This window comes from Pseudanabaena sp. PCC 9330 (assembly GCF_055795045.1).
Genome location: NZ_JAYFES010000044.1, coordinates 1 through 51,932 on the forward strand (window position 1 = coordinate 1; position 51,932 = coordinate 51,932).

The following is a 51,932-nucleotide window of genomic DNA, read 5'->3' on the forward strand; positions in this document are numbered from 1 at the left end:
CGTCGATGTCGACGGGAGGTGCAGCGATGAACGCTACGACGAAGCAAGCGGTAGCAGCGAGCAGGGTGGGGATCATCAACACGCCGAACCAGCCCACATACAGGCGATTCTCGGTGCTAGTGACCCACTGGCAAAACTGCTCCCACAGGGAAGCGCTTTCGCGCCGCTGTAGAGTAGTGGTCATAATGTATTAGTCCTTGGTATTTATCGTTTCAAGGTACAGGTGTTAAACCGTTTAGATTTGTAACCCCTGCAACCTAAGATTAGCGTGGTTATGGAGTTTTGTAAACAAACCTTCCGTTACATTTTTAATCTAGAGAATGAGGCTTGGATAGATAGCAAGGCCCCAACCAGCCTTCTGCAGGATAGTTCAGGGATTGATCGCCCCTGACGGGGGCGCTGCTCAATTCTGAGAGAGCATCCCTTGGAGTGGAGACGCTACTCAGCTTTCTGCCCTTTAGGCTGAGGGCGCTGATCTAGCTGGTCGCTACGTTAAGCCCATTGGGCCGTGTCCAACCTAGCTAAGTCAAGGCATTCGGCGATCGCAGCCCTGTAGAAGCCTTCTTTGAGGAGGGGCGATCGCTACAGTTTTTCTAAGTAGACCAGCAGATCGGCCATATCCTCAGGGCCAGGCTGAAACTGAGGCATAGGGGGTGTTTTTCCGCTGATCACCTGCCGGATCAAGCCCACCTTGGTTTTGCGGTCAGACACACCGACCAGCTTTGGCCCCACTTCACCTGTGGCCTCAAGGCCGTGGCATACGGCACAGTTCATCTTAAAGATGGCTTCTCCCCGCTCGCCATTGCCCTCTAGAGAGAGCACTTGGTGAATGTAGGGATCTGACGCCTGGGAATACCGTACGGCCACTACGCTCAGCACCACCGTAGCGACGAGGGCAACAGCGATGAGAGCGGCCTTTTTAAGCAGGCTGCGGATGTCTTCTGTCTGCTCGTGTAAGGTCTCGGGTGCCAAGGTGAGAGAAATGTATATTCAAGTAAATGTTACGTACTCTAAAGAAGTTACTGCTAGTTCGCTACAGAATCTTAAGGATTCTCGGTCTGGGGCGAGGTCAGAGAGCGATGATGCTAGCCCTTGAGGCTGACGGCAGGGAGGGGTACCGTTAGCGCAGGGATTTTCCTGGGACAGAACAGATTTTTATTAGGAAGGTTTAGGATCCTATGGCTGACCTGAAACCCGCCGCACCCATTACAACCACCGAGACTACGGCGGCGAAGGAGATTGTTAGCCCCTCTACGCCTACGACCAGCGCCCAGGGCAATCAGATTTTGGCAGAGCTAAGAACTATTAAGCAAAACCTACTCCGGGTATTGCTGCTGGGAGACTTTTTTGCTGCTCGGGCGTTTTTCTTTCACTACTAAGTCACTATGGCCTCTTCTCCAGAACACGCTCAGCATGACCAGCAAAACCCAGAGCCGTCTCAAGCCGACCATTTTTACTCGACATTCATAGTGGAATTTATTGTGCCTGAGGGTCAGCAGGCAGAGGCGCTGTTTCGGCATTGGTACGACAGTCTGGTAAGTAAGGCCCGCACCTTCGAAGGCTTTACTCGTGCAGATCTGTGCCCGCCCTTAGCCTGCGACGACGGGGTAGTGAAGTGGTACTCCATCGTGCATTTTGGAACGCCGAAAGAGTTGAACCGGTGGCTAAAGTCGAGCGATCGCGCCGAGATCCTTGAGCAGGGGCACGATACCTTTCTGGCCTATCGCTATAAGTCTTTTAGCACCGGGCTAGAGGGCTGGTTTTCGACTCATACCGGTGGAGCTGAGAGCAGCAGTCTAGGGCCACCCCCCTGGAAACAAGTGCTGGCGGTGGTAACGGGCCTCTATCCCACCATCATGGTTCAGAGCATGGTGTTTGAGTCGTTGGGCATTATGCAGACCTGGCCGATGGCGACGGCCCTCGTGATCAACAATTTAATTACCTCATCAATTTTGACCTGGATAATCATGCCCCGGGTCAGTCGAGCTTTGCGGTTTTGGCTGCGGCCAGCTTACCGGCTGACGACGCTGAAAACCAATCTGATTGGTGCTGGCTTGGTGTTTGCCGCCCTGGGGTTTATGACCAGCGTGTTTACCTACCTAACTGAGACCGGGGGCTGGTAGATAATTGAAAAAAGCAACCGCTCCTGTGGTTAAACTACCCTCATCTAATTGAGGGTGGCGTGATGGAATCAAGCATTTTGACAGCGGTATTTTTGCCCGTGGCCCTGTTTGCCGTGATGCTGGGCATGGGGCTGGGGCTCAAGCTAGACGATTTTACGCGGGTACTGGTATATCCCAAGGCCGTGTTGGTGGGGTTGGGGGCTCAGCTCGTGCTGCTGCCGATTTTAGGATTTGTGCTGGCGTCGGCATTTCCCCTCAGCCCAAAGCTGGCGGTAGGGGTGATGATCTTAGCCGCCTGCCCCGGTGGGCCAACCTCTAACTTAGTCACCTACCTGGCGCGGGGCAATGTGGCGCTATCGATCACGCTCACCGCCATTGGCAGCCTGGTTACAGTGTTTACGATCCCTCTGGTGGTCAATCTGGCAACGGGGGCTTTTATGGGAGAGGCAACTTCGCTACAGCTGCCTTTTGGCGCTACGGTGCTGCAAATTGCGGTGATTACCCTGATTCCGGTGGCGATAGGCATGGCGCTGCACCACTATCTGCCCCAGGTAGCCGCTCGGGTTGAGCGGGGCGTGAAGTGGCTATCGCTGGCGCTGCTGGGGTTGATCATTGCAGGGCTGTTGGTGCAGCAGCGGCAGAATGTGACGGGGTTTTTGGCCCAGGTGGGTCTGGTCACCCTAGCCTTGAACTTGGCGGCGATGGCAATGGGTTATCTAAGCGCCCGCTTGGCCAGACTGCTGCCGTCTGATGCCACGGCTATCACCGTTGAGGTAGGCATTCAAAATGGCACGCTGGCGATCGCCATTGCCAGCGCCCCCACCCTGCTCAATCAGCCCAATCTAGCCATTCCAGCAGCGATCTACAGCTTGCTGATGTTTGCCACAGGGGGCCTCTTTGCCTGGTGGGCGGCGGGGCGGGGCGATCGCCCGAGATCTCTAGCAGAGTAGGCGATCGCAGCCTACACAAGGCTAGCTAAAAAGCCCTGGGCCAGCTTGACCCAGGGCTTTTGGCGTGGATGGCAGCTTGGCCTAGCCGACCAGCCCAACGGAGCTGAGAATGAAGTTGAGAATGGAGCTGATGATGGCCAGGGCGATCGCGCCCAGGATGGCACTCCAGATGCCGTAGCGCAGACGGAAGCCCTCAATCAACCAGGCCGCCAGACCAAATACAATAATCGCCCCGATCAGCGGAATTAGACCCAGGCTAATGATGGCGAACCCAGTGCGTAGGGCGCTGGGGAAGAAGCTCCAGAAACCATTAAAGGCTCCAATGATAGCTCCCGCCAGCAGCGCCTTGATGGGGCTGTCGATCTCGACCCCGATGGGGGGAATTTTAGAAATAATCAGCAGGCTAATAGCCAAGATAACGACGCTAATTAAAAATCCGATAAACATGGGCGTTTCTCCTCACACAGGTAAATGATGGGGGTTAGTTGAGCGTAGCGGTCATCAAAAAGAGTAGTCACAGCGGGCCAGCAGCCCCTGTATTCCTGAAATTATCGGCCATAAAAGTAGCATTTGCTACGGTCACATGCCAGATCTAGTTTGGCATCTATAGTTTTTCCGCAAGCAAACATCCGCCTCTGGCCCTAGACGAGGTCTAATAATCAATGGCCAGGGCCTCTGCCATTTTCTTGAGCAATTCGTTTTCTTTGTCGCTGATGCGGCTGCTGCCAAAGCCCAAAATGCCACCCTCCCGCTGGGCCTCTGCCACCTTGACGGCCACAGACAACAGCCATTCTTTAAGCTCAGTCGCCTGTGCGCCGGTCACCTTGGCGTCTAAGATGGCCGCTACCTTTTGCAGGTGGGCAACGGCGGCATCCCGGCCCTCCTTAGAGCTTTTGAAGGTTTGAATGAGCCCTAGCAGCTCAAACTGCTTCTTGAGCAGCAGCTGATCGCCATCGAGGGGGTCGGCGGCATCAAGGTCGGCCATGCTGCCAATCACCACCGGAACTAAGCCACCGACTAAATCTTGGCGGCGAAGATCTTCCCCCACAATAGCAATCCCAGCCTTGAGCTCCTGCAAAAATGAAACTGGGTCAACTCGATCGGCCAAGCACACCCCCATAATGGCCTGCATGGGTGCCTGGAGCAGCGTCAGCCATTCCTCATCGGTAAAGTTCTCACGCATAGATTTTTCCTGGTTAATCGCTCACCTTAGGGCTAACAATATAGGCAAAATATATGAAATAACTAAGGCTGATTGGGGGCTAGCCTTACTCTTGTTTGAGACACCCTGATCTAGGCTGCCGAGCCCTTTACCCGTCGCTATGCCCAGACCCAACCTCGCCCTGATCCAGGTTCATGTGTCGGTGTTTCTCTTTGGTTTGTCGGGGCTATTTGGCAAGTTTCTTGATCTACCCGCCACGGTAATTGTGCTGGGGCGCACGGGCTTGGCGGCGATCACCCTCGGGCTGGTACTGGCGGCGGCTCGACAGACGATCCGTCCACACACTGCCTGGGATCTGCTGGGGCTGGCGCTGCTGGGAGGGCTGCTGGCGTTCCACTGGGTAAGTTTTTTTCAGAGCATTCAGCTCTCCACGGTGGCCATCGGGCTGCTGACGTTTTCGAGCTTTCCTGTGTTTGTGACTCTCTTAGAGCCACTCCTGTTCAAGACGCCCTGGTACTGGCGCGATGGGGCGATCGCCCTGGTGGTAGTTCTCGGCGTGGCCCTAGTGATTCCTGAGTACCGCTGGGGGTCAACCTACACCCTGGGGGCGGTATGGGGGCTGCTGTCAGGGCTGTCGTTTGCGGTGTTACAGCTGCTAAATAAGGGCTACCGGCGGCGATATTCAGCTCTAGCGATCGCCCTTTACCAAAACAGCTTTGCCTGCCTTAGTTTGCTGGCAATTGCTCCCCTAAGCACCCTCACACTCAGCCTCAGAGAAGGAGCCCTGTTGCTAATGCTGGGGGTACTCTGCACCGCCGTAGCCCACACGCTATTTATCGAGAGCCTTGCCCTACTGCGAACCCAAGCCGCCAGCGTAATCAGTAGCCTAGAGCCGGTCTACGGCATCGTTTTTGCCGCTCTCCTGCTAGGGGAAACCCCTGCCCTCAGAACCTTAGCAGGCGGAACATTGATCATTGCCGCCACCCTGATCGCTAGCTGGCCCGCCAAAACCGCTTAACCTCTAGGGACAATAAAGGGTATCGCGGGTGTTGCGCCCGGTTACCGGATTGGTGCCCTGGGCCACATCGCAGAGCATCTTATTCACCTTAGGATCGAGCAGCACGTCGGTAAAATCGGCCCCGTCGATGGTGACCTCGCGAAAGTCAGTGCCAAAAGCGTAGGCCCCTGTGAGAATGGCATTGGTCAGGTTGGCCTGAAAGAATCGTGCCCCATCGAGGGTAGCCCCGGTCATGTCAGCCCCTTCCATGTTGGCGCGGGCCAGGGTGGTGTCAAACAGGCGCACGCCCCGCAGATCGGTATGGCTCATGTCAGCATCGGCCATGTCGGCGCGGGTATAGTCGTTGCCGCGCAGGTCTTGGTTAGACCAGTCAGTTTTTCTCAGGTTTTGGCGATCGTAGCTGGTGGCCTGGGCCGGGCTCACCCAGCTAAAACACAGGGCAATCACCATCAGCAGGGTGACCACCAATCGGTACAGAGTCGATCGACTAACCATGGCTCCCAATTTTGTTCACTACCTACATAATCGAGTCTACACGGCTGCCTAGACCAATCCAAGAGCGAGAAAACCGTAGCTCTTTGCTTTATCTGGAATAGTGCTGCATGTCGCTGTAACTATCTATCAGACTCTCCCCTGTCGCTCTTGGCAATCATCCCCTATGGCCACCGACTACGTTCTCTTTGTTCACGGTGTTAAACATCGCAGCCCCGAGGCATTTAGCCGCACCACCCAGGAGCTGCTTCAGACGGTGCAGCGCTCTTTGGGTACCAACGGCCGCACCCTAAAGCCGGTTACGGTGTTTTGGGGCGACCTCAATGTGCAGCCCCAGGCCACTCTCAAACAGGGTCTAGAGGCATCGCCCCAGTGGCGCAATCTGTGGATGACAGACTTTCGCATCAGAGAGGTGCTGGAGTTTGCTGGCGATGCGGCTCTGTACCTCAGCCGCCACGTGGGTGCCCAGGTGGTAGAGCGGTCCTATCAGCAGCTGTTGCCAGTCCTCCAGGGTTCACAACCGGGCGATCGCTTGCACATGGTCACCCATAGCCTGGGCACCGTCATTCTCTTTGACCTGCTCTTTGCCGCCCGATGGGACGACCCCAGTTTAGATCGCGATGCCAGCACTCGCCAAACCCGTCAGCTCATTACCCAGATTCGCAACGGTTTCTTTGGCTTGGGTCAAGAACCAGGGAAAGGGATGACCGTGGCCAGTGTGCACACCCTGGGGTCACCCATTGCCCTGTTTAGCCTGCTGTCGGCCACTGGTGACAGCACCCACGACCTGACCAAAGATCTGCGATCGCTGCTGCAAAACCTATACCATCAGCGAGGCAAAAAAGCCCTGTCCTGGCTTAACTATATGCACCCCGGCGACCCCATTGCCTACCCCCTCCAGGGCATGATGCCCAGGCTGCTGGGCAACGCTCAGCTCTACCTGCACCTTAGGGACATCGTCACCGAGTCTCGCGGTCTACCGATAACGGTGGGGCGGCTGCCGCTGCTCTGGGGGGGCGATGCCCACAGCAGCTACTGGAAAAGCAGCACTGTGGCCAAAACGATGGCCGAGGCCTTGCGGTAGCCTGAGATGGAAACCCTGGAGGACTGCCCAGGTTGGGAAGACCATTGGCCAGCGATCGCCTGAGGGCTAGAACTTTTCGAGCTGCTCCAGACGTAGCCAGATGTTAGACGTAGGCACCTGGCCAAACTTGACCAGGGCGTAGTCATCTTTAGTTTCAAGAATCTCGCCCTCAGTTTCAAACAGGTAGGGCGGAAACCGAGGGTCGCTGGCGGTAGCCTCAAGACTATTTTCGAGCTTTTCGCGTATGGCCCGCACCATATCGCCTCGCTTTAGAGTTGCTGCCATAGGTCTATCTGCTCTATCGGATAACCACGTCAGCCTTACTTTACACGAATTTTTCTGGCGGTCGGTAGCCCTAGCGCTGGCACTGGGGGCAGTAGTGGGCCGATCGCCCGGCCAGCTTTAACCGCTGAATGGCCGTGCCGCACACCCGGCAGGGCAACCCCTCGCGATCGTAGACCCAGGCCACCCCGCCGTAGTTGCCGTTGATGCCGTAGATATCGCGGTAGTCGCTAAAGGTGGTGCCCCCCGACTCAATGCTGGTGGTGAGCACCTCGCGAATGGCGCTGTGGAGCTGCCCCAGGCGTTTGGGGCCAATGCGATCGCACGGAGTCAGCGGTCTCACCCCACTCTTAAACAGTGCCTCATCGGCGTAGATATTGCCGATGCCCGCCACCAGTCGCTGATCCAGCAGGGCATTTTTAATTGGGCGACGGCTGCGGGCCAGGCGCTGGCGCAGATAGACCACCGAAAATTCATCGTCAAAGGGCTCTGGCCCCAGAGCCAGTAGGCCAGTCATCACCGCCTCAGGCTCAACCCCGGGGGGCACCCACCACAGCCGACCAAAGGTGCGCTGATCGACGTAGCGCAGCTCGCGGTTGTCACTTAGCCAGAGCCGCACACGGCAGTGGGTCTGCACAGGGGTTTGGGGATCGAGCCACAGCAGCTGGCCAGTCATGCGCAGGTGTACCCCCAGGTAGCCACCGGCAATACCGTCGAGCTGGGTCAGCTGGCCCAGCAGGTATTTACCCCGGCGGTGCCAGGTTGATAGCTCAGCACCAGCGATCGCAGACAGAAACGCCTCGGCGGCAGGATGGGCGATCGCCCTGTCTAGCAGTACCTCACCACCCTCAATGCGATGGCCCGGAGTCACCTTCGCCAGCCCTCGCCGCACGGTTTCTACTTCAGGTAGTTCTGGCACAGTGATTCCTCGGCCCTCGGCCCCGCTACGGCACACGCAAAATATGCACTTAAAGAGGCCTGTGCCGTAGCACAGGCCTCTTTATTATCTATCGCAGGATGGGCTCAGTTTTAACCGCCGCTAAGCCTTCTTAGCCGCCTTAGGAGCCTCAACCTCTTGCAGCTCAGAGAGCGCAAAGTTATTGGTGTTAATACCCGAGTAGTTTACCTTCTCAAAGCGCACTACCGCAGGGTATTTGATGCCGCTTTGGTCAATGGTGGCAACGGTGCCGACTTCCCGGTACCAGTACGACTCTTTACGCAAAATGCGAACCTTAGAACCACGTTGAACCATGAACAATGCCCTCTTGAAAATCAATTATTAACGGCAGTTTGCCAGGGCCAGATACCACCCAGAGCGTTGCAAAACAACCCTGGAACAGGTCTGGCTAGGGGTTTATTCCATGTCCACCAGATTACTACGAGTTACCAAGTCTCGCGGCAACGGCGGGTTTAAGTTTTGTTTCATCCCAACCTAGCGGATCCACAATCCTGAACCGTACCAGAACAAGCGCAATGGTTAATTCTACAGCCACTATTTTGTTTATATTTCGCAACAAATGGGAAGATTAGGAACATCAGGGCCTCTTGCCATTACCTCAGGAAAGCTTCACCTATGCTCACCAGCGTCGAATCCCTCGTGCAGGCTACCGATGGTCGCTATGCTTCTGATCAAGAGCTGATGTTTTTTCAGCGGTATCTGACCTCTGCCAATCTTCGGCTGCGAGCTTACCAAAAGATTCAGAAGGCTGAGCCAGCCATCATTGCCCAAGTAATGGCGCACCTCAAAGCCCAAAGGCCCGATATATTTCTCGTCGGTGACCAAGACCTCTCGGCCAAGTGGCAGCGAGACACAGTCAAGATTTTGCGATACAGCGCCATGGCGCTCTTGCTAGATGATCCCGATCGCTTCAAAAACGCCATGCTGACGTGGTTTCAGACCATCATGCGAGCTTTTGGTGCCCAGGAAAGCTGCCGACTCACCTACGCGGCCATGCAAGAGGTCATGCTCCAGTATCTCAACGCCGACGAGCTCCGACTCTTTTTGCCTATCCTTGAGCTCAGTCGAGTCACCCTTGGCCAATAGGTGCCAGGCGTTGATTACTACGTTTTGTATATCTGGCTCACTAGAAAAGTGGTTCAAAAGCTGGCGAATTAAGCGTCTCAGCCAGTTTGGCTAGCGCGGCGGTGGGTGTCTCAGCCAGGGCAAGATGTTAATTTCCCTTGAGCTTGGGCACATTACAGCTATCACTGAAAACAGTCTTACAAGGCTTGTTCAATCATGGCTATGACCACAGAGACTGCCCACCGTCTACACCAAAAGTTTCCCCGCAAGCATAATCACTATGCCCTGCGAGACTTCTTTCAATTTAATGGCGAATACGGCACCATCACCGACTGGAATGACACCCGCAATGTGCTCACCAGTGAAGACTTTATCATTGGTCTGCTAGAGGGCTTACAGGAGGAAGTCGGCGATGCCTCCGCCGCCATCATGTATACCGTTGGTCTGGAATGGGGCAAGTACGACTCGCTGCTTTTTGAGACCTGGTTTGAGCGCGAATTTGCCATGAGCCCTCGCCGCGCCAACCTGATGTTTTTGCTAGAGACCTGGTGGTGGCCCTACATTTCTCAGGGCTGGGGCCGCTGGGAAGTAGACATGAGCGATCGCAAGCAGGGCTTTATGTTCATCAACCTGTTTGACTCGGCGGTAGCCCGCACCCTAGGCGACGTCGGCAAGCCAGTGTGCCACCTCTACGCCGGTCTATTTGCCGGGTTTTTCACCGAGATGGTGCGCAAGCAGCTGAGCTGCATCGAGATTCAGTGCTACTCCATGGGCGAGACCTACTGCAAGTTTTTGCTGGGAGGCCGCGAGCGCATTGACGCCGCCGCCTTCTGGATGAATGAAGGAGCCAACGCCCGAGACATTGAGAAGCGGCTGCGGTCTGGGGAAGGTGGCCAATGAGTAGCTCTTCTCTAGATGCGGCAGCGTCGCCCTGGCGGCGTGAAACGGTGCAAACCTTCTTTGAATCGGTGGCTTGGGATGGTCGTCCGGCAATAGCAGATTTGGGGCTGGGAGTTCCAACTCGGTCAGAGTCGGCCATGACAATGACCGTCAGCGCCTTCTTTAACAGCATCGCCTGGGATGGCCAACCGACCATCGGGGTGCCTATCTCGCCCCTGGAGGTCGGCCCGGTCGCTGCGCCTAAGGCCGACCTCGATCTCACCTTAGACGGATTCTCCGATCTATTTGGCTAAGCGTAGTTCATCCCCCGCCACTCCATCAACCGTCCCCAACTCTGGAGGATTTTGCCATGACCTTTAAGCTCGATGCTCTGTTTAATGAGCCCGATAAGCACTACCTTGACGCCCACGATCTAGGCACTCTGAGTCAGTACGTGAGCTCGATTCCTGAGCGCATGGCGGTCTACCGCACCCTGCGTGACCAAGAAATCGCCATCATGCAGCCCATTGCTGATGCGCTACAGCAGCAGGGAGGGCATCCCGAAGCCCTGGTTGAACGCAGTGTGCGCAACGGGCTGATGGTGTTGCGCTACGTGGCCATGGCCATGCTGCTCGACGACGAGGGTTTTGTCGAAGACCGGCTTCAGGGCTGGCTACCCGAGATGGTCAAAGCCTACGAAACCCAGACCGTTGACGAGCAGCTTTTTCAGCTTTTAAACCAGCAGTTGAGCAAGGTGTTTTCGCCGGCTCAGCTCAATCTGCTCAAGCCCAGCCTAGAGCGGGCCAAAGGCCTGATGCTCAACACTCGCGAGACCGTCAACGCGACCCTCGCCGGGCTGCTGTAGTTGACGCTCGCCCCGCTCCCTGAACGGAGCCTCACTCTGAATTTATTGCTAACCCCCATCATTGCTACCCTGTGAGGGACATTAATCATGGTTTCTGTTGCCGATTTGCTAACCGATGGCCGGCTACCCGGCAACTACTTTGCCCAAGACCTCTACGTGCGCGGCTCGACCGAGCTGGGTCTGCTCGAAAACCGCCGTGGCGATCGCCTGCTGGCCATCCCCGAACCGCTGCTTCAGGCGATCTACTCGGGGCTCGACAAGGAGACGGGGCAGGCCTCCCACCTGGTGCTTTACAACTGTGGCCGCTGGTGGGGCAAGAATTTTTACGCCCGCTTTTGCGAAGAGCTGGCCGACTACTACAAGCAGCCCCTAGTCAACCTGTCGATGGCTGAGTTTTTGCAGTCGCTGCAACAGTGCTGGAAAACCCACGGCTGGGGCCAAATTCATCTCGATATCGCCTACCGCGATCGCGGCTTTTTGGGCGTTGAGATCTGGCATTCACCCTTCACCGCTGCTGCCCCCCAGGGCCAAAAGCCAGCGGGCGATTTAGAGCGCGGCATTATCGAAATTTTCTTTACCCAGCTAACCGGGCGTGAGCTGCGCTGTGTGCAGACCAGCTGCACTGCTAAGGGAGATGACTGCAACCGCTTTATTTTGGGCTTGGCCAGTCGTCTCCAGCCGGTAGAGGATATGGTCGCCAACGGCCAGGCCCACCAGGCGATTATGCAAACCCTCGTGCAGCAGGGGTAAATCAGTGGTGGCCCTCACCCGGCAGATTCGGCGATCGCAATACTACACCCTAGGCCTGGTGGGGTATGGGCAGTTTGGTCGGGTCTATTGCGCCATCCACCGCAAAACCGGCGATCTGGTGGCGATCAAAGACCTGCACAAAGATCGCTTCCCCACCCACAAGTTTTTGCGGGAGCTGCGGTTTTTAATCAGCCTTGAGCACCCCAGCATTGTCACCTGCCATGCCCTAGAGCATTCCACTAGTGGGCGACAGCTGGTGCTCGACTATTGCGAGGGGGGCACCCTGCGATCGCTGATGGAGAGCGACACCGCCCTCACGGTGCAGGAGGTCCTGGGCTTTGGGCTAGACATTCTCGCGGCGCTAGATTGCGCCCACCGCCAGGGCATTGTGCACTGCGACATCAAGCCCGAAAACATTCTCATGGAGCTGGTGCCCGGCGGCTGGGTCGCTCGCGTTTCCGATTTAGGCATTGCCCGACTCAGCCAAGAGGCTGCCGAATCTGACATGGGCCACACCGGATCCCCGGCCTACATGGCCCCTGAGCGGTTTTATAACCAGCACCCTCCCGCCTCTGATCTCTACGCGGTGGGCATTATTTTGTACGAGCTGCTACTGGGGCAGCGACCATTCTCGGGCACCCCTATGGAGCTGATGGTGGCCCACCTCAACCGTTCACCGGTCATTCCAACCCAGGTGTCAGAGCCCTTTAGCTACGTCATTCGCCGAGCGCTGCAAAAGCTGTTGCCCAAGCGCTACACCACCGCCAGCGAGATGCGCACCGACCTGCTGGCTATCCGCCAAACTTACGAAACCCTGGGCACCCTCACCCTGCCCGTCGCGCCTGAGGCGCTGCCGGAGATCGACCCAGCCCCAACGTTGCCCTCGGTGCCGCTACCCCACCCCACTACCGTAATGGGGCTAGTGCCGCTGCCCCAGGGACACCTGCTTCTCACTTGCAGTCAGGAACGAGTCTGGTTTTACCACTGGCCTAAGGGAGGCATGGCCGCTCCCCAAGACACCCAAGGGTTTGCTTTACCTTCACCAATTCAGCGGTTTGTGCCCACCCCCCAAGGCGGCATACTGGTGACCTCAGAGTCGGTGCACCTGCTGTCGATGACCCATGGCCTGGGCTGTATCGCCCAGGGCACTGAGGTGGAGGGGGTAGCGATCGCCCCCAATGGCCGCTGGTTTGCCACCACCGTTGCCCGAGCAGACAGCGTCGATATTTTGGTGCGTCAGCTCACCATGCCGCCGGGGCAGGGGGTCAAAATTTCGGCTCCGGCGACGGCAACCGTCCCCATGCAGCCGGGCGATCGCCCCCTGACTCTGCTAGCGGTAGACAATGGCCACAGTGTGCTGGTGGTGCGCCGGGGCAGCCGCACCCTGTTCCACGGCGTTACCCGCCGGGGCAACTACCTAGGTTTTTTTGCAACGGCCATTCCCCTCTGCCATCTGGTCACCACCAGCCACCCCTACCGCTATCTAGCCCTAGAAGAAAACTGCCCTAACGCTCTAATTGTCTTTGACCTGCGACCCTTTAGAATGCTGCGGCACCGGGTGGATATTGCCCCTCGCTGGCTGTTTGAAACAGCTGTGGGCTATGGGCTACTGAGTCAGCAAGGAGAATTTTCGCTCGTTAACGACGAGGGTCGTGTGCTCAACCGCATGGCCGGTCTGCCTCGGCCCCAGGCAATAGTGTCGCGATCGCAGAGCCAGTACCTGTGGGCAGTGGGAGATCACACCACCAGCCAGATTTTTGCTGTCGACCTGGCCCACCTGGCTCCAGATCTACTGTTTTGATGGCAGAGCGATGAAACTCTCTAGGGGTTTGTTAAGGGGTTTAACTGTGGGTCGTCACCCCTTTGAGGATGGGCTGACGGCCCTCTAGGGGCGGTCTAAAAACTGAGCCAGCATTTCTTTAGCGGGTTCGACCATAGCCCAGGTGCCGTCGGCCTGACGTCTGAGAGTGGCAAAGGCGACGGTGTTGCCGCTGCCAATGGAGTCGCCCTGGGCCAGGTCTCCCATCTTCACCTGGCGCAGCCCGCAGAGGCGAAACAGGTAAGCCGGCACGTCAGGGCTCGACAAAATAACGCAGAGGTCAACGTTGCCCTCCGCTGGCTGTACCTGGCCGTCAAAGGGCATGAAGATGCGGTTGCCCTGGATATCTACGGTAATGTCGCCAAGGCCGCTCAGCACCTGGTAGCCAGCTAGGCGATCGCCCGGCTGCAGCGCCCACTTCTGGTGCAGGGTCACGTTGCGGGAGCCAGGGGCCGAGACCGATTGCGAGCAGCCCCCGAGGGCAATCGCCCCCAAAGCAGCCACCAACCCCAGACATCCAAGACTGCCAGGCAATTTTGCCGATCGAGAGCCGCTCCTGTTCACCGCTGTAGCATCCTAGGGTAGAGTAGCAACAATACACTTGAACTTAAGTGCGTTTATACTAGTATAGCCTCTTGAGTTATGCCACAGATCTTTGTCTAGGCGGTAGCTCCTATGGCCCAGAGGTGGGCAAGCGATCGCTGGTAAGGCGCTAGGATATTGAAGCCCCTAGGAGTTCTACCGTGTTTATTAGCGTTGTCACCCCCACCTACAACCGTCGGCCCATTCTCGAAAAGTGTCTGCGGGCGCTAGAGCAGCAGGTTGTTGACCCAGCCCTGGTGACCGGTTATGAGCTGGTGGTAGTTGACGATGGCTCTACCGACGGCACTCAGGACTGGCTGCGGCAGAGCAGGGTTGAGTTTCCCCACGTGCGGCTGGTAGAGCGCGATCACGGCGGTGCCGGTGCCGCCCGTACCTACGGGGTGCAGGTAGCCCAGGGCGACACCATCGCCTTTGTCGACAGCGATGTGATCATGCCGCCGGGTTCCATCCAGGCCCATGCCCAGGCTCTGATCGACGCCTACCAGCGCCTCGGTGACGATCGCGTGTTTACCGCAGGTCGATTGGTCAACACCGACAATTTTGATCAGCCGACCACTGAGCCAGCCAAGGTGACCGACTTTTCTAATGCGTTTTTTGACACGGCCAACGTGGCGATCGCCCGCCACTGGCTGCTCACCGCTGGGCTGTTTGACCCTGACTTTAGCCAGTACGGCTGGGAAGATTTGGAGCTGGGCGTGCGGCTCAAAAACTTGGGCATCTCTATGGTCAAAGTGCCCGAGGCCTTGGGCTACCACTACCACCCGCCCTTTTCCCTCGATCAAATTCCGAAGATGATCGAGCAAGAACTTCAGCGGGGGCGCATGGGGGCCGTCTTTTATCAGAAACATCCTACCCGCGAAGTGCGCATGATGGTGCAGATGACCTGGCTGCACCAGGTGCTCTGGGGCCTGCTCACCGTCGGAGGACGCCTCAACGAAAAAACCATGGCTCCCCTGTTGCGCTGGCTCATTGACCGGGGCAACCCGGCCCTAGCCCAGGAGCTAGCGAGGGTGTTTCTCAACTGGTACACCGTGCAGGGGGTCTATGCCGCCTACAGCGAACTTCAGCAGCATAGCTAGTAACTCAAAAACATTTCGGCGGCGCTGGCGATCGCCATAGCCAGTAACCCTACAGACAGATACTGAAGCACGGGCGGGCGCTGCTGACGACGGCGCTCAGCGGCACGCAACGCGCCGTAGATATGAGGAGCACCGAGCAGGAAAAAGAACAGTTGGAGGATGTCGACCTGCCGCCGCTCCGTCATTAGGGGGGATTGGGGGTTCATCGGAGATACTCCTCAGACGTTTTACAAAAGCGTAACCAGGCACAATGTAACACAACATTAAAATAACTTGTGTTATGAAGCATTATGATCACAGCAATTCTTCAGCAGCCCTGTTGGAGCTGAGCCACGAGCAACAGCAGGGCGTCAATTTTTTCCCTTAGTACGCTGGCGTGCTGGTTGGAGTGATTGATCACGATGCTAAAGACCAGAGGGGCATGGTTGGGTGGCTGTAGGTAGCCAGAGAGGGATACGTTGCCGGTCAGTGCGCCGGTCTTGCCCTGTACCCGTCCGGCTAGAGCGGTGCCGCTAAATCGATTCCTCAGGGTGCCGCTTTGGCCCGCGATCGCCAGCGAAGACTGAAAGATGGCACTTTGAGGATGTTCGGCCATCGCCTGTAAAGTCTCTACCAGTGCGATCGGTGATACCAGGTTATGGCGCGATAGCCCAGATCCATCAGTCAGACGTAGGGGCTCGCTGTTGACCCCTAACGCTGCCAGTGCCGCTTTGACCGCTGCGCCTCCCGCTTGACTGGCTTCGCTGACGGTGCCCCCAGCGGTGACTCCTAGGGTCTTAAACAGCACCTCGGCATAGAGATTATCGCTATCGCGATTGGCCGCAACTAGTAACTCCCCCAGGGGCGGTGAGAGAACTGAAGCGAGCTCTAACCCCGGTGCTGAGGTGGGGGTTTGGGTAATCACCGTCTGCCCTACCGAGATCGATCGCTGCCTAAGCGCCTGCTGCAACGCCGCAGCAAACTGTTGGGCTGGGTTTAGAACAGCCAGATCGAGAGTGCGCGGATTTGACCCAAGGGCCATTTGCCCAGTTACCCGCAGGGCAGGAGAGTCGCCGCTGCGCCAAATCGATAATGGGATGGTGGGCGATCCGCTGGCGACAGTCAGCGAGTCATTGACGATCGCCAGGGGGCCAGCGGGCATGGCTCTGGCGGGCACCACACTCAGTGGGCTACCCAACTGGGTGGGGGCGATCTGCACCGCGATCGCATTGCGGTTCAAAATCAGGCTGTTGATGGGAGAGGTAAAGGCAAACTGGGCATCGCCCCACTCCCAGGTGGGGTTGGTGGCAAACCCCGGAAAGTAGGAGTCATCTACCACCAGTAGGCCCACCCGCTGTACCCCAGCCTGGGCAATCTGCTCAGCGAGGGCGTCTAACTCGGCATCGGTCACCGTGGGGTCGCCCCGACCCACCACTCGCAGAGTTGTGACGTCCTCAGAAGCGCCATAGACGGAGGTGCGTAAGCGGTAGTCGCTGCCGAGACGGTGCAGAGCGGCGGCAGTGGTCAACAGCTTGACGTTAGAGGCCGGGGTAAACAGGCGATCGCCGTTACGGTTGTACAGGGTGCGTGGGGCTGGCCCCTGGGTTTGCAGCACTATGCCAGTGTAGGCCTCGTCTAGGGGAGGCTGACTGAGGGCAGCATCGATTTTGGGGGCGAGTTGGGCGGGGCAGAGGGCGATCGCCTGGCCGACGGGCAGCAGAGCCAGCCCCAGGCCACCCACCACCATGCTGCCTAGGAATTTCAGAGGTCTAGCAGTTGCCATCGGTCTCGCCTTTAGAACATGCCAAATCAGAAGCTTATACCGAATTCGAATTCCATACCCCCGATTCCCAAAAGGTCGAACCGTAGGGGCAAATAGTTGTTTGCCCTGCTGAATCGGGGGTAGCCAAGGAGGATCTAGTATGAGTTCGGGACAAGAAAATTTCTTGAGAAAGCAAGCTCCCTACCCCTCTGATGAGGGGTAGGGGTGGTTCACTTGCACCTATTTCTACCAAAACTTGAGTTTGCGAGAGGCGTAGAGGCACATTCTCAGCAGCACTAGCCCCTCTTTGAAGTGGGCAATATTTGAGCTGCCGTAGGTACGGGGTTGGTAGCGAATGGGCACCTCGACGATGTGCAAATTGAGCTTGGCGGCCCCAAACAGTAGATCGAAGTCGCCAAAGGGGTCAAAGTCGCCGAAGTAGGTGCGCCCAGCGGCAATGCGATCGTAGTCACTGCGCCACAGCACCTTGGTGCCGCAGAGGGTGTCTTTTAGCGGCTGCTCTAGCAAGAACGAAAACATCAGGGCAAAGATTTTGTTGGCCAGGGTATTGAGCCAGGGCATCGCCGTTTTAGAGCGAGGGTAGACTAGCCGAGAGCCATTGGCAAACTCGCCATGGCCAGCGGCTAGCACCTCAACAAAGTGAGGCAAGTCTTCGGGCGGTACCGTCAGGTCGGCATCGAGAATGATCAAAATGTCGCCCGTAGCCTGGGCAAACCCCAGCCGCACCGCGTCGGCCTTACCGCGCCCCGTCTGTTGGCAGGCCTTAAGGGTGAATGGCCCCTGGTATTGCTGCACTACGCTCTGGATGGTTTCCCAGGTGCTGTCTTGAGAATGGCCTTCGACAAAAATGACTTCGGTATGCGCCCCCAGGGGCGGCAGGCGATCGATCGCAGCGGCAATATTCCCCGCCTCGTTGCGGGCAGGGATGATCACCGAGCAGGTGGGCGGCCTAGACTCTACAACCGGGACAGGCTCTGGTCGCGCCACCACAAAGTTTGTCAGACACAGGTGCTTGACCAAGGGCAGGGGCGCCACCCAGCGGTTTACGACCCTCGACAGCAGTGGCACCTGCTTAGGCAAGAGAAACCGGCGACCGCGTTTGAGAGGTCGGTAGCCGGTCACGGTGAGCAGGTTGGCGACATCGTCAATGCCCAGCCAGTTTTGGGTGGGCTGGGGGCGACGCTGGCCCATGGCTTCGGCCAAGCTCAGCAGCGGCTCCCACAAAAAGTTGTGGAAGCTCAAAATCAGCCGAGTATGGGGCTGGCAAAAGGGCTGCAACCGCTGGAGCACAGCCTGAATGTCACCTAAACAACCCATCACCCCCGACAGCACGATGTAGTCAAACTGACGGTGGCTGGGTTCCAGTTGCTGAGGTTCTAGGGTTTCGGCGTCGAGATTGTAAAAGACGAGGTCAGGGTGCTTTTGGCGGGCGATCGCCACCACTGCCGGGGCAAAATCAATCCCGACGCCCACCGCTGGGGCCGTAGCGTGGAGTAGATCGCCCGTGCCACAGCCCACCTCTAGCACCCGACTGCCGGGAGGAATGATAAACCGATGGAGCCGAGCCAGATCGCCGTAGAAGTAGCGGTTACGCCGACTCCAGCGGTCTAGCTCGGGGGCTATGCGGTCAAAATAGGCCCGAATGTCTTGCTTGAAGTCTTGCTTGGGGGCCTCAAGCAGCGACGATGAAGGGGCTTTAATCACAACCGTCTAACTCAATCTAGGCAGCGTCTTCCCGCTCAATGTAAAGAAACAGGAAGGCCATGGCGACGGCGGGGAACACAATACCCACCAGAGGAACCAGAATAGAGGGCAAAAAGGCGGCTGGCATAGGGTTTTCTACCTTATCGAGAAACATCACAGCATGAGCATAAGACTACTGCCAATGGGTGCCCAGTATGTCCGGTTCGTTACAAACTTTCTCACTCACCCAGGGCAGTTTCTCCGTCATGCAGGCGCGAGTGCCACCAGGCCTTGGTTTGGGGGTCTAGTTTAGCGGTGTAAAGGGTGGTTACAAAGGCTTGGGCACCGTAGCTGTGGCCCACAATTTCGACACAGTAGGAGGGCGACTTGCGGGTGGCCATGTCAGGCACCAAGCGCTTGCCGATGCGCCGCCAGCTCGGCTCTTTGCCTCGCCACTGAATGCGACAGCAGGGCCAGGGCAACTGCTCGCGGTCAAACAGACGACAGCAAGGCCCCACCACTCGATAGGTGAGATGCGCCCCCGGACTCTGAAAAACATGGCCTGAGGGCCAGGGATGCTCTGAGGTGGGGGGCAGGGACGGTATCATAACTCTGTGTAACGACTGGCCAATGTTGTGAAGTAGTCTGTTGTGAAGTAGTCTACGGGATTTTTTATGCCTGAGCCAATTACCCCGGCAGTCAGCGATCGCATCTGTAAACATATGAACGATGACCACGCCGAAGCCGTTTTACTCTACGCCACTGCCTACGGCAACCAGCCCGCTGCCACCGCCGCCACGATGCAATCGGTCGACCCCGAAGGCATGACCCTGGCGGTTACCGTAGACGGCGACCCAACCACCGTGCGGGTGCCCTTTGATCACACCCTAGAGGGGGCTGAAGACGCCCACCACACCCTGGTGGCCATGCTCAAACAGGCTCGAACCTAGGGCTTTGCCATGAGCGTTTCGGTGCAATTTTTACCCGGTGGTGTCACCGTCGAAGCCGAGGTCGGCGAGCCCCTGCTGGCGGTGGCCGATCGCGCCGGGGTAAACATTCCCACAGGCTGTCTGATGGGGTCGTGTCACGCCTGCGAGGTCGAGTTAGAGGGTGCCACAGACCCGATCTGTGCCTGCATCTCGGCGGTGCCGCCGGGACAAAACCCTGTCGTGATCAATCTCTACGTTGACCCCACCTGGTAAAAACCCAATCTATGGAAAACCAGACCGCCCCCGGCTACGCACCCATCCTGGCCGCTCTAGAGCGCCTGATCGATATCATCGCCCAGCTGCGCCACCCCGAAACCGGCTGCCCGTGGGATCTGGCCCAGACCCCCACTAGCCTGATTCCCTTTGTGATCGAAGAGGCCTACGAGGTGGTGGATGCCTTGCAGGTGGGTGACCAGGGGGCGATCGCCGAGGAGCTAGGCGATCTGCTGCTGCAAGTGGTACTGCAAGCGCAGATCGCCAGCGACGAGGGCAGCTTTGATCTGGCTACCGTCGCCACTGGCATTGCCGACAAGCTGGTGCGTCGCCATCCCCACGTCTTTGGCGATGCCGTCAGCGATACCCCCGAGGCGGTCAGCCAAACCTGGGATCAGATCAAAGCCGAGGAAAAGGGCATCGCCCACGAGCCCGACAAGCTGTCGCCCAAACTGACCAAATACAGCCGCACCCTGCCGCCGCTGATGGCCGCCAGCAAAATCTCTGTCAAAGCTGCCAAAGCCGGGTTTGAGTGGGAGACCATTGACGACGTCTGGGAAAAATTTCACGAAGAACTGGGAGAATTTCGCCAGGCGATCGCCCACGAACCGAAGGAAAATCAGCAGGCGGAGCTGGGCGACCTGATCTTTACCCTGGTCAACCTAGCCCGCTGGTATGGCCTTGACCCTGCCGAGGCCCTGCAAAGCACCAACCGTCGCTTCATTCGCCGCTTTGAGCTGGTAGAGTCTGCCGCTGACAAACCCCTGGGCGACTACTCTATCGATGAGTTAGAAACCCTATGGCAACGAGCTAAAGCCAACTTAGCCCATCGACCAGACTGTTGAAACAGTTACCCTGCCTGATCTCGTTCTAGCCAGCCGCGCATCTTGCCAGGGTTGAGCAGGCCGTGGGGGTCAACCTCAGCTTTAAAGTTCACCTGCACAGCATCCACTTTTTTCATGCCGCCGTCTTCGAGCAGGTACGTGTGGGGGTTGGCGATCAGCGCACCGTGGCTTTCGTGGTAATGGATGATCTCCGCCAGCCGTTCGGGCGTTGAGTAGCGCACAATTTGCAGCGCTGCTGGAATCGTGTTGCCCCCCATCCGCAGATACTCCAGATGCATGATCACCTCGTCGCCGAAGTGTTCGTAGAAGTGCTGCACCCGCTCCAGCTTAGGGTCGTAGGGAAACAGGGTTTGCAGGTAGGTAAGCGACGGGTCGTGGCTGCGGGCGTGGAGGGTGGTGTGGTTCCAGGTGAACTCGGCCAGGGGCGCGCCTTTGCTGGCATCATGGGCCGATTTGCTATAGGTGATGGTGCCGCCAAACTCGTTCACCAGTTCGCCAAATAGCGCCAGGGAGGGCTCGGCCACCATCACCAGGGCTACGGCTTTGCCCTCGGGCAGGTGGGGATGAAGGGCGGTAAAGTAGCTGGGGATGGGCCAGGCATGGATGCTGATCAGTTTTTTGATCAGTCCGTCGGCATCGCCCAGGGCCTGGCCGAAGTGGGCCGCAGTCATAAAGTCGTCAAAGGCCACGATCGCTTCAGCCCAGGGATAGGCCGGCCCCAGGGGAATTTCTAGCTCGGTGATAATGCCATTGGTGCCGTAGGCATGGTTGACCTTTTGCACCGCGTCGCCCCGCAGCTCGATAACGCGAGGGCTGTCTTCCATGGTGACCACACGCACGGCGTTGAGGTTGCCGCGATCGCGCAGCTGCCCATAGGTAATCGACCCAATGCCGCCGCTACCGCCGCCGATAAACCCACCAATGGTGGCGGTGCGGTAGGTGGAGGGGTACATGCGCAGTTCCCAGCCGGTTTCGCGGGTCACTTTGTCGATGGCTGAGAGCTTGGCCCCCGGCTCTACCCAAGCGGTGCCTGGCTCGACCCGCTTCACCCGATTCATTTTGCTCAGATCTAGCACAACGCCACCCTCTAGGGGTATGCACTGGCCGTAGTTGCCGGTGCCTGCCCCCCTTACGGTGACGGGCACCCGCGCCTCTACGCAGACCTTGGCCGCCGCCAGCACCTCGGCTTCATCCCTAGGACGCACAATTAAGTCGGCGACTAGGTGAGCCAGCTGCTCGTGCAAAATGGGGCTGAAGTAGTAATAGTCCTTCGAGAGCTTTTCGCGCTGGGTGGCATCACGAATGGTTTCTATGGCACCAAAGGCTTGGGCCAGAGCATCCCAGTCGGCGGTGGAGGTAGCCAGGGTCATAGGTCGAGGCGGCAAAGGGTTACTTTTGCTAGTGTAAAGCCCTTTGTATCGAGGAATATATGCGGCGACGGCTGCGGTGGAGTTTAGTAGTGACTGTTACAGAGAATTGCCTCTGTTTCATCTGTCTACTGACCCAGAATGAAAATCGCCACCTGGAATCTTGAACGGGCGCTGCCCCAGTCTGCCAAGGCGGAGCGGCAGCACCAGTGGATGGGCCGCATTGACGCCGATATTTGGATTTTGACAGAAACTCATGGGGAGATTGCCCCAGGGGCAGGCTATCGCTCCGTGGCTAGCGATCTGCCCGATCGCCCTAGCGAAACCGGTGAGCGCTGGGTACAGATCTGGGTGCGCGAAGACTGGGCGATCGCCCCCCTCTCCACCAGCGATGAGGCTCGCACAGCCTGTGCTCTGGTCAGTTTATCAAACGGACAACAATGCCTGGTATACGGTACCGTGCTGCCCTGGTTGGGCAGCAGTTGGCGATCGCACTCAGCCACCGAGGCCTTTGCCGCAGCCGTTGCCACCCAGCAGGCCGACTGGCAACGGCTGCGAGCCGCTTACCCCCATGCAGCCCTGATCGTAGCCGGAGACTTCAACCAAGATTTGAATGCGCTGCACTACTACGGATCGCGCCGCAACAAAGAGGTGTTGCGCCAGGCCCTGGCCGAAGCCGGTCTAGACTGCCTCACTGCCGGAGAACATGACCCCATACACCGGCTGATCAATGGCCAGCACTCCAATATTGACCATATCTGCGTCGCGTGGAATTCGTCAGAACGACTGCACGAATCCTTTGTGTGGCCCCCTCGGCTAGAGGATTTGCGCGGGCTATCTGACCACTTCGGCATCGGAGTTGCGATCGCGTTTCCTGAGCCCACCGAGACGACCTAATCTGCGTTCAGCACCAGAAAATTCTCTGGCAAATCAGGATCACTGTCTCTTTCTTGGCAGGGGGAGGGGTGAGTCAAAACTCACCACAGACAAATTTTGCTGACCGCAATGTTGCCGCCAAAGCACACCGCCACGTCAGAGTCGGGGTCATAGCGGCGCTGGCCGTAGTCGCCCGCATAGTAAAACTGTCCCTGGTCAATTTTGAACTCGGTCGGCAGGGGCTGGGTGCAGGTGGTGCAGTGAATGATGTCGGGGTCAGGGGCGCCCGGCTGGAGGTGGGGCAGATTCACATTCCAAAAGCAGCCTGGAGGAGGCGTTTCAGCCATTAGGGTCTGAATCACTCGTGCCGTTAGGCGAGTTGCCAAGGCCCAGTCTATGGGCCGCCGATTTTGAATATAGTGGGAAATGGCAATGCCCGGCACCCGCAGCAGCGCCGCCTCGAGCACGGCTGCTACCGTCCCCGAGAGATAAATATCGGCCCCCATGTTGCCCCCGGCGTTGATGCCTGAGAGCACCCAGGTGGCCTCTGGGCAGAGGTGACCCAGGGCAACGCGGGCGCAGTCAGCTGGGGTACCGCCGATGGCAAAGGCCCTAGACTCGCGCTGGGTGATGGCGATCGCGCCGCCTCGATTCATCTGATGGCTACAGCCCGACAGGTGCTGGTCGGGGGCGACGACCCAGTTGGGGCGATCCCCAAGGGCAGAGCGCAGGGCCGCAATGCCGGGAGCATCGATGCCGTCGTCGTTGGTAATCACTAAGGTCATAGGTGGGGGGCCTGTAGTTGGGCCTCTAGGGAAGCTTCAGGGTCAATCCGAAGCATGTCCAAATCGGCGGCAGCGGCTCCGCTCCCCCACACCACCGAGCGGCTGCCCGCTGATAGCGCGACGGGCAGCGATCCGGCTGAGGTCAGCCAGATGGTAGCGCCCTGGGGCAGAGAACTGAGCGATCGCACAGCCGGATCTGGCTCTACTCCAGCCAGCACGTGCATTACCCGGCTAGTCTCCCGCAGCAGGGTGCCATCGATCGCGTCCTCCCTTGGGGGCAGCCACAGGGCGGCGGTAAACCCCTGCTTGAGGGCGTAGATAAAGAGAGACGCCGCCGCCACCACCGCCTGTTCAAAATCTGCCTCGGGCCAACGGGCGGCGGTATTGAGGGCAATCACTACTTCGCGACTGGCAGTCATAGTTTCTAGCTCGCGCACCCGCAGCTCGCCGTAGCGGGCGCTGGTGCGCCAGTGAATGAGCCGGGTGGGGTCGCCCCAGCGGTAGGGCCGCAGGGCTCGGGTCACCCCCTGGGTGTCGGCCTGGGCCACCGGGCTGTAGCGCCAGTGCTGACCGTGGCGAGGTCCCACGGTATCGAGCAGGGGGCAGCGCTTCAGGGGCAGCACCTGAGGATAGACTACGGCGGTGGCGGGGGCGGGCTGCGATCGCCGCGACCAGAACAGTCCCAGGGGTGCTGCCGTGCGCAAATCAACCCTGGGCCATTGGTAAACGCCCCGCCGTGTGGTGGGCACCTGGTAGCGCCAGGTGTGGGTTTGGCCGCCAGTCAGAGTCTCAACCGCCGTCACCTGCACATTGCCCAGGCGGCTGGGCAGCGGGTCAATCACCTGAAACATCCCCTTCGTCTGGCGCTGGGGGTTGCGAATCTCTAGCTGCACTTCTAGGGGCACCTCGGCGGTGACGGGCAGAATGGGCGATCGCGTCACCACTAGCCCCTGCAAATTTCTAGGCGGCAGCACCGCCGCTACCATCAGCAGCGCCAGTATGACGCCGCTAATGACATATAGCCAGCCCGCCAGGGTATTAGTCGCCGCCGCAAAAAAGAACAGCGCCAGCCCCAGCAGCAGCCAGCCCACGTAGGCAGGGTTGACCCAGTGATTTTCGAGCCAGTTGGTGAAGCGCGCCGCAAATTTCATCAGATTGCCTTACCCTAACTAGCAGAGCATACCCAAATGCAACCGGCATGGGAAATTAGCCCTTGTTTTCAGCTACGCCTATGGAAACGTTCAGTACCCTACTACCGCTGATTGGGTCTTTGACTGGAGTATTACTAACCGGGGCGATCGGAGTCGCCACTTACTCTTGGCAAGAGAGAGCCAAGCGACAAACCGAACTCACCGAGCGCAGGCAAAAGCTCTATGAAGATCTCAACGGGGCGCTGTTTGGCCTCATTCTGGCAAAAACCAACCAAGACCGCCGCAGAATCTTAGCCGACATCGAAAAAGGCTGGTTATTTGCCTCAGACGACGTCTTAGCAGCTCTATTTAAGTATATAGAAATCTACGATCGCCACTGGGTCAGCGCCAGCGGCGATATTCAAACCCTAATTCGCACCGATGAAACAGCCAGAAGCACCCTTGAAAATGCCATGGCCGACATTTTCTTGGCCATGCGTCGCGATTTGCGATCTACTCAAATCTCAGCTTCCTTGGCCCACGACTACATGCGCTTCTATCAGTGTGGACTGCTGGACAGCGACCCAGCCCAGAAAGCTTGACTACCGCGCAGGGTAGAACAACCGTCGCCTAGTGCCGTTCTACCCTACGTAAACCTGGGACTATCTACCGCTTCACCAGCTTCTTCGACAGCTTGCGCAGGCGGATCGACTCAGGGGTAATTTCGACCAGCTCATCGGGGCCAATGTACTCCAACGCCCGCTCTAGGCTCATGTCGATGGGAGTTTGCAGCTGTACCAGTTCGTCGCCACCGGCCGCCCGGTGGTTAGTCAGCTGCTTGGTCTTCGAGACATTGAGCTCCAGATCTTGGTTGCGGTTGTGCTCACCCACAATCATGCCCTTATAGACCTTCACCCCAGGGCTGATGAAGAACACGCCCCGGTCTTCAGCGTTTTTGAGGGAGTAGAAAGTGGCCACCCCTTCTTCAAAGGCGATTAGCACCCCATTGCGGCGGGCCTCAATATCACCGCAGAGCACCCGGTAGTCTAAGAAGCTGTGGTTCATGATGCCAGCACCCCGGGTTAGGCGCATAAACTCGCCGCGAAAGCCAATCAGACCCCGGGCCGGAATCACAAACTCCAGGGTAGCGCGACCGTCACCCATGATTCGCATGTCTTGCAGCTCACCCCGACGCTGGCCAATGCGCTCCATGCAGCCGCCGACGCCCTCTTCGGGCACGTCGAGCACCAGCAGTTCGTAGGGTTCGCAGGGCTGGCCGTTGACTTCGCGGTAGATCACCTGGGGCTGGGAGACCTGAAACTCATAGCCTTCACGGCGCATGGTTTCGATCAAAATGCCCAGGTGCAGCTCGCCCCGGCCCGACACCGAGAAGCGATCGGGGGAGTCGGTGGGCTCGACCCGCAGAGCCACGTTGGTCTCAAGCTCGCGCATGAGGCGATCGCGCAGCTGCCGCGAAGTGACAAAGGTGCCCTCTTGACCCGCAAAAGGCGAGTCATTGACCACAAAGGTCATCTGTAGGGTGGGCTCATCGACTTTGATCAGGGGCAGAGCCTGGGGATTGGTGGGGCAGGTGATGGTTTCGCCAATGTTGGCATCGGCAAAGCCCGCCACCGCCACGATATTGCCCGCCGAGGCCGACTCAATCTCAATGCGGCGCAGGCCGTCAAAGCCCAGCAGCTTAGAAATCTTCGACTTCACCAGGCTGCCGTCTTCTTTGACCAGGGCCGCCTGCTGGCCAGCATTGATCACCCCGTTGTGAATTTTGCCAATGATGATGCGGCCCAGGTACTCGGAATAGTCGAGGGTGGTGACCTGAATTTGCAACGGCTTTTCAGAGTCGCCGACCGGGGGCGGCACATGGTCGAGAATCGACTCAAACATGGGCTTCATATCGACGCCCTCGTCTTCGAGCTTGGTCTTGGCGTAGCCTGCCAGCCCCGAGGCAAACAGATAGGGAAAGTCGCACTGATCGTCGTCAGCACCTAGCTCGATGAAGAGATCGAGCACCTTATCGACGGCACCATGGGGCTCAGCTTGAGGGCGGTCAATTTTGTTGACCACCACAATCGGGCGCAGACCTTTCTCCAGAGCCTTTTTCAGCACAAACCGGGTCTGGGGCATCGGGCCTTCGTTGGCATCGACGATCAGAATGCAGCCATCGACCATGCCCAGCACCCGCTCTACCTCGCCGCCAAAGTCGGCGTGGCCAGGGGTGTCGATAATGTTGATCAACGTCTCACCGTAGTGAACGGCCGTGTTCTTCGAGAGAATGGTAATGCCCCGCTCCCGCTCCAGGTCATTGGAGTCCATCACGCAGTCTGGTACCTCTTCCCCCTCGCGAAAAATGCCGGACTGCCTGAGCAGGGCATCGACAAGCGTGGTCTTGCCGTGGTCAACGTGGGCAATAATTGCAACGTTGCGAATGGGAATCGTCATAACTGTGTAAAACCTGGGCGACAGTGAGCGGGCAACGAAACTACCCCCGAGCGCCAAACCTAAGGATGCTCAAGACAAGTTTCGAATATGCAAAAATACTTAACAATTGTAGCTCATTAAACAGACCGTTGGTGAAAGCCGCTGGCCCAGATTCAGAGCAATGGAATCGCACTCAACTCGTTATCGTCACCATCTTGCTTGAGCATAGATGGACTAACTCACCGGATTTGCCCAGGATGTCGACTGACAAGACATTGCAAAACAAAATCAGAGGGCCGAAAATTCGGAACCCTCTGATTTTAAGAAGCGCATTGAAGAAATTGTTAGCTACATCTACTCAGCTGTAGCTAACGGGCCAGACTACATAGTCAAGCCAGCGGCCTGAACCTTCTCCACCTGCTTTTTCTTCAGCACCAGCATGATCTGGGTTAGCATCACCGCCGCCAGGAAGGCGACGAGACCCTTGATGCGATTGGGGCTTTGCAGCACGATTTCGGTATCCATCTGGCCAAATCCGCCCACGTTAGGGTTGGTGGTCAGGGGCTTACCGGCTTCTACGGCGTCGCCCTCGGCCACCAGCAGCTCAGGACCGGCGGGGATAGTTTCAGTGACTTCGCTACCGTCGTCAGATTGGATAGTGACCAGATAGCCACCGGCAGCTTGGGACTCTACATCGGTGACAATGCCGCTGGCGGTGGCGTTGTAGACCGTGTTGTTGCTGGCCTGACCCGTGGGGTAGACCTGGCCACGACCTCGGTTACCGCCGACGTGAATCTGATATTTGCCAAAGGAAACTGACTTGTTGGTTGCCGGGTCGGGAGACAGCACGGGGAAGATAATCTCTTGATACTGCTCACCGGGCAGGGGGCCAACCAGGAGGATATTTTCCTGAGTGTCGCTGTAAGGCAAGAAGTAGGTGCTGCCGACTTCTTCCTTCAGCTCTTCGGACATGCGATCGGGGGGAGCTAGCTTAAAGCCCTCGGGCAGCACCACGACCGCGCCGACGTTGAGGCCGCCCTTACTGCCGTCGCCCAGTACCTGCTGGGAGGCGAGATCGTAGGGAATCTCAACTTTGAGCTTGAAGACGGAGTCGGGCAGCACTGCCTGGGGCACCTCTACCTTGGTGGGTTTTGCAGCCAGGTGGCAGTTGGCGCAGACGATGCGGCCGGTGGCCTCGCGGGGTACTTCGTAGTTTTCTTGGGCCCAGAAGGGATAGGCCTGGGCGGTCTGGGGCATCGCCAGCCACCCGGTTGCCACAGTCAGAATGGCGGCGCAGGTAATGGCGAGGGGGCGCAGGCCGTTGATTAATGCAGCGAATTTATTCATGCGTTCAAAGGAGATGTCAGCTATGTCAACGGAGAACGGGATAGCAGATGGCCAAATGGCTGACGAGACCAAGTCCAGCTCAAGCTCTGTAGGGTTTCCACGGGTAAAACTCGACAGCTTAGGCTGGGTTGGGTTTAGCCTAGGCCCACCAGGGATTTTCGCCAGTGCGGAAGTCGGTCTCAGTCCAGGGGGTGAGGGAGACTTTGTCATCTTCGGTGACATCGGCATGAGCCAGGGCCAGAGACAAGGGGGCCGGGCCGCGCACTACTTTGCCGGTGGCGTCGTACTGGGAGCCGTGGCAGGGACACATAAACTTGTTTTCGCTGGCGTTCCAGGGAACGACGCAGCCCAGGTGGGTGCAGATGGAGCTAATGCCGTAGCTCTCTAGGGAACCGCTCTCTTGGATTACTAGGTAGGTGGGGTCGCCCTTGAGACCCTGAACCAGGACGCGATCGCCCGCATTGTGGGTCGCCACAAACTGGCTGGCGATCACGTCGTTGCCCAGCTCGTTTTTGGCTGTCACCCCGCCGCCTGCGCTACCGCTGGAGGGAGGAATAAAGTATTTGATCACGGGATAGAGCATGCCCCCAACGGCCCCAGAGGCGGCCCCCAGCAGCAGCAGGTTCATAAATTGGCGGCGTCCCAAATCGGGGACATCGGAGGTTCCAGAAACTTGAGTCATAATCCAGACTGGTATACCTGTTTCAAACGTACTAGCAGCTATCAATGGCGGTGGCTGAGCAGGGGGTTAGCCAACAGAACTGTAGCCCGTTACGCTAGCCCGGCAAACCCTTAGCGAGGCACCAATTTGGAGCATTCCCGATGTCGCTGACCATGCCTTAAGCTTTACCAATCGTATTATTGCACCTCGCTGTTTCCAGAAAATCGTTGCTAAACGTTAAGGAGGCTGGGCGATCGCGCTTTTCCTAGGGCAAAGGCCAGAAAAATGGGCAAGCCAAGGCCTATAAGCCTCTGAGAAAGCTTTAGGATATGAAAATCCACATAAAAACAACTTTTTTTCGTTTTTTTAGCCATTCAAGGTGCTTTTTAGGGCCAGAAAGGGGCAGCCACCTTGGCCAAACGGATGGATCGTATGGTAAAGAAATGTATAGGTGGCAGCGATCGCCCCAGCGGAGAAACGCAATGACCGGAGCCGAGCTACAGACACTATTGATAGACAAGTGGGGCTTCTCCTTTGACGTGCAGTTTCGGCGCACCCAGGGCAAGATTTTCTTCCAGGTGATGTGGCGCTACCTAGAGCAGGCGTCATTTCCCCTCAGCGAGGAAGAATACCTGGCCCACCTCAACCAGGTGGTGCTCTATTTGCACGAGTGGGGGCAGGCTGACTACGTGCAGCAGTGGATCGCCCAGACCCGCGAGCGTCCCCGACTGGGCAAGGCCGTCAGCATTCCCCTCACCCTGGGAGAGCGCGCATTGGAATGGCTGACGGACGAGTTTTGAGCAGTTAGTTTTGAGCAGTTAGGAAATTGGAACAGAAAATACCCCCATGGAGGGGCGCAGGGCCTGTGCCCTCGTAAGCAAGCAAGCTCCTTGGGTATTTTTTGTCAGAATTGTCTTTAATTTGGGACAAAGCTCAGTCAGTATGGGTTCTTGCTGGGCGGATGCGCCATACAGGTGCCGGGGGCTGTAACCCCCGCGTCAGCGTTCGTATAGTTCAATCGGGAGCTGGTCGGGGTCTTGAAAAAAGACGAAGCGCTTGCCGGTCAGCTCATCCAGGCGGATTGCTTCTGTGGCGACCTGGGCGGCCTGGAGCTGCTGAACAGCCCCGTCTAAATCATCCACCACCAGGGCCAGATGTCGCAGCCCCTGGGCCTCGGGGCGAGAGGGCCGAGGCGGTGGGTCGGGGAACGAGAACAGCTCGATCTGGGTGCCGTCGGGTAGTGCCAGATCGAGCTTGTAGGACTGGCGCTCAGCTCGATAGGTTTCGCGACGGGTTTCTAGACTCAATACCTGGGTGTAGAACTGCTTGGAGCGGTCATAGTCGCTACAAATGATCGCGACATGGTGGATACCCTGGCAAAATGACATGGCAACTCAAGAGATAGCTATGGCCAGTCTAGTTGAGCCATTTCCCAGATGAACGCTCGCCAGTTAGCGACGTTATCCATAGTTAAGGATCCGTAGATAAAGGATGCCAATGAGCGATCGCAACCCGCCCCTGCCTGAACCCAGCCTGACCTCACCGGAATTTCCGCCCAGTCACCCATCGGTAGAGGATCGGGATGAAGGCAGCGGGCACCGGCAAGACGGGCTGATTTTGCTGGGGCTGTGGCTCTTGGTGGCGATCGCCGATGGCCTCTGGCTGCTCAATGACCAAGCCCCCCCCGCCTGGGACCAGGGCGAACACCTGACCCGCGCCCTGCACTTTTGGGGAGTGCTGCAACAGCTAGAGTGGTTTAACCCCGACTGGTGGACGACCCTGTGGCGGCAGTCGCCGGGCTATCGGGCACCGCTGGTTTACCTGGCGACGGTGCCCATATTTAACCTGCTGGGGCGTGGATTTGACCAGGCGGTGGTGGTCAACACCCTCTTTGCCGGGGTGCTGATGGCGATTTTGTACGGGCTGGGGCGCTACCTGTTTGGCCGCGCCACCGGGCTGTGGGCGGCAGGGCTGAGTTTGCTAGTGCCCATGCTCTACGCCCTGCGGCTCGACTATTTGCTCGATCTAGGGCTGGTGACGGCGGTGACCGCCACCTTTGCCAGCCTGACCGCCTGGCGGGGGGCCAAGCCAAAGGCGCGGTGGGGCTGGGCGATCGCCGCCGGGCTGGGGGTAGGGCTGTCGATTTTGGCCAAGCCCACGGCGGTTTTGTTTTTGGTAGTGCCTTTGGGGTGGGTTGCGATCGAATCGGTTCTCACCCGGCCTCGCTGGCAGCATATAGCCCAGTGGGGGCTGGCGGCCTTAGCAGCCTGGGCCATCTGCGGCCCATGGATTCAAACCAACTGGCTGACGATTTTGACCAACAGCCAGAGCAACAATGCCAACTGGGTGCCCCCAGAACTGGTGCCGGGCAGTGCCTGGTCAGTGCTCAGCTACTACGCCCGCATGGTGCCCCGCCTGGTGACCTATAGCTTCCTCGCGGCGGGCCTGGTGGGCGGTATTCTCGGCGCGCTCTTGTTTCGCTCTAGGGGAGAATCTGACCGTGGGATAGGTTTGTCATCGGCCCTGAGGTGGCGATGGCCCTGGCTGGGCAGCTTCTTGCTGGGCAGCTATGCCCTGCTAACCCTGCTGCAAAACAAAGACCCGCGCCACATGGCCCCGGCGGTGCCGGTGCTGGTGCTGGTGCTGGCTCGGGGGCTCACGCTCTTGCCGGGGCGCGGCGGGCGCTGGCTGCGCTGGGCATTGGTTGGCCTCATGGCGGTGCTGATGGTGGCAGCGGTGCTGCCCGGTGGTCCCCTGCCCGCCAGTCGGCTCATGCGTACCCTCTATGCCGGCCCCGCCTGGCCCCATGCAGAGGTGATCGAGGCCATTACGACCGAGGCTCCCTACCTGCGATCGACGGTGGGAGTAATTCCCAACACACCCCAGATCAACCCGCTCACCTTTGACTTCTATGGGGCGGCCCAAGGCTTTCGGGTCTACAGTCGCGAGCTGGGCTTTAACCCCGAGTTTATGCCCCTCGATGCCCGGTCTGTGCCCTGGATGGTGACCAAAACCGGCGACCAGAGCCCCACCACCGAGACCAAGGTGGCCCTGGGCACACTGATCGAGCAAAGCCCAGCGTTTCGGGTAGCCCAAACCTGGCCCCTGCCCGATGGCTCAACCCTGTCGCTGCACCACCAGACCCAGCCTCCGGTGGAGGTTGCTCCCAGCTCTCAGGCGACCACTGAAGTGACCCTGGCAGCGGTGGAGCTGCCCACCGCCGCCGCCCCCGGCCAGACCATCCCTGTCACCTACGAGCTGCTGGGGCCGTGGGATGCACTGGGCCGGGGGTTATTGGTGCTGAGTTGGGAACCGGTGAATCAACCCGGTGCGATCGCTTGGATCCATGACCACGGCATTGGTCTGGGGCAACTGCTGGCCGCGCCTGGCACGGTGAATTCGACAGACTCTTTTGCCGTCACAGAGCACCTGGGCATGGCGCTGCCGGAGACTCTCTCCCCTGGCACCTACCGGCTGCGGGCAGAGTATCTAGATCGGCGGACGGGAGAGGCTCAACCGTTGACCGTTCCATCCACGACCTTGGCCATCGACCCCACTATTCCTTCTGTGTCGGCACCGGAGCCTGACCTGGTTGGAGTGCTCCACGGCCTCAGCCAGGGGTTGGCTCGAGGCGAGCTAGACCCCATCTTTGCCACCGTGGGGCGCATCAACCAGTACGACCCAGTTCAAGACTATCTGCCCCAGGCAGAGCAGGCCATGGCCCACCGGCTCAGCCAAGACCCTGAGGGGCTACCCTGGTTCTACACCAAGGTGATGGCCCAGGTGCTACAGCAGAATGACCAGGGGGCAATCGCCACCCTCAATCAGCTCACCACCGTGGCCCCCGAGAATATCTATCACTGGCTGTACCTGGGCTTTGTGCACATCTACGCCTGGCAGCCCCGCCAGGCCGATCGCGCCCTGACTCGGGCGGCGGCCATTGACCCCACCCTGCCCGAGCTACAGGTATTGCAGGCGGCCGCAGCCCTACAGAGGCTGAATCTATGGCAAACTTGGCAACACCTCCGCCAGAGCGGCCTGCTGGGCTAATCGTCGGCCAACGAAAGTCAAGACCCCGGGCTGGCACTGGCGCTGGCTCAAACCAAATGGCGCGATCGGTGGAGCGCCTCCAGTGGCTAGGCAACCATCATGGCCTAAGGGCTGTCATCCATTAGTCACGTATGGCCCAAAGATCAGAGGTTACAGCCCTTAGCCTGGTGTTTAGGACAGGCGTGGCAGGGCTTGTCCCACAAGGGTTTTGGTTGCAATTGATGACACGCCCTAGAGTACGCCTCCTAAAATAGCGGTACCGTGGCCTCTAGGACAGCGCCAAAAAATGTATCGTTAAACTGCACTAGAGGTGCTGAGGATCGGCCAAAGCTCACGCCGCCATAGACGCTCACTCGCACTGCCGGAGAGATACGGTAGGCCACTTGTCCTAGCACCTGTTGAAAGGTATCGTGCCGCTCTTGGGATGTGTAGTCAATAAGATTGATTTGATAGCTAAGGCCGGCCTGAAGCTGGGGAGTAATGTCGTAGCCCAGATAGGCACCCGCCGCCTGAAACAACCGGCTGAAATCAGTCAAGGTTGTGCCTGAAAGAGACTGAGCGCCATTGAACTGAACCAGGTAGTAAGAGTCAAGGGTCACACTCGTCGCTAGCGGGTCGCGCCGACCTAGGGTTAAGCCGAGAGAAGTATTTTTAAAGAACTGCGATCGGTTGGGGCCAGGACGAAATAGCTCTTGGTAGCCAAAAATAAGCTGTCCGTAGCTGCGGGGCGATATCCCCTGGCGAATCCCTACTCGAAACCGCAGATCATCGTAGTTGAGGGCTGACTGACTGACGTAGCGCTGTAGGCCCACATCGGCAGTAGCGATGAAGGCCGTCTGGGGACCAAGGGGTGGATACAAGGCAAGGCCAATGGATGGCCGCAAAAAGGTATCGCCAGTCAGCCCTCTCACAACGTCGGTCGTCAGTAAGATATTGTCGCTGTTGGCGATCGCCATCCGGGCCAGTAAAAACCCAAATTTTGGCCTAGGCGACTCGGCCAGAGCAGGAAAGATGGGCTGGTCACGAATACGCAGGATGCCTAGGTCAGGGTCTTCTACCAGCCCCCGCACCTGTACTGTCCCCAGTTCTGGGTCTGGGGTTGAGGTATCTAGGGGGGGCGCGTCTGGGTCAGTCTCGACCTGGGCCAAGGGAAGGTCTAAGGTTAGGGTTGGCTCAGCCTGAGCCAGCGGCGGTGAAGTGGCTAGGGCAGAGGCCTCAGTCAGATAGGGAGCTGACAGGGTATCTGTGGGTCGCTCTGTGGGCGGCTCTGACAGAAGGGCAGGCTCGTTCTCTGGTGCTACGGTGGGTGTCGCTCTGTTGACAGCGAGGGGCGTGAGTCGATCTGGCTCGACTCTGAGCAGCGGCGGGGGCGGCGGGGCCACTGAGGTGGGGTCTGTTTCTACGCCGCTGGCGTAGCTGGGGGCGGTAATGCCGATGGTAGCGGGAGTGCCCAGCAATCCTAGAATGGCCCAAAGGGATGGAAAGAGGTGGTGCCGCTGTATCAATGAAGTTTGCCTGCTTGACAGGTTTGCCATATTGTCACCAGCAGAATCACTGATTTAGATCAGTATTCCTGAATCTACTCCTTAGATTCACAAAATATTAAAGAACGAAAAAACAAGATTTATGAACTAGGGCTGGGCTCCTGGGGCAAGGCGCGATCGCATTTGGCCGCAGCGATCGCTGTAATTCATAAGGCAAAGGTCTTTGACGATCAGTTGGAGGGTTGCGGTTGTCTGAGCTACCCGGCAGGGTGAAGCATTGCCCTGGCCTCTAGAACCAGGTTTGGAGTGGGCATTCTAAGGCCGGGCAGAGGCGTGCGATCAGAGTGACGCGATCCTGAGTCCTAAGGATGGCATCTCTCCCTTGTCTGCGTTCAATGCGGCCAGGCTTTTGCCAATAGTTATTGACTGACGGTGCCATGGATATTCCTCAGAGTGGTTTTTGGGCAACGGTGCTGGCGGTAGCGAACGGTCTGGCGATCGCCGCCCCGGCAGTGGCTGAGGTGCCCTTGCTGTGGGCTAGCATCAGAAATAGCCACAACCAGGTAGCCCTGGTCTCTGCCGGAGGACAAACGCGATCGGCAGCCAGCCCTGAGAGCTTTAACCATGAAGACACCCTCACGACCGGGATGCAGGCAAGAGCCGAGGTGCTCTTTAACGAGGGGTCTCTACTGCGCATCGGCGAACAGACCAGCCTCAGTTTTTGGCCCGATCACCGTCTGCTACGGCTAAGCCAGGGCACAGCGGTAGTCTTTGTGCCCCCTGGGCAGGGCCGCACTGTGGTAGAAACCCCCACCACTAGAGTTGGCCTCAATAGCAATGGGGTGGTGGTACGCTATGTGCCGTCGCGGGGGCTGACCCTGGTGATGGCCCTGGCTAACCCTTTGACTGGGCCAGTATCGATTACCACCGCTATTCCAGGACAAGACCTTACCCTCCGCGCTGGACAGATGGCGTTGATCGGCACGTCCGACATTCAAGTTGTTGAGTTTGACCTGCGAGAGTTTTATCAAACTAGCCCGCTGATGGCCGATCTTCAGATTGGCAATGGGGCCTATCGGCCTGCCCTCGATGAACCCTTGGCTTTACTCCGCCCTGAGTTGCGGGCTGCCCTTGACCAACAGCCCCCATTCACCGGCGAGGAAAAAATCTTAAATCCGGCGCTGATTGGCAATTCAGGAGATTTTTAGGCGCTATAGAGACCCGCTTCATGCAACGACGGTAGACGACTCGGCAGGCCATAGCTGACATAGCCATAACTTGAATGACGCTCCACGGGCAAAGTTATAAACCTTATGCACCTGTGGCTTGGCGGTCTATACAGTTCGCTACGCTCTCTTAGGCTCTAAAGCCCTGATCCATAGGTTCACGGGCAAAATACCGTCCCATCATGCCGTAGCCAATTAGCCCGGCCCATTCACGTATCACCAGCAGCTGGCGACGCTTGACATTGAGGCTGGCGGGTAAAGGGCTAGGGTGAGGAATGACATCAAACCCTACACTGCGAAAGGTGAGCAGCGATCGCGCCATGTGGGGCGGGTCAGTCACCAAAATCAACCGCTGGATACCCTGGGGCTGCAGCAATGCGGCGGTGAACAAAGCATTTTCGTTGGTGGTGCGGGAGCAGGGTTCGCCATCGATGGCCGCCGCTGGCACTCCTGCTGTCTCTAGCATTTGCCCTAGCTCAATGGCGTCGCCACTGCCGCTGGCAAAGATCAACGGTGCCCGCCGCTGCTGCCAAAGATCTGCCGCCACCGCCACTCGGTCAGGGCGAAACTCGCTGCCTCGCCCCAGCACCACAATCGCATCGGCGGTCTGGCCTCCATCCTGCGGAATCAGCAGGGCTAGCCCTTTACCGCCTACTTTGAGCCCCAGGGGAGACAGCCCCAAACTATAGAGCAACAGCAGTAATACCCCGAGCAGGCTGATTCGGCGCTTCCACCGCTGAGGGCGCACAACCCAGGGGGCAACGATGATCACAGCCAGCCCCGGCAGCACCATGCCGGGCTGTATGAGCAGATTGACCAGTCGCCAGAGCGATCGCGTAAAATCACCCGCCGATGTAATCTGGCAGGCAGATAGATCAACCATGGTGTAGCTCCACTCGCCTAGAACTTCAGGATTAAGGTCGCCCACCCTATAATGCAGGGCATTGGTAGTAGAGGATATCGGCCTAACTACGGGGCAAGCTCTATTCTTGAACGGCCCTGATCGATCTACCCAGCCTGGGGATCTATGCTCTACAGAGCGTAAACTGTCCATCACGGTAAACGATCTTTTGTTAGGCCTGTGCCGCCCTTGTCGTTTTTCATGGGTTCTTTATGCAGCTTGCAACACCGGAGCCTGTCGAAGCTTCTACCACCGACAGTCTGCGGATCACCTTTGCCCCCCTATCGTTAGCCGAAGCCTATGGTCTGGCCGATGACCCCGCCAACGGAGCGGTGGTAGTTATGAGCGGCATGGTGCGCAACAACAGCGAAGGTAAAGCCGTTGTCGCGCTGGAATATCAGGCCTACGAGCCCATGGCCCTGGAGGTGTTTAAGCAGATCGCCGCCCAGATTCGCACTACCTGGGCCGATGCGACCCGAGTGGTGATTCACCACCGCACGGGCAAGCTGACGGTGGGCGAGATTAGCGTACTGGTGGCCGTGGGCTGCCCCCACCGGGCCGAGGCGTTTGCGGCCTGTCAGTATGCGATCGACACCCTCAAGCACAATGCCCCGATCTGGAAGAAAGAGCACTGGGAAGATGGTTCTACTAGCTGGGTGAGCATTGGGGCCTGCGAAGTTGACGAAGGGTAGGTGAGCGAGATTCTCAAACCATCAAAGTTGGAGAATGTTCTGACACTCCAATACCCACCTATTTCAAACCCGTCTATCTTAAATACTCGTCCATCTATCCCTTACCCTGGCACTGTCAGCGATCGCCCATTATCCCCCGGCTGAAGGCTGAGAATATAGGGCACCGCCGCCTTCACCCAGGTGGCAATGGGGGTATACGCAGCGGCATCATCGCCATAGCAGGTTTCGAGCATTTCGGTGTGAATGATGCCGGGGTTAAGGGCGATCGCCGCCATGCCAGCGGGTAGCTCCTGAGAGAATGCCTGGGTGAGCCCCTCGATGCCCCACTTGGTGGCGCAGTAGGGGGCAAACTCGGGCGAGGTCGATCGCCCCCAGCCCGAGCTAAAGTTGACGAAAATTCCTGACTTTTGGGCCACCATAGGCGGCGCAAAGTGGCGAATCACATTGACGGTGCCGTTGAGGTTGACCGCAATCACCGCGTCAAACTCAGCGGCGGGCACAGTCCACAGAGGGGCTGGATGGTTGACCAAGCCCGCATTGTTGATCACCAGGTCGGGCAGGCCGTTGGCAGCGATCGCCCCCTCAGCCCAGGCCGCCACCGCTGCATCATTCCGGATATCTACGGCGGTGAACTGGTGAGGCGCAGGGTACTGGGCGGCCAAGTCGGCGATCGCCTCAGCGCTGCGGGCGCAGCCCGACACCCGATGGCCCAGGCCAACAAAAGCCTCGACCATAGCTCGGCCCAGGCCACGGCTAACGCGGGTCAAAACAATGTGTTTACCCATCTTGGCGGTGTAGAAAAACAGTCGGAGCAGATAAGCGGGTAGCGGCCCTAGGCTGAGCATGCCCTAATCTGGCCAGGGGGGCAAGGGCCAGCCAGAGCGATCGCCTCTCAGGCCTGGAGCCAAGAGTCTATGACAAAATGCCCCTAGGGCAGGGAGACTCACTCACCCAGCAGTTCATCATGACCGAGGGGCACAGCTATGAGCCAATGGAGTGCAAGATTGCGGCAGGTGCCCTTAGCCCTGGTAGTCGTCGGATTGCTGCTGGGGCTGTGGGCCATGAGGCTGCCAGGCCCTAGGGGGGTGGTCTGCGATCGCATCACCCCTGGGCAGGTGGCCTGCCAGCCCACCCTGCCGCGCCCCTGGGCTTGGCTACCCCAGGGTGGGCAAGCTCTCCAGCTTCAAGATGTAACGATTACCTCAGAGCTGTGCGACAACAATCCTCACGGTGGGGTGCGGTTTTGCCACCGGCTGACCCTGTTGGGCCAGGGGCAAGCGCTGACTTTGCCTGAGATTCGCACCCCTCTCTCGGGGGCGGCGCTCACCGACCAGGTCAAACAGTTTATCGGCGGGGAGGGGCCGCCCCAGCTCAGTTGGTCTGGCCCCTCCCAGGGGCGGCCATTCATGACCCTGGCCATAGCCCTGCTGCTGCTGCTAGCCACCTGGGGTCTGTGGGATCTGCGGTGGCCACCAGCCCAGGCTCCCCGGCCAGCCCTTGACGGCGACCCTCCCCAGCCTGAGCAGCAAGACTGACCGGAGAGGCGATCGCCCCCAGGTCTCCAAGCGCTAGTTTTAGGCTGGTCACGGGGGAGCAGAGGGCTGTCAAGCGAGCAGCGCCCAAAAAAGTTACAAAATAAAATATCTCAAAAACTTTCCCCAGGGTTTTCCCCAGCGATGCCGAGTTTTTCCCCAGGTTTTCCCCAGGTAAAAACCGCAGCACAGGCCTCTGCCACCGCCTGTGGAAAACCAGTATTTGCCTGCCCCAAAGCAAGAAATTGCTGTCATGGCACAACGGCGATCGCAAAAATCATCCAAACCCTCATTCTCTCGTAGGGTGTCAGAGTCGAGTAGCCTAAAGACGCGTTAAAGGCAAGATTGACACCCCTTGGGGAGTCCGGCAGAATGATTCGACCGGTAGAACAAGTGCGGCTAATCCAACAAGCGCGATTAGCAGAGCAGGCTTCTTAAAACACCCTAGACCAGAACCCCTATCCAGGTATCGGCGAAGAAAACATCGTCTGAGAAGCTGCTGTGCTGCGGGCTTTCGTTGGCTAATACATCTCGTCTTTGGCTTCGTGCTGTAATCGATTTTGCCCTGAGTGAGCGCCTTTGGTGCTCGCTAGCTTGCAGTGGCCTAGGTTTGCCGAGCAGCTTTGCCCTCAGCGACTGGCCACACCCTGTCTACCCGTGTCCGCATCCCCCCGCCCAAGAGGTTGCACATCTATGTCACTCAACCGCACCACACCCAAAGTCAGCCTGATGGCTGAAGTTCCCGAAGATCTCTACGAAGCTCTCCAAACCTATCTGGAGGGCAACCCTACCTGGAACCAGCACAGAGTGTTTTGCGCTGCCCTCTCTCTATTTTTGATGCAAGATAACCGCAGCGGTCGGCCTAGGTCAGCCACCAATGGCCACCGCGATATCAACCGCATCTATCTAGACTCACTGTTTGACTACACCATCTAAGCCGACTACTGGAAAACAGCCTGTCCAATGGTGGGCGATGCGATCGCCCCCTTAGTCAACCCAACCAATGTCGGCATCGGTCAGCATGGGGTTGGGTTGTCCTTTTTGGATGGCAGAGTCAGGCACTCCCCGGTGATAGGCCGGGCGATTGGGCTGAGCCTCAACCGGTCGCCGGGGGGTAATGTCGGCCCCGGAGGTGCGGCGAGGGGTCGGGGTCGGGGCCTCGGCCAGCTTCAAAATAGTTTGCTTGGCGGTGTCGAGTTCGGCCTGGGTTTTGGCGAGGGTATCGGCCTTGACCTGGGTAGCAGCTTCGGCCTGGGCGAGGCTGTCTTTGAGCTCAAACAGTCGCTTCTGCTGGGCAGCCAGATCTTTTTGCAGCCCGGCGACGGTTTTTTCAAGCTGGGCTTTGTCTTTCTGCGCGGCCGCCAGGTCTTTCTCTAGGGCGCTCAGCTGCTGGGCTAGGTCAGCCTCGGGAGCAGCGGCCTCAGGCTTTGATGCCGTCGGAGTCGGTATCCCCACTACGGCGTTGGCCGGTGCTGTCGCTATGTCTTCTGTCTTCTCTTCTGACTGGGTGGCTGGGCGGCTGCTGGCGGTGCGGCGGCCAGCACCTGTCCGAGAGCGACGGCTGGCAGTGGCCTTAGGGGCAGCTTTGGAGGTCGTTTTGGGGGCGGCTTTAGCATCCTCTTTTGCCGCAGCTTCTGTCGCCGGAGTTGCCGCCTGATCTGGGGCTTCAGCTTTATTGGCTTCTTCTTTGAGCAGGTCGGAGAGGCTTTTTTTGGTCATGGCTGAATCCAGTCTCGCTGTAGTTCTTCGGCAACTCGGCAGTAGTCAGAACGGGCCTCCTGATTGTTTTTGCCGCGCCACTTAAGCACGGGCAGCCCTTCTAACGCAGCCCGTTCATGGGCCTTATAGGCTCGAATAAACGCATTGCAGGCAGGAATCTTCAGCTCCAGCAGGGTATTCTGGGCCTCGATCGCCTCGCCGACGCTGCGTGAATCTACCTTCGTCAACAATACTCGATGGGATACCCCGCTGGGCGATACCGCTTCATTCACTGTAGTAATTAGCACGGCCAGATCCATCGGTGCCGGGGGCGTGGGCAACAGCAGATAGTCTGCCGCCGGAATCACCGCCGCCAGGGTAGCCGACCCCAGAGCCGGGGGGGTATCGACCACTATCAGATCGTGGGCGTGCTCCTGTCTGAGTCGCCCCAGTCGCGCCGGGGTAGTCTCTGCCTTTACCTCAAACCCCAGGTTGACCGGGCTGCGGCTCGTCCACCACAGAGCCGACCCCTGGGGGTCGGCATCGACTAGCAGCACCGAGCGAGTCTCAGCAAATACCGCCGCCAAATTGACAGCGGTGGTGGTTTTGCCCACGCCGCCCTTGCCATTAAACACCGCTAACACAATCGGGCCAGCCAAGGTCAGTCCTCCTCAGGACGATCGAGATCTAGTCGAGACTTTGAGGGGCAGCGTTGAGCGCATCTAGGGCGATCGCCGCAGTTTTTACCACTCCACAGCCCTCGGAATGTTACTGCAAGGCGGCCCAAACAGCATATCCAGATTTGCCCAATCCACCAACAGCCGCCCCGGCTCGCGCCCCTGGTAGAATACAGGCGACCCACCGCCCCTCAAAACCTGTGCGCCACAGCGTCATGCTGCAACGGGTTGGCCCCACCCCCTTGGGGCTCACGGGGGCGGCGACAATTTTACCTAGCGGCAAAATCGCCCTGCTGAGATAGAGACATCCCATGCAGCCTGCCGTAAAATCGCTGCCCGCACCGTTGAGCCCCGTTGCCATGGTTAACCCCACCCCGTCAGATGTGCCGTCTTCGTCTAAGGCGTGGTTTAGTCGTCGCCCCCGAAGGCGCATCTTAACGGCACCTCTCCCTGACCCCATTGCCGAAAACATCGAGGCAATTATTGCCATTCACCGGCAGGAGGCTGAAAATGCCACCACCGCTGAGAACATCTTAGAAGGGGTGGCGGCTTGGTTTAGTCAGCCTGGCTTTTTGTACTTGCTACTGGGGGGTTTGGGGATTTGGCTCGGGGGTGATGCCCTCAATCAAACAGAGCTGCTGCCCTTTGCCTTACCCACCTTTACCTGGGCAGACCAGGGGCTTGACGCAGCGGCTTTGCTGATCTCGACCGGGGTGTTGATTCGCCAAAACCGCCAGGAGGGCTTTGCAGAACAGCGCACCCAGCTCATGCTTCAGCTCAATCTGCTGTCTGAGAAAAAAATCGCCAAGATCATCGCTCTCATAGAAGAGTTGAGGGAAGACCTGCCCAATATGGAGCAGCGCTACGACCACGAGGCCGCAGTCATGCAGGTTTCTACTGATCCCCTAGCTCTGATAGAAGCCCTAAAAGAAAACCTAGAGGACGAAATTTCTTCAAACGCTGCTCCAGAAGAGCAAGCAAAGACCTAGGGTATGTCATCAATTACCACCCAAACCCTTGTGGGACAAGCCCTGTCACGCCCACCCCAGACAACAGGCTGGGGCTATAACCTTTGATTCGTCGGCCACACACGACTAATTGATGACAGCCCCTAGCGCAGCAGTTGTCTAACGGTGCTGATCATGTCGGCGGGGCGAAAGGGCTTGGTGATGTAGGCGTCGGCTCCCTGTTTCATACCCCAGTAGCGGTCAAACTCTTCGGCTTTGCTGGAGCAGATAATGACGGGAATGTTTTGGGTGGCGGCGGTGCTTTTGATCCAGCGGCAGAGCTCATAGCCATTCATGTTGGGCATAACGATGTCTAGCACCACCAAGTCGGGAGGGGTTGCCTGAATCATCTCCTGGGCCTCAACACCGTCTTTGGCCTCGACTACAGTCAGCCCGGCCTTGAGTAACAGCCCGGCGATCATTTCTCGCAAGGTTGAGCTGTCGTCGACAATTAACACTGTACTCATACCGATGCCTCGCTGACGGCAAGCAGGCCGCCCTTTGCTCCGTAGCTATTATGGCCAATTTGGGTCGAATCTAACACTTTAAATTGCCCTTTGCTGTAGCAACTCTACGCGGTAGCCAGGGGCTCATTTTGTCAGCTGGGGGCAGAGAAGTTGCCCTAGGCACCCTCGATCTGCTGGGCTAGCTGTCTAAGCCAGGCGACAAAGGCGGTATAGTCGGCGCTAACCTGCTGCCATACAGCAGGGTAATTGACCACTAGCTGAGCGATGCGATCGCCCTCCAGCTCAAACCCATAGAGATAGCGCACGATATGGCGAAAGCCCAAGAACGGGCGCAGCTGATTGGCGGTGGTAGAGCGCAGCACGGCTGGACGCCCCTCCCGTTCTGTAGACATGCGATCGAGCAGGCGCTTGTGCCAGTCGGATCCGTTAGGTAAGCCACCATTAAGCTCTGTAGCGATCAACTGCAAGACCTTTTCACAGCCAGTGTAGAAGTTGTGCAGCTTGAGAGCCAGACTCTCGTAGAGCAGATCAGCCTGGGCGGGAGTATTGACAATCGCCTGACTAGCCCGGTCAATCTCCTGCTCAAGGTGTTGCAGGCGGCTAAGTTCTAGCTCGATATCGGCAGCCAGCTCCCGCAGGGCCGCAGGGGTTAGATCACGCATCGATCTCAATTCCTCGCTCCATCAGCCGCTGTTTAAAGTAGGGGTCTAGGTCTTCTAGGGGCTTGAGGTCTACCCAGCGCTGACTGAGGCCATTGGCCTGGGCGACAGCGTCAAAGTAGCGATCGCGGGGGATTGCCGCCGCTGCCAGATCGAGATCTGACTGGGGGCCAAAGCGATCGCCCAACAGCGACCCAAAGACAATTACTCGAGTGGCACCAAACCGCTGGCGCAGCATAGTCGCAATGGCTTTTACCTCATGCCAGGCCTGCGCTTTAGCCCGCTCTCGGACCGCTTGCTGGGCCGCTATCGTTTGCTGCCAGTAGACCAGATGGTGAGGATCGACGGCCATAGTTCAACCTTCATCCTTCTGCCTTTGCCTTGATCTCATGCTACCGCAGCGAAAACTTGCGCACCGCCAAGAGGCTGCCGATCAGCCCCACCAGGGTGCCCAGGCCCAGCAGGGCGGCGGGCAGCAAAACCAGCTGCTGGGGGGTCAGCTTTAACCCTTCCACCACAAACTGAATGAAGTCGGCCTGCTGGGCGGCTAGCTCGGCCAAAAAGCGCTGAATTACCAGCAGCGCCCCCCAGGCCACAGTGGCCCCAGCCAGGCCAAAAAAAGCGCCCTGCAAAATAAAGGGCAGGTAGATCCAGATGCGGGTGGCCCCCACCAGCTGCATCACCTCGATCTCGCGCTTGCGGGCCAGCACGATCAGGCGGATGGTGGTGGTGATCACAGCAGTAGCGGTCAGGGTGAGGATCGTGATGACAAATAGACTAGCCCACTTGAGACCATCGTTGAGCTGGGCTAAGCGGGTGACAGCTTCGTCAATGTAGCGCACCTCATCTACACCTTCGAGGGCCTCTAGCTGAGATGCGATCGCGGGTACGGCCTCAGAGTCTTGGGCCTTGACCTTGAGCTCATCTACCAGAGGGTTGCCCTTGAGCTGGTCGGTGGCCCCGGCAATATCAGACAGGCCCATATCGGCCACCAGCGAGGCCCAGGCGGCTTCCTTAGTCACCGGGGTGACCTCTACTACACTAGCAAAGCCTTCTACCATCGGCTTTAGGTCGCTGGCCTGAAAGCCACTTTGCAGGTAGGCCGACACCTCTAGCTGGCTACCAAACTGGTTGAGCAATCGCTCTAGCTGCCAGGTCGATTGCAGACTGATGCCAAACAAAAAGAGCAGCACGGTAATGGTGCTGATGGCGGCCCAGTTCATCCAGCCGCCGCGCCGCAGCCCCAGCAGGGTTTCGCGCAGCAGGTAGTCAAACTTGGTCAAGAACTTAAACATAGGCAAACCTAGGTGCCCTGGTCTGGGTGAGGGGGCTGAGATACTCAGTCAAGCACCGGGCTGGGGTTTTGCCGCAGGTAAATGGCCACCTGTGGGCTGGGAAGGCGCTGGACTGGGATGGACTTGACTCTGGTCTGTCGGCAGATGTGGGGGCTGATGCCCTGCCGCAACGCTAACGGTGGCGCTAACTGGGCATGGTACAAGCTATGCTTTGGTGGCGATTGTGTCAAGGGGTTGGGGCGATCTAATTGTTTGTATGAGGGAGGCGTAAAAGCGCTATGGCTACACATGAGGCTGTCCCCGATCGCCAGGCTGTCATCGATCGGGCTCTAGCTCTGGGGTTTCACCAGGTGGGCATTGCGGCGGTGGTAGAGACCCCCAGCGAGGCCGAGTCTCGAGCGGCCGCTCACCTGCACACCTGGCTGCAACAGGGCTACCAAGCCGACATGGGCTGGATGGCAGCCCCCCAGCGACAGGATATTCGTCAGGTGCTGCCAGGGGCGCGATCGCTGATCTGTGTCGCCCTCAACTACTACACGCCCCACGCCCATTCCGCTGACCCCCGCCACGGCAAAATCTCTCGCTACGCCTGGGGGCGCGACTACCACCGGGTGCTGCACAAACGGCTCAAGGCATTCTCAGCGTGGCTCACCACGGCCGGGGGGGAGGCGACTCAAGTGCGCTACTACGCCGACACCGGCCCCGTGCAGGATAAGTTTTGGGCGCAGCAGGCGGGCCTGGGCTGGGTGGCCAAAAATGGCAATCTGATCAGCCGTCAGTACGGATCCTGGATATTTTTAGGCGAACTGGTGACCACCCTCGCCCTGGCCCCCGATCCGCCCCACACCGCCCACTGCGGCACCTGTACCCGCTGCCTCGACGCCTGCCCCACCGGGGCCATTACCGAGCCTTACGTAGTCGATGCCAACCGCTGCATCGCCTATCACACCATTGAGAACCGAGCTGAGACGTTGCCTGCTGCGATCGCCTCTCGCCTCGACAACTGGGTCGCCGGTTGTGACATCTGTCAGGATGTCTGCCCTTGGAACCAGCGGTTTGCCCAGCCCACCACCGTTGAAGAATTTCAGCCCTACGCTGGGAATCTGGCACCAGAGCTAGCCGACTTAGCTACCCTGTCAGACACCGAGTGGGATGAGCGGTTTCGGGCCTCGGCCCTGCGCCGCATTAAGCCCGCCATGTGGCGGCGCAATGCCCAAGCAGCCCAGGCCGATGGGCTATCCTAAGGGTTGGCTGGGGCAATGGTCACCTGCCGTCGTCTACACTAGCCTAGGTCATTGTCAGTTATCCCCCGAACCCCCACTGTGCTAAAACGCCTTTCTCTCCTGCCGCTGCTGACCCTAGTTACCGTTCTTGCTCCGGCCCTCCCCAGCCGGGCGCAGGCATTAACTCCCTACGTGCTGCCCCTCGACTACGATTTGATGGCCGAGCAGGGGCTATTTTTAGCCAATGAGGCCCAGCAGCTGGCCGAGTTTCAGCAGTTTGGTCGAGCCCTGGCCCTAGCCCAGCTAGCGGCCCAGCTAGCACCCAACGATGGCCAGGTGCTGGCGCTGCTGGGCGGCCTCTATCTGCAAAACGATGAGGTGGACAAGGCACTACCCCTGCTCGATCGCGCCCGTGCTCTCTTGCCCACCAATGCCAGAGTCTTGTTTGCCCTCGGTACAGCCTACCTCCAGCAAGACAACCCCCGGCTGGCTTCCAGCTATCTGGAGCAGGGCCTGCGACTAGAGCCCAGCAATCCCAGCGCCCTGTTTGATCTGGGCAATGCCTATTTTCAGCTCGACCAGTACCCCCAGGCGATCGCCAGCTACGAAAAATCATTCGCCGCTGAGCCCGAGTTTTGGCCCTCGGTCAACAACATTGGCCTAGTGCTCTACGAGCAGGGTGACGCCCCCAAAGCCGTCGAGTACTGGCGCAATAGCCTGGCTCTAGCGGGCAACGAGCCCGAGCCCAAACTGGCGATCGCCGTGGCCATCCATGCCCAAGAAAACTGCGGCCTGCCGGTGGTCAGAGCTGCTAATACCGCTTGCCAAGAGGCCCTGCGCCTGGGAACAGAAGCCCTCGAACAAGACAGTCGCTACGCCGACCTTGACTTTTTGAGGGTCAATCTCTGGGGCGATCGCCTGCTCGATTCAACCCAGCAATTTTTTGATGCCCCCGACATCCAAAGGCTGCTCTCTGAGCTGTAGTGGATTTAGCTGTAAAGACATAACCACACCTAAGAAAACGTTTTTGGGGCAAACGGCCTCATCATTCCCTCCTGGGAGGGGTAGGAATGGGTTCCTCTGACATCAGAAGCCTTTTTCCATACGCCAAAAGCTTACTTTTCGTCGCCATTTTGACCCACCCCGCCCTCCGGATCCCTCCCAGGAGGGGAGGTGGTCAGCTCTATTGCGCCATGGGACTCATCGATGGAACTCGTCGAACTGACGGGTTTACGTGATTGATTGGGTATTAGCCCCTCTAGATCAGCACGCTAGACCGGCGACAGCTGGGCCAGATCGGGGAAAACATCGCAGACTGCAGGGTGCACCAGCTTGCCGCTGGCCACATTCAGCCCTCCTCGGAGGCCGCTGTCGGTGTCTAGGGCAGCCATACCCCGGTCGGCCAAGTTCAGCACGTAGGGCAGGGTGGCATTGTTGAGGGCCTGGGTAGCCGTCCAAGGTACAGCGCCAGGCATGTTGGGCACGCCAAAGTGCACCACCCCCTGCTCTACATAGGTGGGCTGGCTGTGGGAGGTGGGGCGCAGGGTGGCGATACAGCCGCCCTGGTCGACAGCCACGTCAATAATGACGGAACCAGGGCGCATGGCCCCCACCAAATCCTTTGACACCAGGGTAGGAGCCTTGCGGCCAGGCACTAGCACCGCCCCGATCAGCAGGTCGGCCTGGGGCACGCTGGCGGAGACCTGGGCAGGGCTGCTGTAGAGCAGCTCGACCCGAGAGCCAAACAGCGTTTCAAGGTAGGCCAGCCGATCGACGTTGAGGTCGATGATCTGCACCCGCGCCCCCAGGCCGACGGCCATTTTGGCCGCTTCGGTGCCCACCACGCCGCCGCCCAAAATCACCACGGTGCCGGGGGCCACACCAGGAATGCCCCCCAGCAGTACGCCCCGCCCCCCCTGCTGCCGCTCCAGGTAGCGAGCCCCAAACTGTACCGACAGTCGCCCCGCGATAATGCTCATAGGAGTGAGCAGGGGCAGGCGGCCATCGGCGGCGACCACGGTTTCATAGGCGATCGCCCTCACGCCGCTTTTCATCAGAGCTTCGGTCAGCGATCGCTCCGCCGCTAGGTGCAGATAAGTAAACAGCATTAAATCGGGGCGAAAGAAGCCGTACTCCAAGGGCTGCGGTTCCTTTACCTTGACCACCATCTCCTGAGCCCAGGCGGTGGCGGCGTCAGCTACCAGGGTGGCACCGACGGCGGCATAGTCCTGATCAACAAAGCCCGATCCGACTCCAGCTCCAATTTCTACCACCACTTCATGGCCCCGCTGGCAAAGACTCTGCACCACCGCCGGGGTCAGCCCCACGCGAAATTCCTGATCTTTGATTTCCTTCGGTAGCCCAATGCGCATAGGAGACTCTGCTGTAGGTCAGGTTCGGGTCTTCATCTATCCTACTCAAAGCGGGCTCTGGGGCCTACTTTGGCGATTATGGCGGGCGGTGCCACCCGACGGCGGTTCTAAGCGCTGAATTGAGCTGATTAGTACCTTCATGGTCTAGAAATTGCCTCAAAACAGCCTCTTATCCCAAATCCGAATTCCCTACCCCTGATTCCCAACCGGCCCACGGGTAGGGGCGAACCGCTGTTCGCCCTGCTGAATCGGGGGCAGGCGAGCAGAATTTGCCCTGAAAATAGCCCAGATTTTCAGCGTTGGGGGTGATGCACCAGCGGCATGGACGATGGATATTAGAAGGAGATCAGACGCTGCAATGCAAAGGGTTTTGCAGACGGGCAAAACAGCTTTACCTTCTGCCGGTTACGCTCTCGGCCCCTGAGGTAGGTACAGCGTAAAGCAGCTCCCCTCATCTGGGGCAGATATGACCGCAATGGCACCCCCGTGCAGCCGGGCCAGACGCTGGGACAGGTGTAAGCCCAGCCCGTGGCCAGCCCGGGCCTGGTTGCCCTGGCGAAACCACTCAAACACAGCCTGCTGCTCAGCGGGGGGGATACCAATACCCGTATCATCTACCGCCACCCACACCCAAGCCGAGGGATGCCTCTGGGTAGTGGGGATATCTATCTCTGGGGGCAGTTGGGGGGTCGTGCCCACCGTGACTGTGACGCTGCCCTGGTCAGTAAACTTGATCGCGTTACCTACCAGGTTAGTGAGCACTCGACGAAGTTCCAGGTGGTCGCCTGCCACTGTAAAGCTCTGGCTAGGCAGCGGCTCAGTATTCTCGGGTTGGCTAGCCCAGACCGTCGGCTCGACCTCCGATCTAGGCTGGCCAACCCCGATTGGCATCGGGGCCATCTCTCGTCGGTCAGCCCGACAGAGCAGACAGGTAAGCTGTTTTTCTGCGGCAATGGGAGCCAGTTCCATAACCACGATTTCGGCCAGCTTAAACATATCCACTGGCGATAGGGTGAGGCTTTTGTGACCGGCTTCGTGGCGATACACCTCTAGCAGGGTGTTGACCATGCTCAGCAGGTGGCTATTGCTGTCGACAATGGTGGCGATCGCCTGTTTAGCATCCCCAGGCACCGGGCCAAAGGCATCTTCTTGGCATAGCTTGAGCATGCGGTTGGCGGCCACCAGCGGGGTGCGCAGATCGTGGGTGAGGCGAGCCACAAAGTCGTCGCGCTGGCGAATCATGGTCTGCTGAGCATCCATGCTGCGTTTGAGCCGCAGCAGCGATCGCACCCTAGCCCGCAGCTCGTTCACGTCTACCGGCTTGCGAATAAAGTCATCGGCCCCGGCATCCAGCCCCTGCACTAAGCTCGACCGATCATGGGCAGTAATCAGCAAAATCGGAATATAGGGCAGGTCGCCGTCATCCCTCAGCCTTTGGGTCACGGCATAACCGTCTAGCCCAGGCATCATGACATCCAACAAAATCAGATCGGGCGGAGACTGACGCACCGATTGCAGAGCCTCCTGGCCACTCCCCACACAGGTGATGCGATAGTGCGGGTCATCCAAAACAGACTCAATCAAAAACAAATTGTCGGGGGAGTCATCGACCGCCAAAATAGCGTAAACATCGTGGGTGAAATCCGGAGGCATATTAGGTTTTGCGGTATCGGCGCGGTGCTCTTATCGGCATATTCCTGTCAGCATATTAACCAGAGATAGAATCCCCAGAACGAAAAATAGCAACTCTTACTGCCCTGTCTTAGAAATGCCATGGGAACTAGCCACCAACCTCTATCCCAAGATATAGATACCTCAGGGGTAGACACCGGTCGTAGCTCAACCATCCCCAGGGCCAATCTCCCCGCCAAAAGCGTTGCAGCAAGAATGCAGAAATATTGCAGAAACGTTACATAGCCTCCGTTGTTTCTCAGGGGTTCTATTGTCAGCTAAGCGGGCAAAAACAAGGCTAGCTCCTCATTTCTAGGCCTTTTCTTCGGTCATACCCCAGCGGGTTCACCATCACTCATCCGCAATTAAATGAGAATTTAACTTTCCCTAGCGCCCCCCAAGTCGCTAAACTAGCAGTGAAATAGGTCATCCCCGTCATTTTTAACTATGTCTGTTGTTAGCCAAGTTATTTTGAATGCCGACGACGAGCTGCGCTACCCAACCACCGGCGAGCTCAAGGCCATTGAAGACTTTTTGAAGACCGGCGAACAGCGCACTCGCATTGCCGCCGCCCTCTCTGAGAACGAGAAGAAGATCGTTGACCAAGCCAGCAAAGAGCTATGGCGGCGGCGGCCTGATTTCATTGCCCCTGGCGGCAATGCCTACGGCCAAAAGCAGCGCGCCCTCTGCATCCGTGACTATGGCTGGTATCTGCGATTGGTTACCTACGGTGTGCTGGCCGGTGACAAAGGCCCCATCGAGAGCATTGGCCTAGTGGGGGTTCGCGAAATGTACAACGCCCTCGATGTGCCCGTACCCGGCATGGCCGAGGCTGTGCGCTGCCTTAAAGAGGCTTCGCTCAACCTGCTCTCCGATGAAGACGCTGCCGCAGCTCAGCCCTACTTTGACTACATTATCCAGGCGATGTCTTAGCTGCTGGTCACCCCGGTCAAGACTACACCTCGCGAATGAGGTAGCGATAGAAACTAGATCTGAGCAAAACCCCAATGGCTAGACCTTAGCCACTGGGGTTTTGCTCAACATGGGTCAGGCGATTTCCGAAAAATACTGTCCTCAAGGGTGGGCAATGCCCACCCTACGACGCACCCAGTCGCTAGATTAAGGCCGGTAACGTCTTGCCTGGAAATCTCCTCAACACGGCATGGCCTGGCTCCCTACCGAGAGACTACGAGCACCACGCCACCCATAATCAGCCCTAGACCCACCAACCGGGCCGCAGACAGCTCTTCTTTAAAGACAACCACTCCAATCACCACCGATGCGATGTAAATCAGGGAGGCAGAAGGAGCCGCGACGCTCAGATTTACCCGCGTGAGCAGCAAAATATAGGTAATGGCTCCGACTCCGTAGGCGGCGAGACCGGCAATTAGGGGGGGAGTCGTGGCGATGCTCAAGACGTGGCTCAGCGCATTGGTACCCGTGACTTGCCCAAGCTGCATTGCCCCTAATTTTAAGAACAGTTGGCCACAGGAGCTGGCGATGATCGAAATCAGCATCAGGCCAAATTCTTGGGGCGTCACAGTTTATCCTCCCAGCAAACAATGCTTGATGTCATTCGCCATAGACAATGACAGTGTATCGTATCGAACTTCTGGCCTCTGGGGAACTGGCCCCACGGCTAAACTCTTTGGCCCAAGCTCAGTAGATCGAAAACTCATGATGCCGTAGGTAGATAGACAGCCCGAGCGAGCGGAAAGTGTCGTTCAACGACCTGACGGATGAAGGAGAGCATGG

The 51,932-nt window shown here is 58.3% G+C and carries 60 protein-coding genes and 1 pseudogene; 28 read left to right on the plus strand and 33 right to left on the minus strand.

Annotated elements, in window-relative coordinates:
- Both AC0QKW_RS00780 and AC0QKW_RS00785 read right to left on the minus strand, forming a co-directional pair.
- Positions 1-184: pseudogene (locus tag AC0QKW_RS00780) on the minus strand (photosystem II q(b) protein); the annotation flags it as partial.
- A 398-nt stretch (positions 185-582) separates the two neighbouring features.
- Positions 583-972, minus strand: coding sequence for a c-type cytochrome (locus AC0QKW_RS00785; RefSeq protein WP_473149161.1), 390 nt, complete (start codon positions 970-972; stop codon positions 583-585).
- Between the two features lie 206 nt (positions 973-1,178).
- Here AC0QKW_RS00785 and AC0QKW_RS00790 point away from each other — a divergent pair, with 206 nt between their 5' ends.
- The 3 genes from AC0QKW_RS00790 to AC0QKW_RS00800 all read left to right on the plus strand — a co-directional run bounded on the left by AC0QKW_RS00790 (position 1,179) and on the right by AC0QKW_RS00800 (position 3,073).
- Entirely contained in the window at positions 1,179-1,379 is a 201-nt protein-coding gene (locus tag AC0QKW_RS00790; RefSeq protein WP_473149162.1) for a hypothetical protein, read from the plus strand.
- 6 nt (positions 1,380-1,385) lie between these two features.
- Positions 1,386-2,123: a hypothetical protein gene (locus AC0QKW_RS00795; RefSeq protein ID WP_473149163.1), complete on the plus strand. Its 738-nt coding sequence runs from the start codon at positions 1,386-1,388 to the stop codon at positions 2,121-2,123.
- A 62-nt stretch (positions 2,124-2,185) separates the two neighbouring features.
- Positions 2,186-3,073, plus strand: a complete 888-nt coding sequence (locus AC0QKW_RS00800; protein ID WP_473149164.1) for a bile acid:sodium symporter family protein — start codon at positions 2,186-2,188, stop codon at positions 3,071-3,073.
- 81 nt (positions 3,074-3,154) lie between these two features.
- On the opposite strand, the gene AC0QKW_RS00805 is transcribed toward AC0QKW_RS00800, so the two are convergent.
- Together AC0QKW_RS00805 and AC0QKW_RS00810 are read right to left on the minus strand one after the other, a co-directional pair.
- Positions 3,155-3,520 carry a phage holin family protein gene (locus tag AC0QKW_RS00805; protein WP_473149165.1) on the minus strand — a complete coding sequence of 122 codons (366 nt, stop codon included), beginning with the start codon at positions 3,518-3,520 and terminating at the stop codon, positions 3,155-3,157.
- 205 nt (positions 3,521-3,725) lie between these two features.
- Positions 3,726-4,256 (minus strand): hypothetical protein, encoded by a 531-nt coding sequence (locus AC0QKW_RS00810; protein ID WP_473149166.1) that lies wholly within the window; start codon positions 4,254-4,256, stop codon positions 3,726-3,728.
- Positions 4,257-4,395: 139 nt separating this feature from the next.
- Here AC0QKW_RS00810 and AC0QKW_RS00815 point away from each other — a divergent pair, with 139 nt between their 5' ends.
- Positions 4,396-5,253, plus strand: a complete 858-nt coding sequence (locus AC0QKW_RS00815; RefSeq protein ID WP_473149167.1) for a DMT family transporter — start codon at positions 4,396-4,398, stop codon at positions 5,251-5,253.
- Positions 5,254-5,256: 3 nt separating this feature from the next.
- On the opposite strand, the gene AC0QKW_RS00820 is transcribed toward AC0QKW_RS00815, so the two are convergent.
- Entirely contained in the window at positions 5,257-5,748 is a 492-nt protein-coding gene (locus AC0QKW_RS00820) for a pentapeptide repeat-containing protein (protein WP_473149168.1), read from the minus strand.
- Positions 5,749-5,911: 163 nt separating this feature from the next.
- Between AC0QKW_RS00820 and AC0QKW_RS00825 the strand changes: the two genes are divergently transcribed.
- A complete protein-coding gene (locus AC0QKW_RS00825; protein WP_473149169.1) occupies positions 5,912-6,829 on the plus strand; it encodes a hypothetical protein in 918 nt (305 codons plus the stop codon).
- Between the two features lie 66 nt (positions 6,830-6,895).
- Here AC0QKW_RS00825 and ndhO read toward each other — a convergent pair whose 3' ends face one another.
- The 3 genes from ndhO to AC0QKW_RS00840 all read right to left on the minus strand — a co-directional run bounded on the left by ndhO (position 6,896) and on the right by AC0QKW_RS00840 (position 8,363).
- Entirely contained in the window at positions 6,896-7,114 is a 219-nt protein-coding gene (gene ndhO, locus AC0QKW_RS00830) for an NAD(P)H-quinone oxidoreductase subunit O (RefSeq protein WP_473149170.1), read from the minus strand.
- 70 nt (positions 7,115-7,184) lie between these two features.
- Positions 7,185-8,030 carry a DNA-formamidopyrimidine glycosylase gene (locus AC0QKW_RS00835; RefSeq protein ID WP_473149171.1) on the minus strand — a complete coding sequence of 282 codons (846 nt, stop codon included), beginning with the start codon at positions 8,028-8,030 and terminating at the stop codon, positions 7,185-7,187.
- Positions 8,031-8,150: 120 nt separating this feature from the next.
- A complete protein-coding gene (locus AC0QKW_RS00840) occupies positions 8,151-8,363 on the minus strand; it encodes a photosystem I reaction center subunit IV (RefSeq protein ID WP_473149172.1) in 213 nt (70 codons plus the stop codon).
- A 321-nt stretch (positions 8,364-8,684) separates the two neighbouring features.
- Here AC0QKW_RS00840 and AC0QKW_RS00845 point away from each other — a divergent pair, with 321 nt between their 5' ends.
- From AC0QKW_RS00845 to AC0QKW_RS00870, 6 genes are all read left to right on the plus strand, one after another.
- Positions 8,685-9,155, plus strand: coding sequence for a globin family protein (locus tag AC0QKW_RS00845; RefSeq protein ID WP_473149173.1), 471 nt, complete (start codon positions 8,685-8,687; stop codon positions 9,153-9,155).
- 201 nt (positions 9,156-9,356) lie between these two features.
- Positions 9,357-10,034: a V4R domain-containing protein gene (locus AC0QKW_RS00850; protein WP_473149216.1), complete on the plus strand. Its 678-nt coding sequence runs from the start codon at positions 9,357-9,359 to the stop codon at positions 10,032-10,034.
- Positions 10,031-10,327 carry a hypothetical protein gene (locus AC0QKW_RS00855; protein WP_473149174.1) on the plus strand — a complete coding sequence of 99 codons (297 nt, stop codon included), beginning with the start codon at positions 10,031-10,033 and terminating at the stop codon, positions 10,325-10,327. Before AC0QKW_RS00850 ends, AC0QKW_RS00855 begins: the two co-directional genes overlap by 4 nt.
- Before the next feature lie 56 nt (positions 10,328-10,383).
- Entirely contained in the window at positions 10,384-10,878 is a 495-nt protein-coding gene (locus AC0QKW_RS00860; RefSeq protein WP_473149175.1) for a globin family protein, read from the plus strand.
- A gap of 87 nt (positions 10,879-10,965) precedes the next feature.
- Positions 10,966-11,628 carry a V4R domain-containing protein gene (locus AC0QKW_RS00865; RefSeq protein ID WP_473149176.1) on the plus strand — a complete coding sequence of 221 codons (663 nt, stop codon included), beginning with the start codon at positions 10,966-10,968 and terminating at the stop codon, positions 11,626-11,628.
- 4 nt (positions 11,629-11,632) lie between these two features.
- Entirely contained in the window at positions 11,633-13,429 is a 1,797-nt protein-coding gene (locus AC0QKW_RS00870; protein WP_473149177.1) for a serine/threonine-protein kinase, read from the plus strand.
- Between the two features lie 84 nt (positions 13,430-13,513).
- On the opposite strand, the gene AC0QKW_RS00875 is transcribed toward AC0QKW_RS00870, so the two are convergent.
- Complete coding sequence (locus AC0QKW_RS00875; RefSeq protein WP_473149217.1) at positions 13,514-13,951, minus strand: hypothetical protein; 438 nt, start codon at positions 13,949-13,951, stop codon at positions 13,514-13,516.
- Between the two features lie 239 nt (positions 13,952-14,190).
- On the opposite strand from AC0QKW_RS00875, the gene AC0QKW_RS00880 reads away from it, so the two are divergent.
- Positions 14,191-15,129 (plus strand): glycosyltransferase family 2 protein, encoded by a 939-nt coding sequence (locus AC0QKW_RS00880; protein ID WP_473149178.1) that lies wholly within the window; start codon positions 14,191-14,193, stop codon positions 15,127-15,129.
- On the opposite strand, the gene AC0QKW_RS00885 is transcribed toward AC0QKW_RS00880, so the two are convergent.
- The 5 genes from AC0QKW_RS00885 to AC0QKW_RS00905 form a co-directional block, all read right to left on the minus strand.
- Positions 15,126-15,335, minus strand: coding sequence for a hypothetical protein (locus AC0QKW_RS00885; protein ID WP_473149179.1), 210 nt, complete (start codon positions 15,333-15,335; stop codon positions 15,126-15,128). The genes AC0QKW_RS00880 and AC0QKW_RS00885 overlap by 4 nt on opposite strands.
- A gap of 101 nt (positions 15,336-15,436) precedes the next feature.
- Positions 15,437-16,891, minus strand: coding sequence for a D-alanyl-D-alanine carboxypeptidase/D-alanyl-D-alanine endopeptidase (gene dacB / locus AC0QKW_RS00890; protein ID WP_473149180.1), 1,455 nt, complete (start codon positions 16,889-16,891; stop codon positions 15,437-15,439).
- Positions 16,892-17,116: 225 nt separating this feature from the next.
- Positions 17,117-18,592, minus strand: a complete 1,476-nt coding sequence (locus AC0QKW_RS00895) for a glycosyltransferase (protein WP_473149218.1) — start codon at positions 18,590-18,592, stop codon at positions 17,117-17,119.
- Positions 18,593-18,611: 19 nt separating this feature from the next.
- Positions 18,612-18,722, minus strand: coding sequence for a photosystem I reaction center subunit VIII (psaI, locus tag AC0QKW_RS00900; RefSeq protein WP_473149219.1), 111 nt, complete (start codon positions 18,720-18,722; stop codon positions 18,612-18,614).
- 91 nt (positions 18,723-18,813) lie between these two features.
- Entirely contained in the window at positions 18,814-19,182 is a 369-nt protein-coding gene (locus AC0QKW_RS00905) for a hypothetical protein (RefSeq protein ID WP_473149181.1), read from the minus strand.
- A 66-nt stretch (positions 19,183-19,248) separates the two neighbouring features.
- On the opposite strand from AC0QKW_RS00905, the gene AC0QKW_RS00910 reads away from it, so the two are divergent.
- The 3 genes from AC0QKW_RS00910 to mazG are packed head-to-tail and all read left to right on the plus strand — an operon-like array spanning position 19,249 to position 20,621.
- Positions 19,249-19,524, plus strand: coding sequence for a DUF2470 domain-containing protein (locus AC0QKW_RS00910; RefSeq protein ID WP_473149182.1), 276 nt, complete (start codon positions 19,249-19,251; stop codon positions 19,522-19,524).
- 9 nt (positions 19,525-19,533) lie between these two features.
- Positions 19,534-19,776, plus strand: coding sequence for a 2Fe-2S iron-sulfur cluster-binding protein (locus tag AC0QKW_RS00915; protein WP_473149183.1), 243 nt, complete (start codon positions 19,534-19,536; stop codon positions 19,774-19,776).
- Between the two features lie 11 nt (positions 19,777-19,787).
- Positions 19,788-20,621 carry a nucleoside triphosphate pyrophosphohydrolase gene (mazG, locus tag AC0QKW_RS00920; protein ID WP_473149184.1) on the plus strand — a complete coding sequence of 278 codons (834 nt, stop codon included), beginning with the start codon at positions 19,788-19,790 and terminating at the stop codon, positions 20,619-20,621.
- A 5-nt stretch (positions 20,622-20,626) separates the two neighbouring features.
- Here mazG and AC0QKW_RS00925 read toward each other — a convergent pair whose 3' ends face one another.
- Positions 20,627-21,991 (minus strand): FAD-binding oxidoreductase, encoded by a 1,365-nt coding sequence (locus AC0QKW_RS00925; protein ID WP_473149185.1) that lies wholly within the window; start codon positions 21,989-21,991, stop codon positions 20,627-20,629.
- Between the two features lie 138 nt (positions 21,992-22,129).
- On the opposite strand from AC0QKW_RS00925, the gene AC0QKW_RS00930 reads away from it, so the two are divergent.
- The gene (locus tag AC0QKW_RS00930) at positions 22,130-22,885 is read left to right on the plus strand and encodes an endonuclease/exonuclease/phosphatase family protein (protein ID WP_473149186.1); all 756 of its coding nucleotides are present in this window, start codon (positions 22,130-22,132) and stop codon (positions 22,883-22,885) included.
- An 80-nt stretch (positions 22,886-22,965) separates the two neighbouring features.
- Here AC0QKW_RS00930 and surE read toward each other — a convergent pair whose 3' ends face one another.
- Complete coding sequence (gene surE, locus AC0QKW_RS00935; RefSeq protein ID WP_473149187.1) at positions 22,966-23,649, minus strand: 5'/3'-nucleotidase SurE; 684 nt, start codon at positions 23,647-23,649, stop codon at positions 22,966-22,968.
- Entirely contained in the window at positions 23,646-24,800 is a 1,155-nt protein-coding gene (locus tag AC0QKW_RS00940; RefSeq protein WP_473149188.1) for a DUF58 domain-containing protein, read from the minus strand. The genes surE and AC0QKW_RS00940 overlap by 4 nt, the downstream gene beginning before the upstream one ends.
- An 80-nt stretch (positions 24,801-24,880) precedes the next feature.
- On the opposite strand from AC0QKW_RS00940, the gene AC0QKW_RS00945 reads away from it, so the two are divergent.
- The gene (locus tag AC0QKW_RS00945) at positions 24,881-25,381 is read left to right on the plus strand and encodes a hypothetical protein (RefSeq protein WP_473149189.1); all 501 of its coding nucleotides are present in this window, start codon (positions 24,881-24,883) and stop codon (positions 25,379-25,381) included.
- A gap of 64 nt (positions 25,382-25,445) precedes the next feature.
- Here the strand turns inward: AC0QKW_RS00945 and typA are convergent, their stop codons facing one another.
- The 3 genes from typA to petC all read right to left on the minus strand — a co-directional run bounded on the left by typA (position 25,446) and on the right by petC (position 29,244).
- Complete coding sequence (typA, locus tag AC0QKW_RS00950; protein WP_473149190.1) at positions 25,446-27,236, minus strand: translational GTPase TypA; 1,791 nt, start codon at positions 27,234-27,236, stop codon at positions 25,446-25,448.
- Between the two features lie 360 nt (positions 27,237-27,596).
- Positions 27,597-28,562, minus strand: a complete 966-nt coding sequence (gene petA / locus AC0QKW_RS00955) for a cytochrome f (RefSeq protein WP_473149191.1) — start codon at positions 28,560-28,562, stop codon at positions 27,597-27,599.
- A 139-nt stretch (positions 28,563-28,701) separates the two neighbouring features.
- Complete coding sequence (gene petC, locus AC0QKW_RS00960; protein ID WP_473149192.1) at positions 28,702-29,244, minus strand: cytochrome b6-f complex iron-sulfur subunit; 543 nt, start codon at positions 29,242-29,244, stop codon at positions 28,702-28,704.
- A gap of 461 nt (positions 29,245-29,705) precedes the next feature.
- Between petC and AC0QKW_RS00965 the strand changes: the two genes are divergently transcribed.
- Positions 29,706-30,023, plus strand: coding sequence for a DUF3067 family protein (locus AC0QKW_RS00965; protein WP_473149193.1), 318 nt, complete (start codon positions 29,706-29,708; stop codon positions 30,021-30,023).
- 198 nt (positions 30,024-30,221) lie between these two features.
- On the opposite strand, the gene gloA2 is transcribed toward AC0QKW_RS00965, so the two are convergent.
- Positions 30,222-30,611, minus strand: a complete 390-nt coding sequence (gene gloA2 / locus AC0QKW_RS00970; RefSeq protein WP_473149194.1) for an SMU1112c/YaeR family gloxylase I-like metalloprotein — start codon at positions 30,609-30,611, stop codon at positions 30,222-30,224.
- Between the two features lie 109 nt (positions 30,612-30,720).
- Here gloA2 and AC0QKW_RS00975 point away from each other — a divergent pair, with 109 nt between their 5' ends.
- Positions 30,721-33,273: a glycosyltransferase family 39 protein gene (locus AC0QKW_RS00975; RefSeq protein WP_473149195.1), complete on the plus strand. Its 2,553-nt coding sequence runs from the start codon at positions 30,721-30,723 to the stop codon at positions 33,271-33,273.
- Between the two features lie 245 nt (positions 33,274-33,518).
- Here the strand turns inward: AC0QKW_RS00975 and AC0QKW_RS00980 are convergent, their stop codons facing one another.
- The gene (locus AC0QKW_RS00980) at positions 33,519-34,808 is read right to left on the minus strand and encodes a hypothetical protein (RefSeq protein WP_473149196.1); all 1,290 of its coding nucleotides are present in this window, start codon (positions 34,806-34,808) and stop codon (positions 33,519-33,521) included.
- A gap of 386 nt (positions 34,809-35,194) precedes the next feature.
- Between AC0QKW_RS00980 and AC0QKW_RS00985 the strand changes: the two genes are divergently transcribed.
- Positions 35,195-35,965: a FecR domain-containing protein gene (locus tag AC0QKW_RS00985; RefSeq protein WP_473149197.1), complete on the plus strand. Its 771-nt coding sequence runs from the start codon at positions 35,195-35,197 to the stop codon at positions 35,963-35,965.
- Between the two features lie 148 nt (positions 35,966-36,113).
- On the opposite strand, the gene AC0QKW_RS00990 is transcribed toward AC0QKW_RS00985, so the two are convergent.
- Positions 36,114-36,866 (minus strand): YdcF family protein, encoded by a 753-nt coding sequence (locus AC0QKW_RS00990; protein WP_473149198.1) that lies wholly within the window; start codon positions 36,864-36,866, stop codon positions 36,114-36,116.
- A gap of 230 nt (positions 36,867-37,096) precedes the next feature.
- Between AC0QKW_RS00990 and AC0QKW_RS00995 the strand changes: the two genes are divergently transcribed.
- On the plus strand, positions 37,097-37,576 hold the full coding sequence (locus AC0QKW_RS00995) for a molybdenum cofactor biosynthesis protein MoaE (protein ID WP_473149199.1): 480 nt from the start codon (positions 37,097-37,099) through the stop codon (positions 37,574-37,576).
- Positions 37,577-37,677: 101 nt separating this feature from the next.
- On the opposite strand, the gene AC0QKW_RS01000 is transcribed toward AC0QKW_RS00995, so the two are convergent.
- Positions 37,678-38,361, minus strand: a complete 684-nt coding sequence (locus AC0QKW_RS01000; RefSeq protein ID WP_473149220.1) for an SDR family oxidoreductase — start codon at positions 38,359-38,361, stop codon at positions 37,678-37,680.
- A gap of 198 nt (positions 38,362-38,559) precedes the next feature.
- Between AC0QKW_RS01000 and AC0QKW_RS01005 the strand changes: the two genes are divergently transcribed.
- Together AC0QKW_RS01005 and AC0QKW_RS01010 are read left to right on the plus strand one after the other, a co-directional pair.
- On the plus strand, positions 38,560-39,111 hold the full coding sequence (locus AC0QKW_RS01005; RefSeq protein WP_473149200.1) for a hypothetical protein: 552 nt from the start codon (positions 38,560-38,562) through the stop codon (positions 39,109-39,111).
- A 690-nt stretch (positions 39,112-39,801) separates the two neighbouring features.
- Positions 39,802-40,044: a DUF2811 domain-containing protein gene (locus tag AC0QKW_RS01010; protein ID WP_473149201.1), complete on the plus strand. Its 243-nt coding sequence runs from the start codon at positions 39,802-39,804 to the stop codon at positions 40,042-40,044.
- Between the two features lie 51 nt (positions 40,045-40,095).
- Here AC0QKW_RS01010 and AC0QKW_RS01015 read toward each other — a convergent pair whose 3' ends face one another.
- Positions 40,096-40,827, minus strand: coding sequence for a hypothetical protein (locus AC0QKW_RS01015; RefSeq protein ID WP_473149202.1), 732 nt, complete (start codon positions 40,825-40,827; stop codon positions 40,096-40,098).
- Positions 40,824-41,465 carry a ParA family protein gene (locus AC0QKW_RS01020; RefSeq protein ID WP_473149203.1) on the minus strand — a complete coding sequence of 214 codons (642 nt, stop codon included), beginning with the start codon at positions 41,463-41,465 and terminating at the stop codon, positions 40,824-40,826. The genes AC0QKW_RS01015 and AC0QKW_RS01020 overlap by 4 nt, the downstream gene beginning before the upstream one ends.
- A gap of 53 nt (positions 41,466-41,518) precedes the next feature.
- On the opposite strand from AC0QKW_RS01020, the gene AC0QKW_RS01025 reads away from it, so the two are divergent.
- Both AC0QKW_RS01025 and AC0QKW_RS01030 read left to right on the plus strand, forming a co-directional pair.
- Positions 41,519-41,785: a hypothetical protein gene (locus AC0QKW_RS01025; RefSeq protein WP_473149204.1), complete on the plus strand. Its 267-nt coding sequence runs from the start codon at positions 41,519-41,521 to the stop codon at positions 41,783-41,785.
- 9 nt (positions 41,786-41,794) lie between these two features.
- Positions 41,795-42,472 carry a DUF1003 domain-containing protein gene (locus tag AC0QKW_RS01030; RefSeq protein ID WP_473149205.1) on the plus strand — a complete coding sequence of 226 codons (678 nt, stop codon included), beginning with the start codon at positions 41,795-41,797 and terminating at the stop codon, positions 42,470-42,472.
- Positions 42,473-42,594: 122 nt separating this feature from the next.
- Here the strand turns inward: AC0QKW_RS01030 and AC0QKW_RS01035 are convergent, their stop codons facing one another.
- From AC0QKW_RS01035 to AC0QKW_RS01050, 4 genes are all read right to left on the minus strand, one after another.
- Positions 42,595-42,957 carry a response regulator transcription factor gene (locus tag AC0QKW_RS01035; RefSeq protein ID WP_473149206.1) on the minus strand — a complete coding sequence of 121 codons (363 nt, stop codon included), beginning with the start codon at positions 42,955-42,957 and terminating at the stop codon, positions 42,595-42,597.
- 155 nt (positions 42,958-43,112) lie between these two features.
- Positions 43,113-43,619: a ribonuclease toxin HepT-like protein gene (locus AC0QKW_RS01040; RefSeq protein WP_473149207.1), complete on the minus strand. Its 507-nt coding sequence runs from the start codon at positions 43,617-43,619 to the stop codon at positions 43,113-43,115.
- Entirely contained in the window at positions 43,612-43,968 is a 357-nt protein-coding gene (locus AC0QKW_RS01045) for a nucleotidyltransferase family protein (protein WP_473149208.1), read from the minus strand. Before AC0QKW_RS01045 ends, AC0QKW_RS01040 begins: the two co-directional genes overlap by 8 nt.
- 40 nt (positions 43,969-44,008) lie before the next feature.
- Positions 44,009-44,911 (minus strand): cell division protein FtsX, encoded by a 903-nt coding sequence (locus AC0QKW_RS01050; RefSeq protein WP_473149209.1) that lies wholly within the window; start codon positions 44,909-44,911, stop codon positions 44,009-44,011.
- A 278-nt stretch (positions 44,912-45,189) separates the two neighbouring features.
- Here AC0QKW_RS01050 and queG point away from each other — a divergent pair, with 278 nt between their 5' ends.
- Positions 45,190-46,155, plus strand: a complete 966-nt coding sequence (gene queG, locus AC0QKW_RS01055; RefSeq protein ID WP_473149210.1) for a tRNA epoxyqueuosine(34) reductase QueG — start codon at positions 45,190-45,192, stop codon at positions 46,153-46,155.
- Positions 46,156-46,233: 78 nt separating this feature from the next.
- The gene (locus AC0QKW_RS01060) at positions 46,234-47,118 is read left to right on the plus strand and encodes a tetratricopeptide repeat protein (RefSeq protein ID WP_473149211.1); all 885 of its coding nucleotides are present in this window, start codon (positions 46,234-46,236) and stop codon (positions 47,116-47,118) included.
- 287 nt (positions 47,119-47,405) lie between these two features.
- On the opposite strand, the gene ald is transcribed toward AC0QKW_RS01060, so the two are convergent.
- The gene (gene ald / locus AC0QKW_RS01065; RefSeq protein WP_473149212.1) at positions 47,406-48,506 is read right to left on the minus strand and encodes an alanine dehydrogenase; all 1,101 of its coding nucleotides are present in this window, start codon (positions 48,504-48,506) and stop codon (positions 47,406-47,408) included.
- A gap of 405 nt (positions 48,507-48,911) precedes the next feature.
- A complete protein-coding gene (locus AC0QKW_RS01070) occupies positions 48,912-50,159 on the minus strand; it encodes an ATP-binding response regulator (RefSeq protein ID WP_473149213.1) in 1,248 nt (415 codons plus the stop codon).
- Between the two features lie 465 nt (positions 50,160-50,624).
- Here AC0QKW_RS01070 and AC0QKW_RS01075 point away from each other — a divergent pair, with 465 nt between their 5' ends.
- Complete coding sequence (locus AC0QKW_RS01075) at positions 50,625-51,110, plus strand: allophycocyanin (RefSeq protein ID WP_473149214.1); 486 nt, start codon at positions 50,625-50,627, stop codon at positions 51,108-51,110.
- 242 nt (positions 51,111-51,352) lie between these two features.
- On the opposite strand, the gene AC0QKW_RS01080 is transcribed toward AC0QKW_RS01075, so the two are convergent.
- A complete protein-coding gene (locus AC0QKW_RS01080) occupies positions 51,353-51,718 on the minus strand; it encodes a DMT family transporter (RefSeq protein WP_473149215.1) in 366 nt (121 codons plus the stop codon).
- Positions 51,719-51,932: the final 214 nt, after the last annotated feature.

Coding starts and splice junctions, on each gene's coding strand:
- AC0QKW_RS00790 (WP_473149162.1), top strand. CDS start 1,179: ATGGCTGACCTGAAACCCGCCGCACCCATTACAACCACCGAGACTACG.
- AC0QKW_RS00795 (WP_473149163.1), top strand. CDS start 1,386: ATGGCCTCTTCTCCAGAACACGCTCAGCATGACCAGCAAAACCCAGAG.
- AC0QKW_RS00800 (WP_473149164.1), top strand. CDS start 2,186: ATGGAATCAAGCATTTTGACAGCGGTATTTTTGCCCGTGGCCCTGTTT.
- AC0QKW_RS00805 (WP_473149165.1), bottom strand. CDS start 3,520: ATGTTTATCGGATTTTTAATTAGCGTCGTTATCTTGGCTATTAGCCTG.
- AC0QKW_RS00810 (WP_473149166.1), bottom strand. CDS start 4,256: ATGCGTGAGAACTTTACCGATGAGGAATGGCTGACGCTGCTCCAGGCA.
- AC0QKW_RS00815 (WP_473149167.1), top strand. CDS start 4,396: ATGCCCAGACCCAACCTCGCCCTGATCCAGGTTCATGTGTCGGTGTTT.
- AC0QKW_RS00820 (WP_473149168.1), bottom strand. CDS start 5,748: ATGGTTAGTCGATCGACTCTGTACCGATTGGTGGTCACCCTGCTGATG.
- AC0QKW_RS00825 (WP_473149169.1), top strand. CDS start 5,912: ATGGCCACCGACTACGTTCTCTTTGTTCACGGTGTTAAACATCGCAGC.
- ndhO (WP_473149170.1), bottom strand. CDS start 7,114: ATGGCAGCAACTCTAAAGCGAGGCGATATGGTGCGGGCCATACGCGAA.
- AC0QKW_RS00840 (WP_473149172.1), bottom strand. CDS start 8,363: ATGGTTCAACGTGGTTCTAAGGTTCGCATTTTGCGTAAAGAGTCGTAC.
- AC0QKW_RS00845 (WP_473149173.1), top strand. CDS start 8,685: ATGCTCACCAGCGTCGAATCCCTCGTGCAGGCTACCGATGGTCGCTAT.
- AC0QKW_RS00850 (WP_473149216.1), top strand. CDS start 9,357: ATGACCACAGAGACTGCCCACCGTCTACACCAAAAGTTTCCCCGCAAG.
- AC0QKW_RS00855 (WP_473149174.1), top strand. CDS start 10,031: ATGAGTAGCTCTTCTCTAGATGCGGCAGCGTCGCCCTGGCGGCGTGAA.
- AC0QKW_RS00860 (WP_473149175.1), top strand. CDS start 10,384: ATGACCTTTAAGCTCGATGCTCTGTTTAATGAGCCCGATAAGCACTAC.
- AC0QKW_RS00865 (WP_473149176.1), top strand. CDS start 10,966: ATGGTTTCTGTTGCCGATTTGCTAACCGATGGCCGGCTACCCGGCAAC.
- AC0QKW_RS00885 (WP_473149179.1), bottom strand. CDS start 15,335: ATGAACCCCCAATCCCCCCTAATGACGGAGCGGCGGCAGGTCGACATC.
- dacB (WP_473149180.1), bottom strand. CDS start 16,891: ATGGCAACTGCTAGACCTCTGAAATTCCTAGGCAGCATGGTGGTGGGT.
- psaI (WP_473149219.1), bottom strand. CDS start 18,722: ATGCCAGCCGCCTTTTTGCCCTCTATTCTGGTTCCTCTGGTGGGTATT.
- AC0QKW_RS00905 (WP_473149181.1), bottom strand. CDS start 19,182: ATGATACCGTCCCTGCCCCCCACCTCAGAGCATCCCTGGCCCTCAGGC.
- AC0QKW_RS00910 (WP_473149182.1), top strand. CDS start 19,249: ATGCCTGAGCCAATTACCCCGGCAGTCAGCGATCGCATCTGTAAACAT.
- AC0QKW_RS00915 (WP_473149183.1), top strand. CDS start 19,534: ATGAGCGTTTCGGTGCAATTTTTACCCGGTGGTGTCACCGTCGAAGCC.
- mazG (WP_473149184.1), top strand. CDS start 19,788: ATGGAAAACCAGACCGCCCCCGGCTACGCACCCATCCTGGCCGCTCTA.
- AC0QKW_RS00925 (WP_473149185.1), bottom strand. CDS start 21,991: ATGACCCTGGCTACCTCCACCGCCGACTGGGATGCTCTGGCCCAAGCC.
- AC0QKW_RS00930 (WP_473149186.1), top strand. CDS start 22,130: ATGAAAATCGCCACCTGGAATCTTGAACGGGCGCTGCCCCAGTCTGCC.
- surE (WP_473149187.1), bottom strand. CDS start 23,649: ATGACCTTAGTGATTACCAACGACGACGGCATCGATGCTCCCGGCATT.
- AC0QKW_RS00940 (WP_473149188.1), bottom strand. CDS start 24,800: ATGAAATTTGCGGCGCGCTTCACCAACTGGCTCGAAAATCACTGGGTC.
- AC0QKW_RS00945 (WP_473149189.1), top strand. CDS start 24,881: ATGGAAACGTTCAGTACCCTACTACCGCTGATTGGGTCTTTGACTGGA.
- typA (WP_473149190.1), bottom strand. CDS start 27,236: ATGACGATTCCCATTCGCAACGTTGCAATTATTGCCCACGTTGACCAC.
- petA (WP_473149191.1), bottom strand. CDS start 28,562: ATGAATAAATTCGCTGCATTAATCAACGGCCTGCGCCCCCTCGCCATT.
- petC (WP_473149192.1), bottom strand. CDS start 29,244: ATGACTCAAGTTTCTGGAACCTCCGATGTCCCCGATTTGGGACGCCGC.
- AC0QKW_RS00965 (WP_473149193.1), top strand. CDS start 29,706: ATGACCGGAGCCGAGCTACAGACACTATTGATAGACAAGTGGGGCTTC.
- gloA2 (WP_473149194.1), bottom strand. CDS start 30,611: ATGTCATTTTGCCAGGGTATCCACCATGTCGCGATCATTTGTAGCGAC.
- AC0QKW_RS00975 (WP_473149195.1), top strand. CDS start 30,721: ATGAGCGATCGCAACCCGCCCCTGCCTGAACCCAGCCTGACCTCACCG.
- AC0QKW_RS00980 (WP_473149196.1), bottom strand. CDS start 34,808: ATGGCAAACCTGTCAAGCAGGCAAACTTCATTGATACAGCGGCACCAC.
- AC0QKW_RS00985 (WP_473149197.1), top strand. CDS start 35,195: ATGGATATTCCTCAGAGTGGTTTTTGGGCAACGGTGCTGGCGGTAGCG.
- AC0QKW_RS00990 (WP_473149198.1), bottom strand. CDS start 36,866: ATGGTTGATCTATCTGCCTGCCAGATTACATCGGCGGGTGATTTTACG.
- AC0QKW_RS00995 (WP_473149199.1), top strand. CDS start 37,097: ATGCAGCTTGCAACACCGGAGCCTGTCGAAGCTTCTACCACCGACAGT.
- AC0QKW_RS01000 (WP_473149220.1), bottom strand. CDS start 38,361: ATGGGTAAACACATTGTTTTGACCCGCGTTAGCCGTGGCCTGGGCCGA.
- AC0QKW_RS01005 (WP_473149200.1), top strand. CDS start 38,560: ATGAGCCAATGGAGTGCAAGATTGCGGCAGGTGCCCTTAGCCCTGGTA.
- AC0QKW_RS01010 (WP_473149201.1), top strand. CDS start 39,802: ATGTCACTCAACCGCACCACACCCAAAGTCAGCCTGATGGCTGAAGTT.
- AC0QKW_RS01015 (WP_473149202.1), bottom strand. CDS start 40,827: ATGACCAAAAAAAGCCTCTCCGACCTGCTCAAAGAAGAAGCCAATAAA.
- AC0QKW_RS01030 (WP_473149205.1), top strand. CDS start 41,795: ATGCAGCCTGCCGTAAAATCGCTGCCCGCACCGTTGAGCCCCGTTGCC.
- AC0QKW_RS01035 (WP_473149206.1), bottom strand. CDS start 42,957: ATGAGTACAGTGTTAATTGTCGACGACAGCTCAACCTTGCGAGAAATG.
- AC0QKW_RS01040 (WP_473149207.1), bottom strand. CDS start 43,619: ATGCGTGATCTAACCCCTGCGGCCCTGCGGGAGCTGGCTGCCGATATC.
- AC0QKW_RS01045 (WP_473149208.1), bottom strand. CDS start 43,968: ATGGCCGTCGATCCTCACCATCTGGTCTACTGGCAGCAAACGATAGCG.
- AC0QKW_RS01050 (WP_473149209.1), bottom strand. CDS start 44,911: ATGTTTAAGTTCTTGACCAAGTTTGACTACCTGCTGCGCGAAACCCTG.
- queG (WP_473149210.1), top strand. CDS start 45,190: ATGGCTACACATGAGGCTGTCCCCGATCGCCAGGCTGTCATCGATCGG.
- ald (WP_473149212.1), bottom strand. CDS start 48,506: ATGCGCATTGGGCTACCGAAGGAAATCAAAGATCAGGAATTTCGCGTG.
- AC0QKW_RS01070 (WP_473149213.1), bottom strand. CDS start 50,159: ATGCCTCCGGATTTCACCCACGATGTTTACGCTATTTTGGCGGTCGAT.
- AC0QKW_RS01075 (WP_473149214.1), top strand. CDS start 50,625: ATGTCTGTTGTTAGCCAAGTTATTTTGAATGCCGACGACGAGCTGCGC.